The 56,849-nt window shown below is 68.0% G+C and carries 50 protein-coding genes and 2 tRNA genes (1 of these 52 running past the window's edge); 29 read left to right on the forward strand and 23 right to left on the reverse strand.

Translation table 11 applies throughout. The features are described from left to right. Positions 1-80 precede the first annotated feature (80 nt). Together CSC78_RS15160 and CSC78_RS15165 are read right to left on the reverse strand one after the other, a co-directional pair. Entirely contained in the window at positions 81-632 is a 552-nt protein-coding gene (locus tag CSC78_RS15160; protein WP_162338703.1) for a response regulator transcription factor, read from the reverse strand. A 13-nt stretch (positions 633-645) separates the two neighbouring features. Then, complete coding sequence (locus tag CSC78_RS15165) at positions 646-1,881, reverse strand: ATP-binding protein (protein WP_162338704.1); 1,236 nt, start codon at positions 1,879-1,881, stop codon at positions 646-648. 96 nt (positions 1,882-1,977) lie between these two features. Between CSC78_RS15165 and ispG the strand changes: the two genes are divergently transcribed. Both ispG and CSC78_RS15175 read left to right on the forward strand, forming a co-directional pair. Further along, entirely contained in the window at positions 1,978-3,243 is a 1,266-nt protein-coding gene (ispG, locus tag CSC78_RS15170; protein ID WP_162338705.1) for a flavodoxin-dependent (E)-4-hydroxy-3-methylbut-2-enyl-diphosphate synthase, read from the forward strand. After that, on the forward strand, positions 3,230-3,919 hold the full coding sequence (locus tag CSC78_RS15175) for a phosphatase PAP2 family protein (protein ID WP_238391304.1): 690 nt from the start codon (positions 3,230-3,232) through the stop codon (positions 3,917-3,919). Before ispG ends, CSC78_RS15175 begins: the two co-directional genes overlap by 14 nt. Before the next feature lie 177 nt (positions 3,920-4,096). Here the strand turns inward: CSC78_RS15175 and CSC78_RS15180 are convergent, their stop codons facing one another. Continuing rightward, positions 4,097-4,708: a hypothetical protein gene (locus CSC78_RS15180; protein ID WP_162338706.1), complete on the reverse strand. Its 612-nt coding sequence runs from the start codon at positions 4,706-4,708 to the stop codon at positions 4,097-4,099. 54 nt (positions 4,709-4,762) lie between these two features. Beyond that, positions 4,763-6,178, reverse strand: a complete 1,416-nt coding sequence (locus tag CSC78_RS15185) for a pectin acetylesterase-family hydrolase (protein WP_162338707.1) — start codon at positions 6,176-6,178, stop codon at positions 4,763-4,765. A gap of 376 nt (positions 6,179-6,554) precedes the next feature. On the opposite strand from CSC78_RS15185, the gene CSC78_RS15190 reads away from it, so the two are divergent. Further along, on the forward strand, positions 6,555-7,496 hold the full coding sequence (locus CSC78_RS15190; protein WP_162338708.1) for a DedA family protein/thiosulfate sulfurtransferase GlpE: 942 nt from the start codon (positions 6,555-6,557) through the stop codon (positions 7,494-7,496). Between the two features lie 15 nt (positions 7,497-7,511). Here the strand turns inward: CSC78_RS15190 and CSC78_RS15195 are convergent, their stop codons facing one another. Beyond that, a complete protein-coding gene (locus CSC78_RS15195; protein ID WP_162338709.1) occupies positions 7,512-8,408 on the reverse strand; it encodes a GGDEF domain-containing protein in 897 nt (298 codons plus the stop codon). A gap of 95 nt (positions 8,409-8,503) precedes the next feature. Between CSC78_RS15195 and CSC78_RS15200 the strand changes: the two genes are divergently transcribed. Next, complete coding sequence (locus CSC78_RS15200; RefSeq protein WP_162338710.1) at positions 8,504-11,245, forward strand: serine/threonine-protein kinase; 2,742 nt, start codon at positions 8,504-8,506, stop codon at positions 11,243-11,245. Between the two features lie 13 nt (positions 11,246-11,258). Here CSC78_RS15200 and CSC78_RS15205 read toward each other — a convergent pair whose 3' ends face one another. The 6 genes from CSC78_RS15205 to CSC78_RS15230 form a co-directional block, all read right to left on the reverse strand. Continuing rightward, positions 11,259-12,167, reverse strand: coding sequence for a DMT family transporter (locus CSC78_RS15205; RefSeq protein ID WP_162338711.1), 909 nt, complete (start codon positions 12,165-12,167; stop codon positions 11,259-11,261). Between the two features lie 230 nt (positions 12,168-12,397). Further along, positions 12,398-13,438, reverse strand: a complete 1,041-nt coding sequence (murB, locus tag CSC78_RS15210) for a UDP-N-acetylmuramate dehydrogenase (RefSeq protein ID WP_162338712.1) — start codon at positions 13,436-13,438, stop codon at positions 12,398-12,400. Then, entirely contained in the window at positions 13,435-14,490 is a 1,056-nt protein-coding gene (locus tag CSC78_RS15215) for a quinone-dependent dihydroorotate dehydrogenase (RefSeq protein ID WP_162338713.1), read from the reverse strand. Before CSC78_RS15215 ends, murB begins: the two co-directional genes overlap by 4 nt. Before the next feature lie 14 nt (positions 14,491-14,504). Continuing rightward, complete coding sequence (locus tag CSC78_RS15220) at positions 14,505-14,783, reverse strand: DUF4190 domain-containing protein (protein ID WP_162338714.1); 279 nt, start codon at positions 14,781-14,783, stop codon at positions 14,505-14,507. 147 nt (positions 14,784-14,930) lie between these two features. Beyond that, entirely contained in the window at positions 14,931-16,463 is a 1,533-nt protein-coding gene (gene amaB, locus CSC78_RS15225; protein ID WP_162338715.1) for an L-piperidine-6-carboxylate dehydrogenase, read from the reverse strand. 243 nt (positions 16,464-16,706) lie between these two features. Further along, positions 16,707-16,783: transfer RNA gene (locus CSC78_RS15230), tRNA-Arg, on the reverse strand. A gap of 115 nt (positions 16,784-16,898) precedes the next feature. On the opposite strand from CSC78_RS15230, the gene CSC78_RS15235 reads away from it, so the two are divergent. From CSC78_RS15235 to CSC78_RS15260, 6 genes are all read left to right on the forward strand, one after another. After that, the gene (locus CSC78_RS15235) at positions 16,899-17,354 is read left to right on the forward strand and encodes a GNAT family N-acetyltransferase (protein WP_162338716.1); all 456 of its coding nucleotides are present in this window, start codon (positions 16,899-16,901) and stop codon (positions 17,352-17,354) included. Between the two features lie 330 nt (positions 17,355-17,684). After that, positions 17,685-20,177 (forward strand): bifunctional aspartate kinase/homoserine dehydrogenase I, encoded by a 2,493-nt coding sequence (gene thrA / locus CSC78_RS15240; RefSeq protein WP_162338717.1) that lies wholly within the window; start codon positions 17,685-17,687, stop codon positions 20,175-20,177. Positions 20,178-20,208: 31 nt separating this feature from the next. Continuing rightward, on the forward strand, positions 20,209-21,138 hold the full coding sequence (locus CSC78_RS15245; protein WP_162338718.1) for a homoserine kinase: 930 nt from the start codon (positions 20,209-20,211) through the stop codon (positions 21,136-21,138). A 57-nt stretch (positions 21,139-21,195) separates the two neighbouring features. Further along, complete coding sequence (thrC, locus tag CSC78_RS15250; protein WP_162338719.1) at positions 21,196-22,485, forward strand: threonine synthase; 1,290 nt, start codon at positions 21,196-21,198, stop codon at positions 22,483-22,485. Between the two features lie 195 nt (positions 22,486-22,680). Beyond that, positions 22,681-23,721, forward strand: coding sequence for a L,D-transpeptidase (locus CSC78_RS15255; RefSeq protein ID WP_162338720.1), 1,041 nt, complete (start codon positions 22,681-22,683; stop codon positions 23,719-23,721). Positions 23,722-23,777: 56 nt separating this feature from the next. Then, positions 23,778-24,515 carry a murein L,D-transpeptidase catalytic domain family protein gene (locus tag CSC78_RS15260; RefSeq protein WP_162338721.1) on the forward strand — a complete coding sequence of 246 codons (738 nt, stop codon included), beginning with the start codon at positions 23,778-23,780 and terminating at the stop codon, positions 24,513-24,515. On the opposite strand, the gene CSC78_RS15265 is transcribed toward CSC78_RS15260, so the two are convergent. From CSC78_RS15265 to CSC78_RS15285, 5 genes are all read right to left on the reverse strand, one after another. Then, positions 24,516-25,376, reverse strand: a complete 861-nt coding sequence (locus tag CSC78_RS15265; RefSeq protein ID WP_162338722.1) for an MBL fold metallo-hydrolase — start codon at positions 25,374-25,376, stop codon at positions 24,516-24,518. Positions 25,377-25,451: 75 nt separating this feature from the next. Beyond that, complete coding sequence (locus CSC78_RS15270) at positions 25,452-25,808, reverse strand: carboxymuconolactone decarboxylase family protein (protein ID WP_162338723.1); 357 nt, start codon at positions 25,806-25,808, stop codon at positions 25,452-25,454. Between the two features lie 26 nt (positions 25,809-25,834). Next, positions 25,835-26,203: a rhodanese-like domain-containing protein gene (locus tag CSC78_RS15275; RefSeq protein ID WP_162338724.1), complete on the reverse strand. Its 369-nt coding sequence runs from the start codon at positions 26,201-26,203 to the stop codon at positions 25,835-25,837. Then, positions 26,203-26,565, reverse strand: a complete 363-nt coding sequence (locus CSC78_RS15280) for an ArsR/SmtB family transcription factor (protein ID WP_162338725.1) — start codon at positions 26,563-26,565, stop codon at positions 26,203-26,205. The genes CSC78_RS15275 and CSC78_RS15280 overlap by 1 nt, the downstream gene beginning before the upstream one ends. Next, on the reverse strand, positions 26,562-26,951 hold the full coding sequence (locus CSC78_RS15285) for a rhodanese-like domain-containing protein (RefSeq protein ID WP_162338726.1): 390 nt from the start codon (positions 26,949-26,951) through the stop codon (positions 26,562-26,564). Before CSC78_RS15285 ends, CSC78_RS15280 begins: the two co-directional genes overlap by 4 nt. A gap of 108 nt (positions 26,952-27,059) precedes the next feature. Between CSC78_RS15285 and CSC78_RS15290 the strand changes: the two genes are divergently transcribed. The 10 genes from CSC78_RS15290 to CSC78_RS15335 all read left to right on the forward strand — a co-directional run bounded on the left by CSC78_RS15290 (position 27,060) and on the right by CSC78_RS15335 (position 39,175). Beyond that, positions 27,060-28,331 carry an NAD(P)/FAD-dependent oxidoreductase gene (locus tag CSC78_RS15290; protein WP_162338727.1) on the forward strand — a complete coding sequence of 424 codons (1,272 nt, stop codon included), beginning with the start codon at positions 27,060-27,062 and terminating at the stop codon, positions 28,329-28,331. Positions 28,332-28,361: 30 nt separating this feature from the next. After that, positions 28,362-28,565 (forward strand): YgaP family membrane protein, encoded by a 204-nt coding sequence (locus CSC78_RS15295; RefSeq protein WP_162338728.1) that lies wholly within the window; start codon positions 28,362-28,364, stop codon positions 28,563-28,565. 14 nt (positions 28,566-28,579) lie between these two features. Then, entirely contained in the window at positions 28,580-29,653 is a 1,074-nt protein-coding gene (locus tag CSC78_RS15300) for an efflux RND transporter periplasmic adaptor subunit (RefSeq protein WP_238391305.1), read from the forward strand. Position 29,654: 1 nt separating this feature from the next. Then, the gene (locus tag CSC78_RS15305; protein WP_162338729.1) at positions 29,655-32,912 is read left to right on the forward strand and encodes an efflux RND transporter permease subunit; all 3,258 of its coding nucleotides are present in this window, start codon (positions 29,655-29,657) and stop codon (positions 32,910-32,912) included. A gap of 75 nt (positions 32,913-32,987) precedes the next feature. Then, positions 32,988-33,470 carry an OsmC family protein gene (locus tag CSC78_RS15310; protein WP_162338730.1) on the forward strand — a complete coding sequence of 161 codons (483 nt, stop codon included), beginning with the start codon at positions 32,988-32,990 and terminating at the stop codon, positions 33,468-33,470. 201 nt (positions 33,471-33,671) lie between these two features. Next, the gene (locus CSC78_RS15315; protein WP_238391307.1) at positions 33,672-34,706 is read left to right on the forward strand and encodes a LacI family DNA-binding transcriptional regulator; all 1,035 of its coding nucleotides are present in this window, start codon (positions 33,672-33,674) and stop codon (positions 34,704-34,706) included. A 128-nt stretch (positions 34,707-34,834) separates the two neighbouring features. Further along, entirely contained in the window at positions 34,835-36,928 is a 2,094-nt protein-coding gene (locus CSC78_RS15320) for a TonB-dependent siderophore receptor (RefSeq protein WP_162338731.1), read from the forward strand. 108 nt (positions 36,929-37,036) lie between these two features. After that, positions 37,037-37,321, forward strand: coding sequence for a hypothetical protein (locus CSC78_RS15325; RefSeq protein WP_162338732.1), 285 nt, complete (start codon positions 37,037-37,039; stop codon positions 37,319-37,321). Next, positions 37,321-37,584 (forward strand): hypothetical protein, encoded by a 264-nt coding sequence (locus tag CSC78_RS15330; protein WP_162338733.1) that lies wholly within the window; start codon positions 37,321-37,323, stop codon positions 37,582-37,584. Before CSC78_RS15325 ends, CSC78_RS15330 begins: the two co-directional genes overlap by 1 nt. Before the next feature lie 10 nt (positions 37,585-37,594). Beyond that, complete coding sequence (locus CSC78_RS15335) at positions 37,595-39,175, forward strand: PepSY-associated TM helix domain-containing protein (RefSeq protein WP_162338734.1); 1,581 nt, start codon at positions 37,595-37,597, stop codon at positions 39,173-39,175. Positions 39,176-39,178: 3 nt separating this feature from the next. On the opposite strand, the gene CSC78_RS15340 is transcribed toward CSC78_RS15335, so the two are convergent. Together CSC78_RS15340 and CSC78_RS15345 are read right to left on the reverse strand one after the other, a co-directional pair. Then, entirely contained in the window at positions 39,179-40,849 is a 1,671-nt protein-coding gene (locus CSC78_RS15340) for an alpha-amylase family glycosyl hydrolase (RefSeq protein WP_162338735.1), read from the reverse strand. Then, positions 40,849-42,339: an MFS transporter gene (locus CSC78_RS15345; RefSeq protein ID WP_162338736.1), complete on the reverse strand. Its 1,491-nt coding sequence runs from the start codon at positions 42,337-42,339 to the stop codon at positions 40,849-40,851. The genes CSC78_RS15340 and CSC78_RS15345 overlap by 1 nt, the downstream gene beginning before the upstream one ends. A 373-nt stretch (positions 42,340-42,712) precedes the next feature. On the opposite strand from CSC78_RS15345, the gene CSC78_RS15350 reads away from it, so the two are divergent. The 3 genes from CSC78_RS15350 (at position 42,713) to CSC78_RS15360 (ending at position 48,227) form a co-directional block, all read left to right on the forward strand. Then, positions 42,713-44,329, forward strand: a complete 1,617-nt coding sequence (locus CSC78_RS15350) for an alpha-glucosidase family protein (RefSeq protein WP_162338737.1) — start codon at positions 42,713-42,715, stop codon at positions 44,327-44,329. Between the two features lie 322 nt (positions 44,330-44,651). After that, the gene (locus tag CSC78_RS15355; RefSeq protein ID WP_162338738.1) at positions 44,652-47,426 is read left to right on the forward strand and encodes a TonB-dependent receptor; all 2,775 of its coding nucleotides are present in this window, start codon (positions 44,652-44,654) and stop codon (positions 47,424-47,426) included. Positions 47,427-47,726: 300 nt separating this feature from the next. After that, entirely contained in the window at positions 47,727-48,227 is a 501-nt protein-coding gene (locus CSC78_RS15360; RefSeq protein WP_162338739.1) for a hypothetical protein, read from the forward strand. A 107-nt stretch (positions 48,228-48,334) separates the two neighbouring features. On the opposite strand, the gene CSC78_RS15365 is transcribed toward CSC78_RS15360, so the two are convergent. Both CSC78_RS15365 and rnd read right to left on the reverse strand, forming a co-directional pair. Then, positions 48,335-48,410, reverse strand: a tRNA-Ala gene (locus CSC78_RS15365). Between the two features lie 17 nt (positions 48,411-48,427). Further along, the gene (rnd, locus tag CSC78_RS15370) at positions 48,428-49,537 is read right to left on the reverse strand and encodes a ribonuclease D (protein WP_162338740.1); all 1,110 of its coding nucleotides are present in this window, start codon (positions 49,535-49,537) and stop codon (positions 48,428-48,430) included. 143 nt (positions 49,538-49,680) lie between these two features. Here rnd and CSC78_RS15375 point away from each other — a divergent pair, with 143 nt between their 5' ends. The 6 genes from CSC78_RS15375 to CSC78_RS15400 all read left to right on the forward strand — a co-directional run bounded on the left by CSC78_RS15375 (position 49,681) and on the right by CSC78_RS15400 (position 55,647). Then, positions 49,681-51,498 (forward strand): SUMF1/EgtB/PvdO family nonheme iron enzyme, encoded by a 1,818-nt coding sequence (locus CSC78_RS15375; RefSeq protein ID WP_452596429.1) that lies wholly within the window; start codon positions 49,681-49,683, stop codon positions 51,496-51,498. 17 nt (positions 51,499-51,515) lie between these two features. Next, entirely contained in the window at positions 51,516-52,427 is a 912-nt protein-coding gene (locus CSC78_RS15380; protein ID WP_162338741.1) for a M48 family metallopeptidase, read from the forward strand. Next, entirely contained in the window at positions 52,424-52,969 is a 546-nt protein-coding gene (locus CSC78_RS15385; protein ID WP_238391306.1) for an SRPBCC family protein, read from the forward strand. The genes CSC78_RS15380 and CSC78_RS15385 overlap by 4 nt, the downstream gene beginning before the upstream one ends. 58 nt (positions 52,970-53,027) lie before the next feature. Beyond that, positions 53,028-54,218, forward strand: coding sequence for a S8 family serine peptidase (locus CSC78_RS15390; protein ID WP_162338742.1), 1,191 nt, complete (start codon positions 53,028-53,030; stop codon positions 54,216-54,218). A gap of 87 nt (positions 54,219-54,305) precedes the next feature. After that, positions 54,306-54,656, forward strand: coding sequence for a VOC family protein (locus CSC78_RS15395; RefSeq protein ID WP_162338743.1), 351 nt, complete (start codon positions 54,306-54,308; stop codon positions 54,654-54,656). 550 nt (positions 54,657-55,206) lie between these two features. Then, the gene (locus CSC78_RS15400; RefSeq protein ID WP_162338744.1) at positions 55,207-55,647 is read left to right on the forward strand and encodes a phage tail protein; all 441 of its coding nucleotides are present in this window, start codon (positions 55,207-55,209) and stop codon (positions 55,645-55,647) included. A gap of 3 nt (positions 55,648-55,650) precedes the next feature. On the opposite strand, the gene CSC78_RS15405 is transcribed toward CSC78_RS15400, so the two are convergent. From CSC78_RS15405 to phbB, 3 genes are all read right to left on the reverse strand, one after another. Further along, on the reverse strand, positions 55,651-55,866 hold the full coding sequence (locus CSC78_RS15405) for a hypothetical protein (protein ID WP_162338745.1): 216 nt from the start codon (positions 55,864-55,866) through the stop codon (positions 55,651-55,653). 43 nt (positions 55,867-55,909) lie between these two features. After that, the gene (locus tag CSC78_RS15410) at positions 55,910-56,080 is read right to left on the reverse strand and encodes a hypothetical protein (protein ID WP_156383629.1); all 171 of its coding nucleotides are present in this window, start codon (positions 56,078-56,080) and stop codon (positions 55,910-55,912) included. Positions 56,081-56,147: 67 nt separating this feature from the next. Beyond that, positions 56,148-56,849: the 3' portion of an acetoacetyl-CoA reductase gene (gene phbB / locus CSC78_RS15415; RefSeq protein ID WP_162338746.1), read on the reverse strand. The gene runs 39 nt beyond the window's last position; the window shows 702 of its 741 coding nt (coding positions 40-741); its start codon lies beyond the right edge, outside the window; its stop codon occupies positions 56,148-56,150.

A 56,849-nucleotide genomic window follows, 5' to 3' on the forward strand; every position in this document is an offset into this window, starting at 1 on the left:
CCGGCATGGGGGCGGGCGCAGGTCTCGGCATGGGCGCCGGGATGACGATGGATCCCGACCGCGATCCCTCGCGCTGACCGCTATTCGTCGATCCAGCGACGCTCCGGTCCCGGACGCTTCGCCAGCTTGCGTTGCAGCGACCGCCGGTGCATGCCGAGCAGGCGCGCGGCGGCCGAGATGTTGCCTTCGGTCTCGGCCAGTGCCTGCTGGATGTGTTCCCACTCCAGCCGGCTGAGCGGCGTCATGGTGTCGTCGGTGGCGCTGGCGTCGTCCGCTGCGCCCGGCACGTCCAGTCCGAGCGCGCGCAGGATCGTCGGCACCGTCGCCGGCTTGGGCAGGTAGTCGTCGGCGCCGCGCTTGATCGATTCCACCGCGGTGGCCACGCTCGCGTAGCCGGTGACCAGCAGGATCTGCATGTCGGCGCGCAGTGCGCGCAGCGGCTCGATCAGGCTCAGGCCGGAGTCGGCGCCCAGTTTCAGGTCCACCAGCGCGAAGTCGGGCTGGTACTCGCGCGCCCGCGCCAGGGCGCTGGCGGCGTCCAGCGCGATCTCGGTCTCGATGCCCTTGCGCGCCAGGCTGCGCTGCAGCGTGCGCGCGTAGAGTTCGTCGTCGTCGACCAGCAGGCCTTTCATGGGATGCCTCTCATCAGGGGGTTTCGTCGGGGCCTGCCACCGGCAGGCGGAACTGCACCTGCACGCCCTTCGGCGGCACGGCGCGCATGGTCATGCGTCCGCCCAGCCGCTCGATGGTGGCGTGCGACAGGGCCAGGCCCACGCCCATGCCCTCGGGCTTGCTGGTGCGGAAGAGTTGTTCGGACTGGAATGGCAGGGCTTCGTGGAAACCGTTGCCGTAGTCGCGCACGGTGCCGACCAGTTCGTCGCCTTCGCAGCGCAGGTCCAGGTCCACGCGTTGCGAGCCGGCCTGGCGGCTGGCGTCGGCGGCGTTGTTCAGCAGCGCCTGCAGCAGGTGGCCGGTGGAGGCATCGGTCGCCAGCCACGGTGGCAGCGCGCCGGTGCGCTGCAGTTCCACCGTCGGCCGGATCAGCTGCCAGCGCTGCACCACGTCGTCCAGGTCCACGCGCAGGTGCACGCCCATGTCGGCCGAGGCGGCGAGCGCGCGCACGCGGTCGCGGCAGACGTCGATCAGCTGGCGCAGGGTGCCGGCGTCTTCCCGTATCTCGGATTCCGCAGCGTGCTCGCGGATGTCCTCGGTCAGCAGCGTCATGGTCGCCAGCGGGGTGTTCAGTTCGTGCGCCACCGCGGCGGCGTGCGTGGCCAGCGCGACGATGCCCTCGTTGCGCGCGAAGCGCTCGCGCAGGCGGGCCAGTTCCTGTTCGCGCAGGCGCAGGGCGGCGACCAGGCGGGTGGAGAAGTACAGCACCACGGCCGCCGACAGCACGAAGTTCACCGCCATGCCCCAGAGATGGACGTTGAAGCCGCTGCCGTGCAGATGGGGCAGCGGGCGACCGAACACCGCCGTCAGGATGTAGCCGAGCAGGCAGGCCACGCCGGTGGCGATCACCCAGCGCAGCGGCAGTGCCAGTGCCGACACCGCGATCAGCAGCAGGAACATCGAGCTGAACGGATTGGCGATGCCGCCACTCCAGGCGACCAGCCAGGACAACACCGCCACGTCGACCAGCATGTGGGCGAAGGCTTCGGCCGCCGTCTCTTCACCCGGCCGCCGGCTGCGCCACGTCGCATAGAGATTGAACAGCGCCAGCGCGCCGATCCCGCCCCACAGCGGCCAGCGCGGCAGGTCGATGCCAAGGGGCCCCAGCGCCACCAGCACCGTCACCGCCTGGCCCACAATGGCGACCCAGCGCAGGTTGCACAGCGTGCGCAGGAACGACGGCGACAGGGTCAGCAGGGTATTCGGCATGCTCCCATGCTAGTGCAAGCGCGCGCGGCGGGCCTGTGGCATGGCGTCGCAGGGGCGTGGACGAGACCGGCCGGTGGCCCACGCTACAATGCCGGCATGCACGACGCCGTCACCCGCCCCACGCCCCCCACCGACGCCGCGCCCTGGCCGCGCCGCATCACCCAGGCCGTCCAGATCGGCAACGCCGTCGTCGGCGGCGGCCGTCCGGTGGTGGTGCAGTCGATGACCAATACCGACACCGCCGACATCGCCGGCAGCGTGAAGCAGGTCGCCGAACTGTGGCGCGCCGGTTCGGAAATGGTCCGCCTGACCGTCAACAATCCCGAATCCGCCGCCGCCATCCCGCGCATCCGCGAGAAGCTGGAGATGATGGGCATCTCGGTGCCGCTGATCGGCGACTTCCACTACAACGGCCACCAGTTGCTGGCGGGCGAGCCGGCCTGCGCCGAGGCGCTGGCCAAGTACCGCATCAATCCCGGCAATGTCGGCTTCGGCAAGAAGAAGGACACCCAGTTCGCCCAGCTGATCGAGTTCGCGATCCGCTACGGCAAGCCGGTCCGCATCGGCGCCAACTGGGGCTCGCTGGACCAGGCGCTGGCCGCGCAGCTGATGGACGAGAACCATGCCCGCGAGGTGCCGTGGGACGCCGGTCGCGTGCTGCGCGAGGCGCTGATCCGCTCGGCAGTGGATTCCGGCGAGCGCGCCGTCGAACTGGGCCTGCCGCGCGACCGCATCGTGCTGTCGGCCAAGGTCAGCGGTGTGCAGGAGCTGATCGCGGTCTACCGCGACATGGCGTCGCGCACCGATTTCGCATTGCACCTGGGCCTGACCGAGGCCGGCATCGGCAGCAAGGGCATCGTCGCCTCGAGTGCCGCGCTGGCGGTGCTGCTGCAGGAAGGCATCGGCGACACCATCCGCATCTCGCTGACGCCGGAACCCGGCCAGTCGCGCACGCAGGAAGTCATCGTCGCGCAGGAACTGCTGCAGACCACCGGCCTGCGCGCGTTCACGCCGATGGTCACCGCGTGTCCCGGTTGCGGGCGCACCACGTCCGAGTTCTTCCAGGAACTGGCCAAGGTCGTGCAGGAGCACGTGCGCGGCAAGATGCCGGAATGGAAGGTCACCCATCCCGGTGCGGAGACCATGACGCTGGCGGTGATGGGCTGCGTGGTGAACGGGCCGGGCGAGTCGCGCCACGCCAACATCGGCATCTCGCTGCCGGGTACCGGCGAGGCGCCGGCGGCACCGGTGTTCGTTGATGGGGAGAAGAAGATCACGCTGCGCGGCGAGAACATCGCGCATGAGTTCGTCGCGCTGATCGACGACTACGTCGAGAGCAAGTACGCGCGTGTCGAAGGCTGAGAGGCTGGCCCAGGGCCGGCGCTTCATCGCCGGCCTGCTGCGCGAGCACAGCGGGCGCCTGGTCCTGCTGTTCCTCTGCCTGCTGGTGCCCTTGTGGGTCTTCGTCGCGCTGGCCGACGAAGTGCATGAGCTGGAAGATTTCTATTTCGATGATGCGTTGCTGTGGCAGGCGCATGCCATGGCGGGTCCGGCGCTGGACCGCTTCTTCGTCTTTATCTCGGCGATCGGCTACCAGTGGGGTGTGGTGCCGGTCGACATCGCACTGACGGTCGGCCTGCTGATCGCGAAACGCTGGCGGGAAGCGACGTTCGCCGGCGTGTCGTTCGCCGGCTCGGCGCTGCTGAACATGGCGACCAAGCAGTTCTTCCAGCGCGACCGGCCGACGCTGTGGGAATCCATCGCGCCCGAGCACACCTTCAGCTTCCCCAGCGGTCATGCGATGGGATCGGCGACGCTGGCGATGGTGGTCGTGCTGCTGTGCTGGCATACGCGCTGGCGCTGGCTGGCGGTCGCCCTGGCGGGCAGCTTCGCGCTGCTGGTCGGCATCTCGCGCATCTACCTGGGCGTGCATTACCCATCGGACATCCTGGGCGGCTTCGCGGCCGGCATCGCGTGGGTGTCGGGGGTTTATCTGCTGCTGTATCGCGTGCGCGGACGGCCGTGGTTGGCCCGGTGAGAGGCGCTGATCGGCGGTTGTAGGAGCGACGTAAGTCGCGACCGCGAGAACGAACCGGTTTGAAAGCGTGCGCGGCAGCTATCTGTCAGCGCTGGCATGCGGCCAGATCGGCCGGCAGGTATGTCGCCGTCGATGGCGTGCGGTCGCGACTTACGTCGCTCCTACAGAGGAGCCGTTCTACGGTGCATACGCCCGCTCGCGCTCTTCCTGCAACCGCTGGCGCAGGTACTGGTCGCGGGTCAGGCCGGCGGGAATCGAGGTCATCGCCATCACCTCGCTGACGACCTGCGCTTCGCGTGTCTTGTACGACTGGAAGCGGGGATCGTTGGCCTGCTGTGCGGCGAAGGCGGCCATGCGCTGGTCGGCATGCGCGCGGTAGCGGTCGGCCATCTCGGCGACCGCCGCCGCTTGTTCGGCGGGATCGTCCACGGTGGCCTTGATCAGCGCGGTGCGCAGCAGCACGGCTTCGCCGGCGGACAGGCCGCCGGCGGCTTCGTAGCGGTCGATCTGCCGCGTCAACGCATCGGCACGTTCGCTGCGCTCGACGGCGCGCAGCGACGGTGCACGAGCGAAGAAATCCTTCGCGTCGGTCTCGAAACGCTGGCGCTCGCGATGCGCCTGCGCCTGCGGTGTGGTCTGCAGTGACGCCAGCGCAGGGGGGGATGTGTCGACCGTGTCGGACGGCGTACGCATCGCGTCCGCCGGCATGCCCGCATCGTCGCGCTTCCACCACAGCACGGCGGCCACGAAGACCAACAACGGCACCAGCAGCGTCAGCAGTTTCTTCATGCGGAACCCTGTTGCGCCGGGACCGTCGAAGCACGACGGTCCCGGGCGTGGACCTCAACCCATCAGCTGGTCGACCAGCCAATACAGCAGGTTGAACGGCTTGGCCTTGTCGGCCTTGTCGTCCTGCTCGCTGGCATCGAGCACCTTGCCCTGGCCGTCGAGCACGCTGTCGATGAAGTGCTTCAGTTCAAGGTTCTGCGCCTGCACGTCGGCGTTCTTGAAGTCGACGATGGTGGTGCAGTGGCTTTCGTTGAGCGCACGGTACTGCGGGAAATAACCGCCGACGTTGTTCAGACCGTTCAGGCGATCACGCAGCCGTGCGGTGTCGGTGTTCCAGCGGGCGTGGATACGCGCTTCCTTGGTCGCCTGATCCGGCGCGTTGGCGATGTCGGGATAGAAGCGCTCGTACGAATACGAGGAATAGTTGAGGTCCTTCCAGAAGTGCGTGTGGCCGAGGCGGTCGTTCGCGTACTTGCTGGACAGCGCCGGATACAGGGTGCCGAGTTCGTTGAGATCGAACTGCGGCAGCCCGCTGGCGAGGTAGGGCAGCGGCCCGTTCGGCTGGTCCAGGCCCCAGGCGCTGCGGATCAGCGCCATCAGCGGCTGCGAGGGGTAGTCGACCGGATTGCCGTTCTTCGGGGTGGGGAAGATCGGGCCGGAATCATCGATCAGGAAGCTGCGCGTCGGCGCCAGGTCGCGCCGCAGCGGGTGGTAGCTGGTCAGGCTGCCGGCGCCGCCGGCGCTGCAGCCGGTGGACAGCATCTGGGTGGGGCGCGGCAGGTTGTCCTTCAGCCAGCTCACAACGGCGCGCACGTTGCGCGCGCCGTTGTGGTGCCAGACCAGCGGCGCGTTCTGCCCGCTCGGGTCGTTGTACACGGCCACTTTGTCGCCGCTGTAGATGTCGCCGGTGCAGTAGGGCACGTAGACCATGTTCCAGCCCTGCGTCTTCACCGACTCGAACGGGCTGACGCGGGTCACGAACGGACTGACCAGGCTGGCGCCCGGATTCAGCAGGCTCATGTAGTCGTCGGGTATGCCGTTCGGATTGCGGGCACCGCGGATGCCGCCTTGGCCGCTGCAACTGGCGTAATCCCAGCACGCGCCACCGCCTTCCATGTAGATGATGGTGTTGCGGGTGTCGGCCACGCGGTTGACGAAGAACTTGAACGGCGAGCCGTCGCCGCAGACCGCGCCGGTCGACGGCGCCAGCTGGATGGTCTGCCAGGCCTCGTAGCGGCCGGGCTGGAAGCCGTCGTTGAAACCGGACGGGTTGGACAGCAGGGGGTAGTTGCCGGTGCGCTGCGCTGCGGTGACCTTGTTGTCGGCCTTCGGCGGCGAGACCAGGTTCACCAGGGTCTGCCAGAAACTGTAGTCGCCTTCCTCGGCCTTGAGCGGCGCCGCGATGGCGAGGGTCAGCGTGGCCGCGGCGAGGGCGAGGGGCAGGCGGGCGGGTCGTACGGGTGCAACCATGATCGGATCCTCCGGCGAGAGTCAGAGCGGACGTTCAACGGGATGGACTGCCTTGGCGTGCGGCGCCTGTGGGGGCGGCCACCGTACGAAGGCGGATGGTGGTGCGTTGATGCGGCACGGAGATTAAGCGCGCGTGATGGCACCGGCTTTGGCTGCGCATGCCCCCGACATTGGCCGCGATGCCCCCCTTCATCTGCGTCGCGGGCCGCCAAGTAAACACAGCGATCCCGCGTCGCAGCACGCGGCGGCGTCTGGTACCTGCGTGCGTGATCGCGGACGGCAACGGATCGTTGCGGGCCGGCGCCTTGCCGTCGCGGGGACATGGGTCGAACATGCCGGCTCGCCGCGACGCGCGGCAGCAGCGACGGGGATCGCGATGCAGGACGTGGTGGACAAGTACGGCGTGCTGCTGGTCTTCGCCAACGTGCTGGCGCTGTCGCTGGGCCTGCCGGTGCCGGCCATGCCCACGCTGGTGCTGGTCGGTGCGGGGCTGGCGCTGCAGCCGGAGGCGACATGGCTGCCGTTGCTGGGCGTGCTGGCGGTATCGGTGGCGGCCAGCCTGATCGGCGACAGCGTGTGGTTCTACGCCGGACGCCGCTACGGCAACCGCACGCTGCAGTCGCTGTGCCGGCTGTCGCTGTCGCGCGACACCTGCATGAAGCACACCGAGCGCTTCTATGGACGGTTCGGCATCCGCGTGCTGTCGGTGGCGAAGTTCATTCCCGGCCTGTCGATGGTGTCGGTGCCGATGGCCGGCGCCATGCAGGCGCGCCTGCCGTCGTTCCTGCGCTATGACGCGCTGGGTGCGGCGTTGTGGGCCGCGCTGGGGCTGGGGCTGGGCGTGGCGTTCTCGCGCCAGGTCGAAACGGTCATCGACACGCTGTCGCAACTGGGCACCGGTGCCGGTGTGCTGGTCGGCGTCGCGCTGGCGGCCTATGTGGGTTGGCGCTGGTGGCGCCGCCGCACGCTGCTGGCGGCGCTGGAGGCGGCGCGGATCGAGCCGTCGGAGCTGGAAGCGTTGCGTCTGGCCGGACAACCCCCGGTGCTGTTCGACATCCGTGCGCCCGGCTTCCGCGATGTCGACCCGTACGTGATCCCGGGCGCCGTGTTCGCCGACGAACGCGAGCTCGGCGGCATCCTGGCGACGTACCCGCGCGACGGCAAGGTCGTCATCTACTGCGCCTGTCCCGATGAAGTGTCGGCCGCCTGGATGGCGGCGAAGCTGCGCAAGGCGGGCTTCCGCGACGTGTTGCCGCTGCGGGGCGGGATCGATGCCTGGCGCGGCGCCGGCTACGGGGTGGAGCGCATCGGCGGCTGAGGCCGTGCGTGCGGGTCAGTGCTCGATGCAGACCCGGTTGCGGCCTTCGCTCTTGGCGCGGTACAGCGCGGCGTCGGCGGCGGCCATCATGCGGCTCACCGTGTCGCGCTCGGGCGTCAGCGCGGCGATGCCGATGCTGACCGTGATCGTCTGCGCTTCGCCGCCGGGCCTGAACACCACGGCCTCCACCGCTTCGCGCAGGCGCTCGGCGAAGCCGTAGGCCGCCTCCGGTCCGCATTCGGGCAGCAGTACCGCGAATTCCTCGCCGCCGATGCGGGCGGCGGCATCGTCGTTGCGCACGTGCCGGCGCACCAGCGCGGCGATCTGCTTCAGCACGTGGTCGCCGGAGATGTGGCCGTAGCGGTCGTTGATCGGCTTGAACAGGTCCACGTCGATGATGCACATGGTCAGTTCGCGCTGATGCCGCATCGCGCGGGCGATCTCCTTCTCCACCGTCTCGATGAAGTGCCGGCGGTTGTACATCTCCGTCAGCGCATCGTGGGTGGCGAGCTGGTAGATCTCCTCGTGGTAGCGCGCCTCCACGCTGCTGTGGCTGATGAACTTGAGGATGCTCTCGCCCAGCGTGATGTGGTCGCCGTCGGCCAGCACCGTTTCGGACACCGGCGCGTCGTTGACGCGGGTGGTGTTGGTGGCGCCGAGGTCGCGCACGCGGTAGCTGTCGCCCTCGCGCCAGAGCTCGCAGTGCAGGCGCGAGACGCTGTTGTGCGGGATGTGCAGGTCGGCTTCCTGCGAGCGGCCGACGCGCACGCGCGCGGTGTCGATGTCGGCGCGCCGGCCCAATCCCTCGCCGTGGATCACCACCACGCACGCGGACCGGTGCGAGGCCGGCCGCGGGCCGTCGCTCAGGATGGTCCGTTGCGTGGTCGGTGGATTCAGGAAGTCCCGGGACATGCGTGCGCGACAGGCTGGTGCGGGACCGAGTGTAACGGATCGGTCGGTCAACTCACGCTTCCGCTACCATGCCCGGGCGCACCGGGGACAGTGGCATGACATCGCAACCTTACGACGACCTCGCACCGACCGAGAGCCTGGCCACGCGCCTGCAGGACGCGCCGACGGCGGCCGACGGCACGCTCGCGCCCGGCGCGCGGCTGGGCCATTACCGCATCGAAGCCCTGCTGGGCCGCGGCGGCATGGGCGAGGTCTACCGTGCCGCGCAGCTGGAGCCGGTCCGCCGCGAGGTGGCGCTGAAGCTGATGCGCGTGCAGCGGCTGCAGGCACGCCATCTTGCCTGGTTCGAAGTGGAGCGGCAGGTGCTGGCGCAGATGCGCCACCCGGCGATCGCCCAGATCTACGATGCCGGCACCACCGGGGAGGGCTATCCGTTCTTCGCGATGGAGCTGACCGACGGCAGCCCGATCACGCGCTACTGCCGCGACCAGCGCCTGTCGATGGATGCGCGCGTGGCCTTGTTCATCCGCGTGTGCGAAGGCGTGCAGCACGCGCACCACAAGGGCGTCGTGCACCGCGACCTGAAGCCCGGCAACCTGCTGGTGGATACGCTCGACGGTCGTCCGGCGCCGAAGATCATCGATTTCGGCATCGCCATGGCCGCGTCGCTGGCCGGCGACGCCGCACTGGAGCGTGCCGGCACGCCCGAGTACATGAGCCCGGAGCAGGCGCAGGGCGATGCGGGCCAGGTCGACACGCGCAGCGACGTCTATTCGCTGGGCGTGGTGCTGTGCGAACTGGTGACCGGCGTGCGTCCGGACGCGGCGGGTGAAACCTGGGCGGCGGAAACATCGACCGCGGTCGCGCCGTCGTCGCGGCTGGCGGCGCTGCCGCTCGAACAGGCCCGGCAGATGGCGCAGGAGCGCGGCCTGTCACTGGCGCGGATGCGCGGCCGGCTGCGGAAGGATCTCGACTGGATCGTGCTGAAGGCCATGCAGCACGACCGCGACGCGCGCTACGACTCGGTCGCCGCGCTGGCCGACGACCTGCAGCGCTACCTCGATGGCCGTGTGGTGACGGCGGTGCCAACGAGTCGCAGCTACGTGTGGCGCAAGTTCCTGAGTCGCCATCGCACCGCGGCCGTTGCTGGCGGTTTCGCGTTGCTCGCGTTGCTGGGCGGACTGGGCGTATCGCTGTACGGGCTGCAGCAGGCACGCATGCAGCGCAGCGTGGCCGAGGCGCGCAGCGCCGAACTCGAGAAGGTCGCCGACTTCCAGCAGTCGATGCTTGAAGGCATCGACATCGAAACCATGGGCGTGGGCTTGTCCGAGGGCCTGGTGCGCCAGGTCGACAGCCTCGATCCCTCGGCTGCCGACGCCTTCGGCGCCACGCTGGCGAAGACCAGCACGAACGACCTGGCGCGCGATCTGGTCGACCGGCAGCTGCTGGCGAATGCCGAGGAGGCGATCACGCGCGACTTCGCCGACCAGCCGGACGTCGCGGCCAGGCTGCGCGAATCGGTCGGCCACGTGTACGCCGCCATCGGCCTGTACGACAAGGCGGCGGCGCATTTCGCGCAGGTCGCCGACTACCGCAGCCGCGTGCTCGGCGAAGGCGCTCAGGACACCTTGCGCGCGCGCAACGACCAGGTGAAGGCGCTGCTCGAGGGCGCCCACATCGACCAGGCCGAGGCCGCCTTGCAGAAGGCGCTGCCGCGCGCGTTCGCGCTGGCGGACAACGACCGCGTGCGGGTCAAGCTGGAACTGGCGCAGGCGCAGGTGATCTCGGCACGCGGCGACCGCCCGCGGGCGAAAGCCGTGGTCGAAGCGGTGCAGGCACGGCTCCTTGCCACTGCCGGTCAGGACGATCCGGCCACGCTGGAAGCCACCAACGACCTTGCCGCCGTGCAGCGCAACCTCGGCGAGCTGCCCGAGGCACGCGCCAACATGGAAACCGTCGTCGCCCGGCGCACCGCCACGCTCGGCGCCGACCACGAAGACACGCTGTCGGCGATGGGCAACCTGGCGGTGCTGCGCATCATGAATCGCGAGAAGGACGCTGCGATCTCCCTGCAGCGCGACCTGACCGACCGCTACGTGCGCAAGCTGGGCAGCGAGCACCCGGTCACGTTGCAGGCGCGCAGCACGCTGGCCACGATGATGACCGACGGCGGCAGCGTGGCCTCGGTGGAAGCCGCACTACCGCTCTTGCGGGACGTGCTGGCCGCGCGCGAGCGGGTGCTGGGTCGCGATCATCCGCAGACGGTCCGCACCCGTCTCAATCTCGCGACGGCCCATGCAAGGCTCAAGGACTTCGCCGCCGCGTTGCCGCTGGAAGAGCAGGTCATCACCGCGCGCAGCCGCACGCTCGGGCCCGGCCATCCCGATACGCTGTCGATCCTCGTCAACCACGCCGGGACGCTGCTCAACGCGGGCCAGGCGGAAGCGTCGCTGCGCCTGCTGGGCGATGTGCAGCCGCTGGCGTTGAAGACCCTGGGCGAGAAACACCCGCAGGCGCAGGCCACGATGGTCATCCGCGCCGAAGCGCTGCGCGTGCTCGGCCGCGTGCCGGACGCGCTGGCCGAGTTCCAGCGCCTGTTCGAACTGCGCAGGCGCGCGCTGGGCGAAACCCACGTGGAGACGCGCACGGCGGCCTGGAACCTGATCGACACCTACCGCGAGCTCGGTCGCCCGGCGGAGGCGGAGCCGCTGTACCGCCAGTACATCGCGCCGTTGCTGGCGGCAGACCCGGAGACGCTGGCCGACGCCGACGCCGAGTTCGTCGAGCGCTACCGTTCGGGCAAGCGACCGGGCAAGCAGACGATCAAGCGCGGCTGACCAGGCGCGGCGATCATTCGCCGGGTTTGGCGCCCGCGCTCGGCGCCTCGGAGGCGGAGCGCCGCGACAACACGGCCTCGCGGTGCGCGATGTAGGCATTCGCGCCGAAGATGATGCCGGCGCCGAGCAGCGTCCACCGGTCCAGGGTCTCGTCGAACAGCAGCCAGCCGAACAGCGCCACGACCGGCAGCTGCATGAAGCTGATCGGCGTGAGCGCAGAGACTTCGCCCAGCTTCAACGCGCGCGTCCACAGCATGTGGCCACTGGTGCCGAGCACGCCGGCCGCGATCACCCACACCCAGGTGATGCCCTGCGGCCATTCCCACACTGCCAGCGCCGGCAACAGCGACATCGGCACCCACAGCAGCGTGGTGTAGATGACGATGCGGTCCGCGGGCTCGGTGTTCGACAGCTGCTTGATCTGGATTGCCACCAGCGCGCTCATCACCGCGGCCAGCACGGCGATCATCGCGTCCACGGTGAACTGCGACGTGCCGGGCCGCACGATGATCAGCACGCCAACGAAGCCCAGCACGACCGCGGTCCAGCGGCGCGCGCGGACTTGTTCGTTGAGCATCGCCGCGGCGGCCAGGGTCACGAACAGCGGCGTGGAGTACGACAGCGAGACCGCCTGTGCCAGCGGCAGGTGCCCGATGGCCCAGAAGCCGGCCAGCATCGAGCAGATACCGATGACGCAGCGGAACAGGTAGCGCGGGAACTGCGTGGTCTTCAGGAAGCCGGGGCCGTGCCGCAGGATCAGCGGTGCCGCGGCCAGCAGGCCGAAGAAGTTGCGGAAGAACGCGATCTCGAACGTGTGCAGCGTGGCCGACGCCAGCCGGATCGCCACCACCATCAGCGCGAAGAACACCGTGCTGCCGAGCATCAGCGCGGCGGCGCGATAGTGGGTGGGAAGGGCCGGCATCAGTGTTCCGGATCCGCCCCTTCCCCCGCGTGCGGGGGAAGGCTGGGATGGGGGCGAACGGAGCCGCTGCGCATCGGTATGCATTCCATGGCTCGCCGCCTCGGACGTTGCCGCGCTCGCTGACTTCGCGGCTGCCGAGGGGTGTCGGCTTCGGTCTTCCCCCACCCCAGCCCTCCCCCGTAAACGGGGGAGGGAGCGGTTTCAGGGGCGCCGATGCGGATCATCCAGGGCTACCAGCTCGCCCCGATGATTTTCGGTTCCGGTTCGATCGCGACGCCGAAGCGGGCGCGGACCGAATCCGCGATCTTCCGCGCCAGCGCCAGCAACTGCGCGCCGGTCGCTTCGCCGTGGTTGACCAGCACCAGCGCGTGCGCGTCGGATACGCCCGCATCGCCATCGCGATGGCCTTTCCAGCCGCAGGCCTCGATCATCCAGGCCGCCGACAGCTTGCGGTTGTGCGCGGCGTCGCCGCGGAACACGGGCAGGGTGGGGTAGTCGACCAGCAGTGCGTCGGCCTGCGCCTGCGAGACGATTGGATTCTTGAAGAAGCTGCCGGCGTTGCCGACCACGGCGGGATCGGGCAGCTTGCGCTGGCGGATGCGGATGACGGCAGCGCCGACGTCGCGCGCAGTGGGCGTGGCGATGCCCATCGCCGCCAGTTCGTCGCGGATGCCGGCGTAGTCCAGGCGCAGCGCGGGCGTGCGCGGCAGCCGGAACTCGATCGCGGTCACCAGGTAGCGGTCGGGATCGTGCTTGAACACGCTGTCGCGATACGCGAAGGCACAGGCCCCGCGGTCCAGCCGCACGCGCGTGCCGTGCTGGCGGTCCAGCGCTTCGACGACCTGGATGAATTCGCCCACTTCCGTGCCGTAGGCGCCGATGTTCTGGATCGGCGACGCACCCGCGGTGCCCGGGATCAGTGCCAGGTTCTCCAGGCCGCACAGGCCCTGCTCCAGCGTCCACATCACCAGCGGATGCCAGGCGACGCCGGCATCGGCACGCACGAGGGCATGCCCGCCGTCGTCGGACAGGATGCGTAGGTCGTGCGTCGCCATGGCGATGACGGCGCCGGGCGCGTCACCGGCGAACAGCAGGTTGCTGCCGCCGCCGATCACCAGGGTGTCGCCTTCGAGCACCTGCGGCAGCGCAAGGACCTCGTCCAGCGCGGCGGCATCGTCGACCTCGATCAGCCACGGCGCCCGGGCAGGGACGCCGAAGGTCGTGCGTTCGCGCAGCGAGGCGTTCGCAGTGACGCGATAGCCTGGGGTCATTCCGGCGCCACCGGGCCGCCGCTGGGCGCTTCGCGGCGGCGGCGGATGGCTTCCACGCATTCGCGGATCAGTTCGGGGCCGCGGTAGACCAGCCCGGTGTAGCACTGCACCAGCGAGGCGCCGGCGGACATCTTCGCGACCGCGTCGGCGCCGGACAGGATGCCGCCCACGCCGATCAGCGGGATGCTGTGCGGCAGCCGCGTGCGCAGGCGGCGCAGCACCAGCGTGGCCTGGCCCATCAGCGGCGCGCCGGACAGGCCGCCGGTCTCGCGCGCCAGCGCATGGTCCTGCACGCTGATGCGCGAGACCGTGGTGTTGGTGGCGATGACGCCGTCCACCTGCATGTCGCCCAGCACGCGCGCCACCGCGTCGATGTCGCTGTCGGACAGGTCGGGCGCGATCTTCACCAGCATGGGCACGCGCTTGCCGTGCTGCGCAGCGAGGTCTTCCTGCGATTCGCGCAGCGTGCCGATCAGCTGGCGCAGTGCCTGCTCTTCCTGCAGTTCGCGCAGGCCGGCGGTGTTGGGCGAGGAGATGTTGACGGTGATGTAGTCCGCCAGCGGGTAGACGCGCTCCAGGCAGTACAGGTAGTCCGCGGCGGCGCGTTCGTTGGAGGTGTCCTTGTTCTTGCCGATGTTGATGCCGAGCAGGCCGCGGTCGCGGCGCGCAGCACCGACGTTGCGGACCAGTGCATCCACGCCCTCGTTGTTGAAGCCGAGGCGGTTGATGACGGCCTGGTGCTGCGGCAGGCGGAACATGCGCGGCTTCGGATTGCCCGGCTGCGGCTTGGGCGTGACCGTACCGATCTCGACGAAGCCGAACCCCAGCGCGAACAGCGCGTCGATGTGGGCGCCGTTCTTGTCCATGCCGGCGGCCAGGCCGACGGGGTTGGGGAAGGTCAGGCCCATGACCTTGGTGGGCATCGGCGTGATCGGCCGCGCCACCAGCGGCGTGGTGCCGGTGCGGTAGGCCAGGTCGAGCGCCTTCAGGCCCATGCCGTGGGCGGTTTCGGCATCCAGGCCGAACAGGAAGGGGCGTGCGAACGAATACATGGTCGCGCGCGTGCTCAGTTCAACGTCGCCAGCCAGGCCATGCCGCCCAGGAACAGGAAGATCACCGCGATACCGACGACCCACAGCAGCGCCGATACCCAGCCCAGGATCAGCCCGCCGATGGCCATGCCGTCGCCGTCCAGCGTGCCCGCGCTGCGGCGGATCTCGGCGCGCGCCATGTGGCCGGTGATGATGGCCACGATCGTGCCGATGAAGGGCAGCAGGGTCCAGCCGAGGATGCCGGATACGAGGCTCGCGATGGCGAGACTGCTGGTGGTGCGGACTGGGGTCATCTGAGGGCTCCGTGCAGGGGTCAGGGAGGCGGGATGGCGCAGGATCGGACAGGCAAAAAATCGCGTCACCCGTGAAGGTGGCGCGATTATCCCAGATGCGGGCGCCTTCAGGGCGGCCGGCACGCAGGCGTGCCGGCGCCGCCGAGGTCAGAGGTCGAACTTGATGCCCTGGGCCAGCGGCAGCGAGTCGGAATAGTTGATGGTGTTGGTCTGCCGACGCATGTAGACCTTCCACGCGTCGGAGCCAGACTCGCGTCCACCGCCGGTTTCCTTCTCGCCACCGAACGCGCCGCCGATCTCGGCGCCGCTGGTGCCGATGTTGACGTTGGCGATGCCGCAGTCGCTGCCGGCCGCCGACAGGAACTGCTCGGCCGCCTTGAGGTTCTGGGTGAAGATCGACGACGACAGGCCCTGCGGCACGGCGTTCTGCATGTCGATGGCCTCGTCCAGCGTCTTGTACTTCATCACGTACAGGATCGGTGCGAAGGTCTCGTGCTGGACGACCTCATCGGAATTCTTCAGGCCGGTGACGATCGCCGGCAGCACGAAGTTGCCCGGGCGGTCGATCGCGGTGCCGCCGGTTTCGACGGTGCCGCCGCTGGCCTTGGCCTTGGCGATGGAATCCAGGAACTGCTGCACGGCACCCTGGCTGTTGAGCGGGCCCATCAGGTTGGCCGGGTCGGTCGGGTCGCCGATCTTGCCTTCCACCTGCCTGTACGCCTTGATCAGCGTGGCGAGCACGGTGTCGTAGATGGATTCGTGCACGATCAGGCGGCGCGTGGTGGTGCAGCGCTGGCCGGCGGTGCCGACGGCGCCGAACACGATGCCCGGGATCGCCAGCTTCAGGTCGGCGGTCTCGTCCAGGATGATCGCGTTGTTGCCGCCCAGCTCCAGCAGGCTGCGACCCATGCGGCGCGCGACGCGCTCGCCGACGGTGCGGCCGACCTGGGTGGAACCGGTGAAGCTGATCAGCGGGACGCGCTTGTCGTCGACGAACTGCTGCGCCAGTTCGACGCCGGCGTCGTTGATCAGGAAGAAGATGTCCGGGAAGCCGCCGGCCTTCAGCGCGTCGTTGCAGATCTTCATGCTGGCGATGGCGGTGAGCGGGGTCTTGTTGGACGGCTTCCAGATGCAGATGTCGCCGCAGATGCCGGCCAGGAACGAGTTCCACGCCCACACCGCGACCGGGAAGTTGAACGCGCTGATGATGCCGACCAGGCCCAGCGGCTGGTACTGCTCGTACATGCGGTGGCCGGGACGCTCGGAGTGCATGGTGTAGCCGTACAGCATGCGGCTCTGGCCCACGGCGAAGTCGGCGATGTCGATCATCTCCTGCACTTCACCATCACCCTCGGGCTTGCTCTTGCCCATTTCCAGCGCGACCAGCGAGCCCAGCGCGTCCTTGTGCTTGCGCAGCGCTTCGCCGCACAGGCGGATCGCTTCGCCACGGCGCGGCGCCGGGGTGGTGCGCCAGATCTTGAACGCGGCCTGCGCGCGGGCGACGACCTTCTCGTAGTCGGCCTGGCTGCTGGCGTGGACCTCGGCGATCACCTCGTTGGTGGTGGGGTTGATCGACTGCAGCAGGCCGGCGTCGGTGGTCGTGGACCACTCACCGCTGCCGAGGTAGGTACCGGAGTTGGTGGTGGCGAGGCCGAGGGCCTTGAGGAGGTCAGCAGGCATGGAAGCTCCAGGGTCATTGCACGGGATGCCACCGGACGGCGTGGCACCGGAAGAGGTGCGGGATTCTACCAGAACGGGTCGGCCAGGCCGCGCGTAAGTCCGTGTTTTTCCAGCGATTCCGGGCTGTTGCCGGTTGCGCGGAACGACGAGGAATACGTGCCGGGCTTTGTTCGGTTTGCCGATCCGGGAACGGATCGATCGTCGATTCGCCGAGGCGCGCAGCGGCGCGGGCGATGGGAAAGATGGTGACCCCGGCGCGATTCGAACGCACGACCTGTCCCTTAGGAGGGGACCGCTCTATCCAGCTGAGCTACGGGGCCATCGGCGCCGATTCTCGCACGAAGCGCCGCGTTGCACGACGCGTCGACCGGTTGGCCGTATCCCGTCGACCGGTTGGCGTGGCACTGTGGCGTCGGTTCCCCTCTGCCGGCCCGCATGGACATCCTCCTCGACGACCTCCGTCATCCCGCGGTCATCGCGCTGTTGCAGGAGCACCTGGACTGGATGCATCGCACCTCGCCTCCTGAAAGCGTGCATGCGCTGGATCTCGATGCGCTCCGTGGCAACGACATCACCTTCTGGGCGGCATGGGATGGCGAGGCGCTGGCCGGTTGCGGTGCATTGCGCCAGTTGGATGCGGCTCATGGCGAAGTGAAGTCGATGCGCACCGCGCAGACCCATCTGCGCCGCGGCGTCGCACAGCGCATGCTCGACCATGTCGTCGACGAAGCCCGTCGACGCGGATACCAGCGCCTGAGCCTGGAGACAGGATCGATGGCCTACTTCGCGCCCGCCCGTGCCCTCTATGCGCGGGCCGGCTTCGTTCCTTGCGCTCCGTTCGGTGATTACATCGAAGACCCGAACAGCGTCTTCATGACGCGCACGCTGTAGCGCAGATCATTGGTTTCAGTTGCATCCATCTGAAATCATTGGCTTTGTTGCGACGCAACGCTTGACAGCCCCCCGGGGTGGCGTGCTTTTCTTCCGCCATGCACTTCCATCCCTCGCACGCAACGCTTCCCGCACCGGCCCCGTCGCCGGCGATGGCGCGTGCGGAGATCGGGCGCACGCTCATTACCACCACCATTACCACCCTGACTCGTCGGGTGCGGTTGGTTGTGTTCGCGTAATCCGCAGACCACGGCCCCGCACCCGGATCAGGATGCAGGGCCACCCGACTTCCTGATGCGTGCCGGGCCTCCTTACCGAGGTTCCTGACCCATGTCGTCCCGCAACGCCGAAGTCGAACAATCCAAACCCCGCACCGTCGTCCACAAGTTCGGCGGCACCTCCGTCGCCGATGCCGACCGCTACCGCCATGTCGCGCAGCTGCTGCTCGCGCGCGACGAGGACGTGCAGGTCACGGTGGTATCCGCGATGAAGGGCGTCACCGATGCCCTGATCGAGCTGTGCGAACTCGCGGCAGCCAACCGTCCCGAATGGCAGGACAGCTGGCATGCGCTGCGCGCCCGGCACCGCGGCGCGGCGGTGGCGCTGCTGGGCGAGGCGGCGGGGCCGGTGATCGAATGGGTGGACGAACGCTTCCAGCGACTGCACGAGATCCTCAATGCGCTGATCGTCATCGGCGGCCTGCCGGAGCTGGTGCTGCAGCGCGTGCAGGGCCTGGGCGAGGTGTGTTCGGCGCGCCTGCTGGGCGAGTACCTGACGCTGCAGGGCGAGGACTGCGCCGTGCTGGATGCGCGTGAGGTGCTGCGCGTCGACCACGGCGAGCTCGGCGTGGTGGTCGACTGGGAAACCAGCGCGCAGCGACTGGCCGCATGGCAGGCCACGCATCCGCAACGCCGGGTGGTGGCAACGGGCTTCGTGGCGCGCGACCGCGAGGGCCGCTTCACGACGCTGGGGCGCAACGGCAGCGATTACTCCGGGGCCATCTTCGCGGCCCTGTACGACGCCGCCGAACTGCACATCTGGACGGATGTCGACGGCGTGCTGTCGGCGGATCCCCGGGTGGTGCCCGAGGCGGTGCAACTGGAGGCGTTGAGCTACGACGAGGCCTGCGAGCTGGCGTACTTCGGCGCCAAGGTCGTGCACCCGCAGACCATGTCGCCGGCGATGGAGCGCGGCCTGCCCATCATCATCCGCAACACCTTCCATCCCGAGCATCCGGGAACGCGCATCACCGCCGAGCGCGATGCGGTGGGTCCGGTGAAAGGACTGACACTGAGTCCGGACCTGTCCGTGCTGAACCTGGAGGGCACCGGCCTGATCGGCGTGCCCGGCACGGCGGAGCGCGTGTTCGCCGCCCTGCGCAATGCGCACGTGTCGGTGGTGATGATTTCGCAGGGTTCCTCCGAGCACTCGATCTGCTGCGTGGTGAGGGCCAGCGAGGCGGGCAAGGGCCAGACCGCGCTGCTCGATGCGTTCGCACACGAGCTGGGCACCGGGCAGATCCAGCGCGTGCAGCGTCGCGACGGCGTCAGCGTGCTGGCCGCGGTCGGCGACGGCATGGCCGGCACGCCCGGCGTGTCCGCGCGCCTGTTCGGTGCGCTGGCGCGCGCGCAGGTCAACATCCTGGCGATCGCGCAGGGCTCGTCCGAACGCAACATCTCCGTCGCCATCGACAGTGCCGACGCCACCAAGGCGTTGCGTGCGGCGCATGCCGGTTTCTGGTTGTCGCCGCAGACCTTCGCCGTCGGCGTGATCGGGCCGGGCAATGTCGGCGCCACGCTGATCGAACAGTTGCGCGCCGCGCAGCCGCAGCTGCTGGGCAAGGCCAACCTGGACCTGCGCCTGCGTGCGATCGCCTCCAGCAAGCGCATGCTGCTGGACGAACGCAGCATCGGTGCCGACTGGCGCGCACGCTTCGATGGCAGTCCGCAGGCGGCCGACCTGGACCGCTTCACCCAGCACCTGCTGTCGGCGCACATGCCGCATGCGGTGATCGTGGACTGCAGCGCCAGTCCGGAGGTCGCGGACCGCTACGCCGAGTGGCTGGCGGCCGGCATCCACGTGATCACGCCGAACAAGCAGGCTGGCGCCGGCCCGCTGCCGCGCTACCAGGCGATCCGCGAGGCGGCGGCCGTCAGCGGCGCCCGCTTCCGCTACGAAGCGACGGTCGGCGCGGGCCTGCCGGTCATCTCCACGCTGCGCGACCTGCTGGATACCGGCGATACGGTCGTGTCCGTGGAAGGCATCTTCTCCGGCACGCTGGCCTGGCTGTTCAACAAGTTCGACGGCAGCGTGCCGTTCTCGCAGCTGGTCACCGAGGCGCGCGGGCTGGGCTATACCGAACCGGATCCGCGCGACGACCTGTCGGGCACCGACGTGGCGCGCAAGCTGGTGATCCTGGCGCGCGAGGCCGGCCGTGAGCTGGCGCTGGAGGATGTGCGGGTCGAGAGCCTGGTGCCGGAGGCGCTGCGGCAGGCGAGCGTCGAGGACTTCATGGCGCGACTGGGTGAGGTGGATGCCACGTTCGGTGAGCGGCTCGCGAAGGCGCGTGCCGCCGGCAACGTGCTCCGTTACGTGGCCAGGCTGGATGCCGACGGCCGCGCGAGCGTCGGCTTGGTCGAACTGCCGGCGACGCACGCATTCGGCAATCTGCGCCTGACCGACAACATCGTGCAGTTCACCACCCGCCGTTACTGCGACAATCCGCTGATCGTGCAGGGCCCCGGCGCAGGTCCGGACGTCACCGCGGCGGGCGTGTTCGCCGACGTGCTGCGGGTGGCGGCCGGGCAGGGCGCGAAGCTGTGAGGCATCCGATGACGAAGGATCTGGAGTGGGCATGAGGCAGCAGGCAAGTGCGTTTTCGCCGGCATCGGTGGGCAACGTGGGCGTGGGGTTCGACATCCTGGGCCATGTGATCGAAGGCGTCGGCGACACCGTCACCGTGCGTCGCATCGAGGCGGACGAGGTGCGCATCGCCGCGATCCGTGGGGCCACCGTCGACCTGCCGCTGGATGCGCCCGGCAATACCGCCGGCGCGGCGCTGATTTCCCTGCGCGAAGCGCTGGCACTGCCGTTCGGATTCGAGGTGGAGATCGAGAAGGGCATTCCGCTCGGCTCCGGCATGGGCGGTTCCGCCGCCTCGTGCGTGGCCGCACTGGTCGCGGCCAATGCGCTGCTCGACGCGCCGCTGTCGCATGAGGCGCTCTATCCACATGCGCTGGTCGGCGAGGCGGTCGCCAGTGGCGGCAAGCACGGCGACAACCTCGGGCCGATGCTGCTGGGTGGCCTGGTGCTGTCCACGGCGGACCGGTTGGTGCGCGTGCCGGTGCCAGAGCACTGGCACAGTGTGCTGGTGCACCCGGAGGCGATCCTGGAGACGCGCCGTGCACGTGCTGCGCTTCAGGGCACGTACGAGCTGAAGGAATTCGTCGCGCAGAGCGCCAACCTGGCGCTGGTGCTCGCCGGCTGCCATGCAGGCGACGCCTCGCTGGTGCGCGATGGCCTGCGCGACGTGCTGGTAGAACCGCGCCGTGCACCGTTGATCGTCGGCTTCGATGCGGCCAAGCAGGCGGCGCTCGACGCCGGTGCGATGGGCGCCAGCATCTCGGGTGCCGGTCCCAGCGTGTTCGCGTGGTTCGAATCGCGCAGCGAGGCCGAGCGTGCGGCGCCCGCCGTGCAGGCCGCGTTCGCCGCGGCCGGCTTCGACAGCCAGGCCTGGGTGTCGCCGATTAACGCGGTCGGCGCCGAACTGCTGTCCGCCAACTGATCCTTTCCTTACTTCGATCGCCATGCTCCGCGCGTGGCGCTATTCCTACGGCAGACCATGAATTTCATCTCGACCCGCAACGCCGCCCCCGCCGCCTCGCTCAGCCAGGCCATCGCGGCCGGACTCGCGCCCGACGGCGGGCTGTACGTTCCCGAAGCCCTGCCGGTGTCACGCGAGCTGGCTCCCGGGCCTGATATCGCCGAGACCGCGACGACGCTGCTGGCGCCATTCTTCGCCGGTGACGGGTTGGAGGGCGAACTCGCGTCGATCTGTCGCGAAGCGTTCGATTTCCCCGCACCGCTCGAGACGCTCGGTACGCCGGGCGATCATGTGCTGGAACTCTTCCACGGTCCGACCGCCGCGTTCAAGGATTTCGGCGCGCGGTTCCTGGCGGCCTGCATGGCGCGCCTGCGTCGCGACGAAGCGAAGCCGCTGACGATCCTGGTCGCCACCTCGGGCGACACGGGCGCCGCGGTGGCCGCGGCATTCCATCGCCAGCCGGGCCTGCGCGTGGTGGTGCTGTATCCGGACGGGCGCGTCTCGCCGCGGCAGGCGCATCAGCTGGGCTGCTTCGGCGACAACATCGCCGCGCTGCGCGTGGATGGTTCGTTCGACGACTGCCAGGCGCTGGTGAAGCGCGCGCTCAACGACGCGGACCTGCAGGTGCGGGCGCCGCTCAGTTCCGCGAACAGCATCAGCCTGGGACGGCTGCTGCCGCAGATGAGCTACTACGCGCATGCCGCGTTGACGCATCGCGCGGCGACAGGACAGGTGCTGAACTTCGTCATTCCCACCGGCAACCTGGGCAATGCGATGGCGGCGATCCTGGCGCGCGCGCTGGGCGTGCCGCTGGGCAGGATCGTGCTGGCGACCAATGCCAACCGCGTGTTGCCGGATTTCTTCGCGGGCAACGCGTACGCGCCGACCGCCAGCGTCGCAACGCTGGCCAACGCGATGGACGTGGGCGCGCCCAGCAACTTCGAACGCCTGCGTTGGCTCTACGCGAACGACGATGCCGGCTTGCGCGCGGCGTTCCGCGCGTCCAGTGTCGATGACGCCACCATCCGCGAGGTGATCGCGCGACGCTACCGTGACCACGGCGAAGTCCATTGCCCGCACACCGCCACGGCGGTGAAGGTGCTGGAGGAGCTTCGCGCACAGGGCGAGGGCGGGGGCTGGGCAGTGGCCGCCACCGCGCATCCGGCCAAGTTCGAGAGCGTGGTGGAGCCGCTGGTCGGTCGCGCCGTCGACGTGCCGCCGGCATTGGCCGGCCTGCTGGCGCGTCCCGCGCACGCCGATCCGGTTCCCGCCGACTACGACGCCTTGCGCGAGCGGCTGCTGGCGTAGTCGGGCGCGGATACGCCTGTAGGAGCGACGTCAGTCGCGACCGCCCGGCCTGATGGAGAGATTTTTCGTGCGGGACGGGAACATGGTGGACAGGATTTCCGAGCGGTCACGAGTCTGCGGTCGCGACTGACGTCGCTCCTACAAAGGGGCGTCGCCATATTCGATGCATGAGCGACCTACGATAAGCTCGCGCCCATGAAACGCATCCTACTGTCCGCCTTCCTGCTGGCCGCGCTGCTCGCCGCTGCCGCCCCGTCCGTCACGCACGCGCAGTCGGCCGTGCCGCAGGCCGATGTGCGCGCGCTGAAGCCGGGCGAGTTCCTGTGGTATCCGCAGATCGCCCCCGAGGGTCCGGTGGTGCTGGTGGTCAGCCTCGACGAGCAGCGCGCCTACGTGTACCGCAACGGCATCGCCATCGGGGTGTCGACGATCAGTTCGGGCAAGGCCGGCAAGGACACGCCGACGGGCGTGTTCACCATCCTGCAGAAGAACAAGGACCACCGTTCCAACCTCTACAACAATGCGCCGATGCCTTACATGCAGCGGCTGACCTGGGACGGCATCGCACTGCACGGTGGCCACCTGCCGGGCTATCCGGCCTCGCATGGCTGCGTCCGGCTGCCGCAGGCCTTCGCCGAGAAGCTGTTCGGCATCACCCGCTTCGGCGATTCGGTGGTGGTCGCGAACGCGAAGGCCTCGCCGGCCAGCCTGGTGCATCCCGCCGTGCTGGCGCCGGTCACCGCGGGCGGGCAGGCGGCCCATCCGGACCTGTCGTCCTACGAGGTGTACTGGAACGAGGCCGCGTCGCCCGAAGGCCCGGTCAGCATCCTGGTCAGCCTGTACGACCAGCGCGTGTCGGTGCTGCGCAACGGCGTGCTGATCGGTGCGGCACCCTTGCAGATGGTCCGCGACTTCGCGCTCAACGGTACCGTGCTGCTGGTGATGACCACCGAGATGGAGGACATCCCGAGCCTGCTCGATCCGCAGCAGAAGGAACACCGGTGGGTCGCACACCGCGTGCTGGGCGAGGCCGGCGCGCCGATGCCGCCGCTGCGTGCGCTGGGGGATTCGTTCTGGATTCCGCAGGATTTCGCGCGTCGCCTGTACGGTGTGCTGAAACCCGGCACCACGGTGCTGCTGTCCGACCTGCCGGGCGTGCGCGCAACGCCGGGTGAGCAGCCGTCCGTGCCGGTCTTGGAATCGGACGAGGCCGGCCCCACACCCTCCTTGCGCTGAGCCTTGCGGACGGAATCGGGATGCCGGCGCGTCTGGACCGATACCCGAGCGTTGTGATGAACAAGCCCTCCCGTCCGCTGCTGCTGTGCCTCACCCTCGCGGCCATTCCGTGGGCGGACGCCGCCCTGGCAGGGCCTGCCGAGTCGCTTCCTGCCGACCGCCTGGTCGAGCGCCTGCATCGCGCCGCGCCATCGCTCGATCGCAATGTGCTGTCCCTGGCGACGCATGCCATGACCTGTTCGATCCGGCGCGGCGAGTCGGTGCCGATGCAGCGACTCAGCGTGATCGACTACTCGCGGCCTTCCACGCAGCCGCGGCTCTGGGTGTTCGATCTGGAGGGCGCGCGCCTGCTGTTCGAGGAGCGGGTCGCGCATGGGCGCAATACCGGCGAGAACCTGGCGACGCGCTTCTCCAATGCCACCGGCAGCTACATGTCCAGCCTTGGCGCGTTCGTCACCCAGGAGTCCTATCGCGGCGCGAACGGCTACTCGCTGCGCCTGCAAGGGCTGGAACCCGGCTTCAACGACAAGGCGCGGGAACGCGCCATCGTCATCCATGGCGCGCCGTATGTCAGTGATGCGCTGGTGCGCGCGCAGGGGCGCCTCGGCCGTAGCCTGGGCTGTCCGGCGGTGCGCACGACCGTGGCGCAGCCGTTGATCGACAGCATCCGGGGCGGGTCATTCCTGTTCGCGTACTACCCGGACCCCGCCTGGCTGAAGCAGTCGCGCCTGCTCGGCGCGGAGTGCGGCGCAGGCGTGGCGGCCCATCCCGCCGCGGCCAGCACAGGCGGTTGATCAGAGTTTGACCGGGATCTTCAGGTAGCGCCGCCCATCGGCGTCCGGCGCCGGCAGGCGGCCGGCGCGGATGTTGACCTGCAGCGACGGCAGCAGCAGCGCCGGTGCCGACAGCGTCGCATCGCGCGCTTCGCGCATCGCGACGAAGCTGTCTTCGTCCACGCCGCCTCCGATGTGCACGTTGCGGGCCCGCTCGTCGGCGACCGTGGTTTCCCACGCGTAGTGATCGCGTCCCGGCGCCTTGTAGTCGTGGCACAGGTACAGCGTGGTCTGCGGGGGCAGGGCCAGCAGCTTCTGGATCGAGCGGTACAGCGTGCGCGCGTCGCCGCCGGGGAAATCCGCGCGCGCGGTGCCGTAGTCGGGCATGAACAGCGTGTCCCCGACGAACACCGCGTCCCCGATGCGGTAGGACACGCACGCGGGCGTGTGGCCGGGCGTATGCAGCACTTCCACCTGCAATGCACCCAGCGGGAACAGGTCGCCTTCGCGGAACAGGCGGTCGAATTCGCGGCCATCGCCGCTCACGTCCTCCAGCCCGAACACCGGTGCGAACGTGCGCTGCACCTCGGTGATGCGCTCGCCGATGCCGATCGGCGCGCCGGTCTTTTCCTTCAGGTACGGAGCGGCGCTGAGGTGGTCGGCATGCGCATGGGTTTCGAGGATCCAGTCCACGGTCAGGCCGTGGTCGTCGACGACGCCCAGCAGCGTGTCGGCGCCGCGGTGCGAGGCACGGCCGGAACGGTGGTCGTAGTCCAGCACCGGGTCGATGATGGCTGCGCGGCACGTGGAAGGGTCCCAGACGACATAGCTGACCGTGTTGGTCGCATCGTCGAACTGCGCATGCACACGGGGTGTCGTCATCGCATCGCTCCTGGATATGCGTCGCCGGTCGGCAGCACGCATGATCGCAGCCGCAGGGTATGCGGCCAAGCGCGATCAGGCGGTCCTTGCGGAAAACTCCTCGAAAGCCTCAAGCGCGTGCGCGGCGTACATCAGCGAAGGACCGCCGCCCATGTAGACGGCGACACCCAGCATGTCGTGGAACTCCTCCGGCGTCGCGCCCAGCCTGACAAGCGCCTTGGCATGGAAGCCGAGGCAACCATCGCAGCGCGAGGCGACGCCGATCGCCATGGCGATCAGTTCCTTGGTCTTCTCGTCCAGCGCACCGGCGGCCATCGCTCCACGTGCCATGGCGCCGAATCCCTGCATCACCTCGGGCGCTGCCGTGCGGAAGGGAGCGAGGTGCCGGTTGATGCGGGTGGTCAGTTCCTGATAGCGGTCTGCGCTGGACATGGGAATACCTTGTGGGGTGGACGGGATCAGTCGTGTCGCGCGATGGGGAGGCCGTGGCCGCGCCAGGCTCCCATTCCACCGGCCAGATCGAGATAGGTGCGCGCGTCCTGTCCGGAGAGGATCGACTGCGCCACGCGCGAGCGCATGCCGCTCTGGCATACCAGCACGACCTCCCGCGTACCGGCCGGAAGGCGGGCGTCGAGCAAGGCAGTTCCGCCGGCGCGCAGTTCGCGCAGCGGGATGTTGTAGGCGCCGTGCGCATGACCGCGCGCGAACTCGTCCTTCTCCCGCACGTCGACCAGCACGGCTCCCCCGTTGACGTACCCGACCGCTTCCTGCGGGGAAACCCGTGCGCCTCGGACGCCGGACAGAATCTTCTTCAGCACGCCGAGCATCACGATCTTCCTGCGCGTTTGCGGGGCGCTGGCGCCGCTGCGGGTGCGCAATAGATGCCGTGAAGCGTGTGCATCACCTGCGCCGCCGGTCCCGGCATCAGCGCATAGAACACGTTCTGGGCCTCGCGGCGCGTCTGCACGAGGCCCTCCTCGCGCAGCACGGCCAGATGTTGCGACAGTGCGGACTGGCTGAGGTCGAGCAAGGCATTGAGGTCGCCGACCGAGCGCTCGCCCGACGTCAGCAGGCACAGGATCTGAAGACGCTTTTCGTTGGCCAGGGCCTTCAGCAGTTGCGCCGCGTCGCCGGCATGCGCCTGCATGGCGGCGATGTCGAAGCCGGGCGTGGAGGAGTTGCGGGTCATGCGGGTTCCGTGGTCAGGGGATGGCCGGCATTGCGCCATGCGGTGAGCCCGCCCGCAAGCGAGCGCACGCGGGTGAAGCCGAGCGACTGCAGGCTCTCGGCCGCCAGCGCCGAGCGTCCGCCGGTCAGGCAGTACAGCACCACATCGCGGTCGGGGGCGGCCAGCGCCTCGCTGGTGGTGCAGGCCATCGCCGGGTGCGCATGGATCTGGAACTCCAGCACCCCGCGCGGCAGGTTGATGGCGCCGGGCAGGTGGCCCTGCGCGTACTCGGCCGGTTCGCGCACGTCGATCACGATGCCGCTCCGCTGCGCGACGAGTCGGTCGGGCGCGATTTCCTCGATGCGGCCCCGAGCCTCGGCCACCAGTTCCTGGACGGTGCGTGCCATGGATGACTCCAAAACATTAGTTGACGCTAATATTAGTAGATGCTAATTTTAATTGCAAGCCGACCGGCACTCCTGCCGGTGGCAGCCATCGAACCTGGAGGGGAAGACATGGCGCGTATCGTCGTACTGGGAGCAGGCATCGGTGGCATGAGCGCGGCGTACGAATTGCGCGGCACGCTCGGCCAAGGGGTGGACATCACCGTGGTCGGGGAGGGCGACCGCTTCTCGTTCACGCCCTCCAATCCCTGGGTCGCCGTGGGCTGGCGCAAGCCTTCCGATGTCGAAATGCCGGTCGCCCGCTATCTGGCGAAGAAGAGGATCGCCTTCGAGGGTGCCGGCGCCGAGCGCATCGAGCCCGACCACCACCGCGTGCGGCTGCGCGACGGACGCACCCTCGACTACGACTACCTGGTAATCGCGACGGGGCCGCGACTGGCCTTCGACGAAGTGCCGGGCCTGGGGCCAGAAGGCGGATTCACCCAGTCCGTCTGCACCACGTCGCATGCGGCCACGGCGTGGCAGGCGTACCAGGCGTTTCTCGAGAATCCGGGGCCGGTCGTCGTGGGTGCCGCGCCGATGGCCAGTTGCTTCGGCCCGGCGTACGAATTCGCGATGATCCTGGACAGCGACCTGCGCAAGCGAAAGCTGCGCGACAAGGTGCCGATCACCTACGTCAGTCCGGAGCCTTACATTGGCCACATGGGCCTGGGCGGCGTGGGCGACTCCAGAGGGATGATGGAGTCGGAGTTCCGTCAGCGCCATATCCAGTGGATCACCAACGCGAAGATCACCGCGGTGCGCGACGGCGAGATGGACGTGTCCGAAATGGACGACGCCGGCCAGCCCAGGAAGGCGCACGTGCTGCCGTTCAAGTACTCGATGGTGCTGCCGGCCTTCACCGGCGTGCCGGCCGTACGCCAGGGAGAAGGGCTGTGCAATCCGCGCGGCTTCATCCTGATCGACAGGCACCAGCGCAACCCGGCCTATCCCGCCATCTTCTCGCTCGGCGTGTGCGTGGCCATCCCGCCGGTGGAGGCCACGCCGGTGCCGACCGGCGCGCCGAAGACCGGTTTCATGATCGAGTCGATGGTGACCGCCGTGGCGCACAACATCCAGGCCGATCTGGCCGGCAGACCGGTCACCGCCGAAGCGACGTGGAACGCGATCTGCCTGGCGGACATGGGCGACACCGGCGCGGCCTTCGTGGCGCTGCCGCAGATCCCGCCGCGCAACGTCACCTGGGCCAAGGTCGGCAAATGGGTGCACGTGGCCAAGATCGCATTCGAAAAGTACTTCCTGATGAAGATGAAGTCCGGCAACACCGAGCCGGTCTACGAGAAATACGTGCTCAAGCTGCTCGGCATCATGCGCACCCGCTGATGTCGCCATCCACTATCCGGAGAACACCTCATGAACCTCGATCGTGCCGTCCTCGCCTTCGCCGGCGTGATGATCCTCGCCAGCGTGGCGCTGGCCCACTTCGTTTCGCCGCTGTGGCTGTGGTTCACGGTCTTCATCGGCGTGAATCTGCTGCAGGCCAGCGTGACCGGCTTCTGTCCCGCCGCCATCGTTTTCCGCAGGCTGGGCGTGCGCGCCGGCTGCGCGTTCAAGTGAGCAAGGGGTTTGCCATGAGTTGCACCGCGATGTCGTCGCGCCTGCTGTTGCCGCTGTTGCTGGTGGCCGGCCTGGCCGCATGCGGGCGCGAAGCGCCCGTTGCGCCGGCCGCGCGCGTCGAAGGGCTGCAGACCTTCCAGGTGCCGGCCGCCGAAGCGGCGGGCGGCCGTGCCTGGGAGGGCGTGGTGGAAGCGGTGCAACAGGCCACGCTGTCGGCGCAGACGAACGGACGCGTGGCCGCGGTGGAGCGCGATGTCAACGACCGCGTGGCGGCAGGCGATGTGCTGGTGCGGCTCAGTGCGGTGGAACAGCAAGCCGGTATGGACGCCGCGCGCGCCCAGCTGCGCGCGGCCGAAGCCTCCGCGACCGAAGCGGACGCCAACTACCGGCGCTTCGCCAACCTGGCGAAGGACCAGTTCGTGTCCAAGGCCCAGCTCGACCAGGCCCGGATGGCGCGCGATTCGGCAACCGCCGCGCGCGACGCCGCCCGCGCCCAACTGGCGAATGCCGGCCAGCAGACCGGCTACACCACGGTGCGCGCGCCGTACGCGGGCATCGTCGCCACCCGTGATGTCGAGCCGGGGGAGAGTGTCGGCCTCGGGCAGACGCTGATGACCGTGTTCGCACCGGGCGCCCTGCGCATCGACGTGGCGGTGCCGCAATCGGAAGCGGAGGCGATCCGGGCCCACCCCGTGGCCGTGGTCGTCCTCGACGACGGGCGCCGGATCGACGCCGCCGCCGTCACCGTCTTTCCAGCCGCCGATGCGTCCACGCACGCCATGCGCATCCGCCTGCAGTTGCCGGCACTCGATGCGCCGCCGCAACCGGGTCTGACCGCGAAAGTGGCGTTCCCGGCCGTGAAGGGCGCGGCGTTTCCGCGCGTTCCCGTCAGCGCGCTGGTGCGCCGTGGCGAAGTGACGGCGGTGTACGTGCTCGGCGACGGGCGGCTGTCGTTGCGCCAGGTCAGGCTGGGAGATGCAGCGGGCGACCAGGTGGATGTGATCTCGGGGCTGAAGCCCGGCGACCGGGTCGCCGCCGATCCGGTCGCCGCGCAGCAGGCGCTCGTGGCGGCGCGCAAGGACGACTGACATGGCATTGCTCCCGACCCCTCCGCGGCTGGGCCTGTCCGGTCGCCTTGCGCGCATCTTCCAGGCCAATCCGCTGACGCCGATCCTCGCGCTGCTCGGCCTGCTGCTGGGACTGGTGGCGGTGATGATCACGCCACGCGAGGAAGAGCCGCAGATCGACGTGACGATGGCCAACGTCATCGTGCCGTTCCCCGGCGCGGATGCGCGCCAGGTCGAACAGATGGTGACGTATCCGCTCGAGCAGAAGCTGTCCGAGATCGAGGAGATCAAGCACACCTATTCGATCAGCCGGCCCGGCATGGCGGTGCTGACGGTGGAGTTCGACGTGGGCGTGAAGCGCCAGCCTGCGCTGGTGCGCCTGTACGACAAGGTGTTCTCGAACCGGGACTGGATGCCGGCGAACCTCGGCGTGGGCCAGCCGATCGTCAAGCCCAAGGGCATCAATGACGTGCCGGTGATGGCGCTGACCCTGTGGACGGACGATCCGCAGCGCGGCGCACGCGACCTGGCCGAGGTGGCCCATACGCTGGAAACCGAACTCAAGCGCATTCCCGGTACGCGCGACGTCTTCACCATCGGCGCGCCGCAGCGTGCGGTGATGGTGCAGCTCGATGCGGCCCGACTGGCCAGCCATGGCCTGGCGGTGAACGATCTGTCCTCGGCGTTGCAGTCCGCCAACCTGGCGCGGCAGGCGGGTGAGCGCGTCGGCATGGACGGGGTGGTGCAGGTGACGTCGGGACAGTTCCTGGCCGACCGCGCGGACGTGGCCGGCCTGGTGCTGGGCGTGGCCGGTGGCCAACCGGTGCGCCTGGAGGACGTGGCGACGGTCAGCGACGCGGCCGATACGCCGTCGAGTTATGTATGGCACGGTGCGCCCGCCACGCGTGCGGGACCCGCCAGTGGCGTCGCACCGGCGGTGACGCTGGCCATCGCCAAGAAGCCGGGCAGCAATGCCGCCGACATCACGTCCGCCGTGCTGGCGCGGGTGAAGGCGTTGCGCGGCACCGTGATTCCCGACGGCATCCAGGCGGAGACCACGCGCGACTACGGCCTGACCGCCAGCGACAAGGCGCAGACGCTGATCAAGAAGCTGGTCTTCGCCACGGGCTCGGTGGTGCTGCTGGTGCTGTTCGCGCTGGGCCGTCGCGAGGCCGTCGTCATCGGCAGCGCGGTGGTGCTGACGCTGGCCGTCACGCTGTTCGCCTCGTCGGCCATGGGATTCACCCTCAACCGCGTCTCGTTGTTCGCGCTGATCTTCTCCATCGGCATCCTGGTGGACGATGCCATCGTGGTGGTCGAGAACATCCACCGGCACATGGCGCAGGGCGGGAAGTCCCTGGCCGAGGCCATCCCGCCGGCGGTGGACGAAGTGGGCGGTCCCACCATCCTGGCCACCTTTACGGTGATCGCGGCGCTGATGCCCATGGCCTTCGTCACCGGCCTGATGGGGCCGTACATGCGCCCCATCCCGATCAATGCCTCGGTCGGCATGCTGTTGTCGCTGATGATCGCGCTGGTGGTGACGCCGTGGCTGTCGCTGAAGCTGCTCGGGCGCCATGCGATCGCGCATGCGGGCGAGGGCGCCGCCCACGGACATGCGGAAGGCACCATGGCCGCGCGCCTGCATCGCCTGTTCGAACGCGTGATGTCGCCGTTCCTGGACGCCGGCAAGGGAGCGCGGCGGCGGCGCCTGTTGTTTGTCGCCATGGCGGCACTGGTAGCGCTGGCGGCCAGCCTGGCGATGTTCAAGCTGGTGGTGCTGAAGATGCTGCCGTTCGACAACAAGTCCGAACTGCAGATCGTGGTCGACCTGCCCGAAGGCCGCACGCTGGAGGACACCAGCGCGCTGCTGGTGGAGCTGGCCGGCGTGCTGGACCGTACACCGGAGGTCCTGCATTACCAGGGCTATGCGGGAACGGCGGCGCCGATCAACTTCAACGGCCTGGTGCGGCAGTACTACCTGCGCGAAGGGGCAAACGTCGGCGACCTGCAGGTGAACCTGGTGGATCGCCATGACCGCAGGCGCAAGAGCCACGAGATCGCCGTCGCCCTGCGCCCGCAGGTGGATGCGATCGGTCGTCGCCATGGCGCGTCGGTGAAAGTGGTCGAAGTGCCGCCCGGGCCGCCCGTGCTGTCGCCGATCGTGGCCGAAGTGTACGGCCCGGACTACGCCCGCCAGCGCGAGGTCGCGCGGGCGCTCGAGCAACGCTTCCTGGCCACCGGCGGTATCGTCGATGTGGATACGAGCGTGGAAGCCGATGCGCGGCGCGACCTCCTGGTGATCGACCGCGTGCGCGCGGCGCGCCTGGGCGTGCCGCAGTCTGCGATCACCGACACGATCGCCGCGGGCCTGTCGGGGCTGGACGCCACCCACGTGATCGATGGCGGCTCGAAGTATCCACGCCCGATCCGCCTGCGCCTGCCGGTGGCCGACCAGGCCTCGCTCGACGGCCTGCTCTCGCTGCGCGTGCGCGGCGGCGATGACCAGTTGGTGCCGTTGTCCGAACTGGTGCAGGTGCGCTCCACCTGGTGGGATGGCGCCATCCACCACAAGGACCTGCTGCCGGTGGTGTACGTGATGGGCGACGAGAGCGGCGCGGTCGACAGCCCGCTGTACGGCATGTTCGACCTGGTCGGGCAGGTGTCGGACAACGCCATCGACGGGCAGCAGGTGGGGCAGTCCTACATCCGCCAGCCGCCCGATACCAGCAGCTTCGGCATCAAGTGGGATGGCGAGTGGCAGATCACCTACGAGACGTTCCGCGACATGGGCATCGCCTATGCGGCCGGCATGGTGCTGATCTACCTGCTGGTGGTGGCCTATTTCCGCAATTACGTGGTGCCGCTGGTGATCATGGCACCCATTCCGTTGACGGTGATCGGCGTGATGCCGGGCCACGCGCTGCTGGGGGCGCAGTTCACCGCCACCAGCATGATCGGCATGATCGCGCTGGCCGGCATCATCGTGCGCAACTCGATCCTGCTGGTGGACTTCATCAACCACCTGGTCGAGCGCGGACAGACGCTGGCGTCGGCGGTCGTCGATGCCTGCGCGGTGCGCGCGCAGCCGATCGCGCTGACCGCGCTGGCGGCGATGGCGGGTGCGTTCTTCATCCTCGACGATCCCATCTTCAATGGCCTGGCGATCTCGCTGATCTTCGGGATCCTGGTCTCCACGGTGCTGACGCTGGTGGTGATCCCCCTGCTGTACTACGGGCTGATGCATGGCAAGCAGGCGCCCGTGGGGAAGGGCCGGTGAGTGCGTCGCCGACCGGGGGCAGGCGTCGCGTGACGTATGCTGTTCCGACCCGCCAGCCCCCTGCGTGAGCCGACCATGAGTGATCCCCAGCGCATCCGCCTCACCCTGGAACAGGAGGACGACTATGCGTTCCGCATCCGCTTCGACGAGACCACCATCGCCGACCTGATGACCGACGAGCCGGCGCCGCTGGGCAAGGGCGAGGGGCCCAATCCGACGCGGTTGCTGGCGGCCGCCGTCGCCAACTGCCTGTCGGCCAGCCTGCTGTTCGCATTGCGCAAGTTCAAGAACACGCCCGGCAAGCTGGTGACGCATGCCACCGCGGAACTGGCCCGCAACGAGCAGGGCCGGCTGCGGGTGGAGCACATCCATGCCGACATCCGGCTCGCCGAGGCGGGCACGGCGCATGCGTCGCTGGAGCGGATCCTGGCCCAGTTCGAGAACTTCTGCGTGGTGACCGAGAGTGTGCGCCACGGCGTCGACGTGTCCGTCAGCATCACCGACGCCGACGGCGTGCAGTTGCATGGCACCGCGCGGGCGGAGCAGGGCGATTCCTGATCGGCGGTTGGAGGCTGGCTGGGGCTGCTCTTGTGGGAGCGACGCAAGTCGCGATGAAGCTTTACCGGTGGCCTTTCGCGACTTGCGTCGCTCCCACAAGGGCGAGGAATGGCTGGTCAAGCCCGCGCCCCCCGGATCGCCGCTGGCAGTCGGCCGTGGCATGATCCCTCCCTCCGCAGTCCGTAGCCGACGCCGTCCGTGATCGCGCCCATCAAGGGAAAGGCCACTTCGCTGGACATCGCCCACCTGGCGGGCGTGTCGCAGCCCACCGTGTCGCGTGCGCTGCGCGGCAGCCCGATGGTCAACGAGGAAACGCGCAAGCGCATCCTCGCCATCGCCGAGCAGCTCAACTACAAGGTCGACAAGAACGCCTCCAACCTGCGCCGCCAGCATTCCGGCACGCTGGCACTGCTGTTCTTCGAAGACCCGACGCCGGACGAGTCGGCGATCAATCCGTTCTTCCTGTCGATGCTGGGCAGCATCACCCGGGCCTGTGCGCTGCGCGGCTACGACCTGCTGATTTCGTTCCAGCAGTTGTCCAACGACTGGCAGGCCGACTACGAAGACAGCAAGAAGGCCGACGGCATCATCCTGCTGGGCTACGGCGACTATCTGGAATCGCGCAGCCGGCTGGAGCGGCTGGTCGAGCAGGGCACGCACTTCGTCCGCTGGGGTGCCGTGCAGCCGGATACGCCGGGCGTGTCGATCGGCTGCGACAACACCCAGGGCGGCCATGACATCACCGCTCACCTGCTGGCGCAGGGGCGACGCCGCATCGCGTTTCTGGGGCATGCGTCGAACCATTACCCCGAGTTCTTCGAGCGGTACCTGGGCCACCGGCAGGCGCTCGAAGCGGCAGGGATTGCCACCGACGATGCGCTCCAGATCGACGCCATCACCACAGAACAGTCGGGTTACGAGGCCGCCAGTGCATTGCTGGAACACGGCGCGGCGTTCGATGCGGTATTCGCCGCCAGCGACCTGATCGCCGTCGGGGCGATGAAGGCGTTGCGGGAACACGGCCGGCACGTGCCCGAGGATGTGGCGGTCGCCGGCTTCGACGACATCCCGCTGGCGAGTTCCATGAATCCGGGCCTGTCCACCGTGCAGCAGGACACCAAGCTCGCCGGCACCTTGCTGGTGGAAACGCTGCTGGCGCTCGTCAACGGGGAGCCCGTCGAGAGCCAGACCATTCCGGTCAGGCTGGCCTTGCGGGGATCGACGGGCTCAAAGTGATTGCCTGAACAGGGCGGCCGGCCATAAAATAAGAATCATTCTTATTTTGGCTGATGGCGGGCATTGCCCGTGGCCCGAGGCGACCGGTAGGCGGTGGCACGGGTACCGGCCGCGTCCGAGCCCCCACGATGACCTGCACCGCGCTCCGTTCCCTCAGCCTCGCCATCGCGGCCGTGCTGGCGACACCCGGCCTTGCCCTGGCCCAGTCCACCGCCGATGACGCTACCACGCTGGACGCCGTCCAGGTGCAGGCGCCGATTCCGAAAGACACCGGCACGGCGACCAAGACCGCCACATCGCTGAAGGAGATCCCGCAGTCCATCTCCGTGGTGACGTCCCGCGACCTGCAGGACCGCGGTCTCCACGCCGTCGACGAGGCCATGTGGTACGTCGCGGGTGCGTCGGGTGGCGTGTACGGGTTGGACACGAGGAGCGAGTGGTTGCTGGTCCGTGGTTTCCAGCCCGCGCGCTATCTCGATGGCCTGGCGCTGCCGACCGGTACCTGGAGCGGCCAGACGCGCATCGAACCGTACGGCATGGAGCGCATCGAAGTGTTGAAGGGGCCGTCATCGGTCAATTACGGCGCGATGCCGCCGGGTGGCCTGGTCAACTACGTCACCAAGCGCCCGGATGCCGACATGGCGAAGGAAGTGGAAGTTCAGGTCGGCAGCGACGACATGAAGCAGGTCGCATTCGACATCGGCGGGGCGCTCAACGACAGCGGCACGCTGCTGTATCGCCTGACCGGCCTGGCGCGCAACAGCGACAACGTCGTCGACTACATCCACGATGACCGTTACTACTTCGCGCCGGCGCTGACCTGGAAGCCGGACGAAGCCAACGAGCTGACCGTGCTGGCGCGCTGGCAGAAGGCCGATACCAAGAACGGCGCCGGCTTCCTGCCGGCGGTCGGCACGTTGCTGCCCAATCCGAACGGCCAGATCAAGCCCAGCTTGTACACCGGCGAGCCGGACAGCAACGATTACGTCAAGACGATCGCCGCGATCGGTTACGACTTCCGCCATGATTTCGGTGGCGACACGGTGTTCAAGCAGAACGTGCGCTTCGAGGACTCGAAGGTCGACCCGACCGTGATGGTGCTGCCGTTCGGCTACCTGGGCGACAACCGAACGCTGTACCGCTACACGTGGTCGATCAAGGAAGACGCCAAGACCTTCGGCATCGACAACAACATGCAGTGGCGTTTCAAGACCGGCGCAGCCGAGCACACGGTGCTGGCGGGCGTGGACTACCGCCGTCTCGAGACCGACTACCACTACGGCTTCGGTTTCAATGCGACCGGTCTGGACGCATTCAACCCGGTCTACGGCACCATGCCGGGTCTGGTGCCGACCTTCACCGGCAGCACGGCGCAAACCACGGGACAGCTTGGCGTATACCTGCAGGACCAGATCAAGATCGATAACTGGCTGCTGACCATCGGCGGTCGCCAGGACTGGGTCGGCACCGATACCAACGGGTCGCACCAGAGCGACGACAAGTTCTCGGGTCGCGTGGGCGTCACTTATCTGTTCGATAACGGCATCGCTCCCTATGCCAGCTGGGGCCAGTCGTTCGAAGTGGTCGGTGGCACCGAGGCCCCGCAGCGCGGCGGCAAGGCCTTCGACCCCACCACCGGCGAGCAGGTCGAAGTCGGCGTGAAATACCAGCCGGCCAGCGGCAACGTGCTGTTCACGGCGGCCGCGTACGAGATCAGGCAGAACAACGTGGCGGTGATCGACCCGGACTATCTGTCGTACACCATCCAGCAGGGGCAATACCGGTCGCGTGGCGTCGAGCTGGAAGGGCGCTGGAATATCGCCCGCAACCTCAGCCTGTACGGCGCCTATGCCTACATCGATTCGGAAGTGACCAGGACGACCGATCCAACGATGCTGGGCAAGCAGATCCCGCTGCAGCCGGAACATTCGGCATCGCTGGGCGGCGACTTCACCCTCACCACCGGTGCACTGTCGGGGCTGGGCTTCGGCGCCGGCGTACGCTATGTCGGCGATCACTACGGCGATGCCGCCAATGCCTGGCAGGCGCCTTCGCACACGCTGTTTGATGCTTCGGTCCACTACGACATCAGCGACTGGCGCTTCCAGGTGAACGTGCAGAACCTGTCCGACAAGGAATACATCAGCACCTGCAACTCCGCCGACTGGTGCTACTACGGCTATCCGCGCACGGTGACGGCCACGGTTCGCTATGCGTGGTAAGCGTGATGCGTCGCCCGGCTAATCGCCACCTGGCGGACGTTGTAGCCTTTTCCGAGTGCTCTGCTGGATGCAGCGGTCGATGAAGACAATCGTGTCCCGGATAACGCCATGACCGAAGGGTGGACAAGCTTGCTGGCCACGGTCGCGGCGTTCCTGTCGGCGGCGGCGCTGTACGCGGGTTCCCGGCACTGTCGCTGGCCCAGCTGGCGTCGCCTCGGACGTGCGGGCACCTTGATCGGTGCGCTGCTCGCCATCGCGTCGCTGGTACTCTGGATACGCGCGCTGGGCGCCGGTGCCGGTGCCTGCGCGATGCTCGGCACCTGGATGTTCGCGATGATGGCGCTGCCCTACGTCGCCGGCATGCGCGCCGCCGACGCGCGGAGTGACGGCTGATGTGGGGGCGTGCAACCGCCGGTATCGTGCCGGGCTTCTTTCTCTCCGCCGCCATCGTCGGTCTGGTCAGCTGGCTGTTGCCGGGGCCGTGGCAGTCGACGCTGGTGGCTGGCGGGCTGGTGTTCTTCCCGGTCTGGGTGGGCGTGTTCTGCGCCGGCTTCCAGTTCCGCAGCGGCGCACGGGCATGGGCTTTCTACAGCCTGGCCGCTGCGGCCGGGCTGGTGGGACTGGCGCTGCTGCGTCACCTGCAGTGGGTGCAGTAGGAGCCGTCCGTTGAAACTGAAGTCTTCCACGTTGCGCACGTTCACCACGCTGCATACCTGGGTCGGCCTGGTCGCCGGCTTCGCGCTGTTCGTCGCGTTCTACGCTGGCGCGATCACGGTGTTCCACCACGACCTGATGGTCTGGCAATCGCCGCATGGCGCCCAACAGCCCGTCGGCACGCTGGACGATGCCCAGCACCTGCTCGATGAAACGCTCAAGCGTCATCCGGATGCCCGCACGTGGGTCGGCATGATGTTTCCGGGCGAAGAATCGGCGCAGCCGCTGGTCTACTGGCCGGATGCCAAAGGCACCTGGTACTACGCCACGCCCGATGATCTGGCCGGCAGTACCGAACCGCCTGCCGCGGCACTCGCCGAACTCGTCAACGCCTTGCACTACTCGCTGGGCATCCCCGTCGCCGGCATCTACCTGATGGGCATCGTCAGCCTGCTGTACGGCGTGGCGCTGGTGTCCGGCATCGTGATCCACCTGCCCAGACTGGTGGAAGACCTGTTCGCGCTGCGACCCGGTCGCAACCTCAAGCGGTTCTGGCAGGACGCCCACAACATCATCGGCGTGCTTGGCCTGCCGATGCACGTGATGTTCGCTGTCACCGGCGCGCTGCTGTGCCTGTCCATGGTGGTGGCCGCGGCGCTCAATCCACTGATCTACGGCGGCAAGCTGATGGAGGCGATGCCGGCCGCGCTGGACACCGCGCCGCAGGTCGCCGCAGCCGGCACGCCGCAGGCAACGGGACGCCTGGCGATGTGGCATGCGCGTGCGCAGGAAGAAGCCCGCAGGCAGGGACTCGACGCCTTCGAACCGGTCTATCTGAAGCTCACGCATGCCGGCGATGCGAACGCGCTGGTCGAGATCACCGGCGAAGCGCCACGCACCCTGGGTGCGTTGGGTGCTGTCGCGCTGAATGCCAACACGGGTGAACTGGTGGCCAGCCAGTTGCCAGGCAACCGCGATGCCAATCATGCCACCCTGTCGATCGCCTACCTGCTGCATTTCGGCGAGTACGGCAACGCGTGGGTGCAGTGGCTCTACTTCCTGCTCGGTATCGGCGGTGCGTTTCTCTTCTATTCCGGCAACCTGCTGTGGATCGAATCGCGCCGCAAGCGCCGGCAGGCGGAGCAGGGCGCCGCGCAGGTATGGATGGCGAAGGCGACCGTGGGGTTCTGCCTCGGCGTCTGCGTCGCGATCTCGGCGGCATTCGTTGCGTCGCAGGTTTTCGAGGCGAAGGCCGCGGCATGGGGCATCGGCGTGTCGACCGGCATCAACGTCGCGTGCTTCGCGGTCTGGGCGGCGTGCCTGGCCTGGGCGGCCCTGCGACCGCCGGTCCGCGCCGCCATCGAGTTGCTGAGCGCAGCGGCCGTCGTCACCGCGCTGGTGCCGGTCGCGCATGGCGCGCTGACCGGGGCTTGGCTGTGGCAGAGCGCCGCGGCCGGGCATACCGCGTTGTTCGCCATCGATGCCGGCGCGCTGGCGATGGCGGCCGGGTTCGCCTGGCTGGCACGCGTGACGCGCCTGCGTGCCCGCATCGGTGAACCGAACAGCGTGTGGGCGCTGCCCGCCCGCGCTTGAGTCTTACTGCGGATCGGTGCGTTTGCGGGCCATCAGATCCGCCAGGCGCGTGCGGGTGTCGGCACGCGTGAGCGGCTTGTCGAGCAGGAACACACGCACGCCGTGGGCCGGCACCTCCACCTGCAGGCGATTGCGCACGCGCTCGGTCTTGCCGTTGAACGCGTCGCGCCAGGTGCCGGCTTCCAGATACTCGGAAACCGACAGCTTCGCCGGGACATCGGCCTTGTTCAGCAGCACCAGCGCGGTCTGGGTGACGCCCTCGTGCTGCAGTACGCGATAGAAGATCGCCTGGTCGCCCTTCAAACGGACGTTGAGTTGCAGGCCACGCTGCAGGGCCGGCGTCTCGCGGCGCAGGGTGGCGATGCGCTTCAGCGGTCCGAAGATCGGGCTCTGCGGCGCGGCGTCGATGCGCGCCTGGCCGAAGTAGTTGCGGTTGCCCGCATGCTCGGCATGGCCACGTTCGAAGCCCGTCTCCGACCCGTAATAGATCACCGGGATGCCGCGCGCGGTGAACAGCCAGTGGTGCGCATCGATGAAGCCGGTGTCGGGCGCGTTCATGCGCGCCATGTCGTGGTTGTCGTAGAACGTCATCAGGTCGTACGGGTTGGCGTAGGGGCCATCCTCCAGGTACAGCGCCTTGCCGAGTTCCTCGTAGCTGATTCCGGGCTTCTCGAACACCTCCGTCAGCTTCGCCTTCAGCGGAAAGTCCAGCACGCTGTAGCTGCCGTTGCGCGTCCAGGTGTGGCCGGCGATGCTGGCCGCGTCGTAGTTGAAGTTCTCGCCGAACATGAAGAAGCCCGGCTTCTTCGCGCGGATGCGGTCGGCGAATTCCTTCCAGAACGCATGCGGCATCCAGGCGATGGTATCCACGCGGAACGCGGCGGCACCCTGGTCGATCCACTGTTCGTAGGCACCGACCAGGTACTCCATCACCGCCGGATTGTTCTCGTTGAAGTCGGACAGTTGCGCCAGCCCGCCGCCGGTGTTGTAGAACGCATGCATCGGCTTGCGGCGCGGGTCGAGCTTGTCGGGGTCGAGGTTCTGGTGATCGGCGATCAGCTTGCCGTCCTTGTCCCAGACCTTGCCGTACTGCGGCTGCATCGTCTGCATCGAGTAGGCGGGCGAGCCATGGTTGCCGACGATGTCGAGCACCACGTCGAGCTGCTGCTCCTTCATGCCGCGGGTGAAGCCGGCGAAATCCAGGCCTTCGCTGGGCAGGTGCTCGTCCAGTTTGTAGAAGTTGATGCCCCAGTAGCCGTGGTAGCCGGTCTTGCCGCGGTCGGTGAACATGCCTTCCCATTTCACCTCTTCGCCGCCGGTGAAGGCTTCGTCGGGGTTGTCGACGATCGGCGTGACCCACACCGAGGTGAAGCCCAGGTCGCGGATGTAGCCGGCGTTGTCCAGCACGCCCTTGAAGTCGCCGCCGAGGTAACCGATGTTGTCCGTCCGGCCTGCCGGCGCACCCGGCGTCGGACGGTCGAAGGTCGGGTGCTTGCCGCCCTGGTCGCGATGGTCGTTCGACGAATCGCCGTTGACGAACCGGTCGGTCAGCACGAAGTAGACCGCTTCCTTCGCGAAGGGCTCGGTGGTGCCGTAGAAATCTTCCGCTGCGACTGCACTGGCCGGCAGGAAGAGCAGGGCCGCGACGGCGGTGGCGAGGGGGAGCTTTCGCATCAGACGGCCTCCGGGCCAGATCGTGATTCTTTCACGCGCAGGACCAATACACCGGCCAGCAGCAGGCTGGCGCCACCGATGGCAAGTGCATAGATCGGTTGACCACCAGCGAACGTCTTCAGCAGGAAGCCGAGAACGCTGGCCGCCACCAGCTGCGGAATGACGATGAAGAAGTTGAAGATGCCCATGTAGACGCCCATCTTGTGCGCCGGCAGGCTGTCGGAGAGCAGGGCGTAAGGGAGCGAGAGAATGGAGGCCCAGGCGAAGCCAACGCCGACCATAGACAGCAGCAGCCACTGGGGGTCGCGGATCAGAATGAGCGAAAGCAGGCCGAGTCCACCCAGCGAGACATTGATGAGATGGCTCATGCGCAGGCCGACTGCGCGCACCATCCACGGAATAAGGATCGCGGCGAGCGCGGCGAAGCCGTTATAGGCCGCGAAAAGCACACCGACCCAGTTGGCACCCTCGTTGTAGGCGGCCGACGAGGTGTCGGTGGTGCCGTAGTGCACGCCGGTCACCGCTGCGGTGGTGTAGATCCACATGGCAAACAGCGCGAACCAGGAGAAGAACTGGACCACCGCGAGCTGTCGCATGGTGTCGGGCATGGTCTGAAGGTCGGTCATGATCGAGGTGAACATGTTGCGCGCACGCCACATGCTTGCCAGAAGTAACGCCAGCCCATAGGCCGCCATGCCGCCCGCCAGTACATAGAGCAGACGATCCAGTTGCCACCACGTCACGGCCGCGATCGCGGCCACGCCGGTGATCAACCAGCCCACGGATGCTTTGCGGGAACGATCGCGGTCGAACTCGGTTTCGATCGCCGCACCGGAAGGCGAGGCATCGTCGAACGACGCCAACTGCTCCGGCGGGTATTCCCGTGTCCTGACAACGGTCCAAAGGACCGCAAGCAGGAGCACGGCGCCGCCGAAATAGAATGCGTAGGTCACCGTATCGGGGACGTGTCCGGGCGCGGCCGTGTTGGAGACGCCCGCTTTCGCCAACAGCCATGGCAGCATGCTGGCCACCACCGAGCCCACGCCGATGAAGAAGCTTTGCATGGCGTAGCCGGTGGGCCGTTGCTTGGGCGGCAACTGATCTCCGACGAACGCCCGGAAAGGCTCCATCGATACATTCAGCGAAGCATCGAGAATCCAGAGCGTGCCTGCCGCGATCCACAACTGGGGCGAGTTGGGCATGACGAACAGCGCCAACGTCGAGAAGATCGCTCCCCAGAGAAAGTAGGGGCGACGCCTGCCCATCCTGGTCCAGGTGCTGTCGGACAGGTGCCCGATGATCGGTTGCACGATCAGGCCCGTCAGCGGCGCGGCGATCCACAAGCCGGGCACATCGTCCATGTCCGCACCCAGCGTCTGGAAGATGCGGCTGACGTTTGCGTTCTGCAGCGCGAAGCCGAACTGGATGCCCAGGAAGCCGAAGCACATGTTCCATATCTGCCAGAAGGACAGGCGGGGCTTGGCGGTCATTCGGATTCCCTGGTCGTGCGGTGCGGACGAAGTGCGCGCATGCGGTGGCGAGCGTCGCGGCATCTTGCCGGCACGCGCGGCCGATTCCATGCTGCAGCGCAAACAACGACGGCGAGCGCGCCCGACGCCGTCCGCTTGCGCCCACGGCGTGTCGGATCGCCGCAAAGCATTGGCGTGTCTGCGTTTCAGGCGGACGAGCGCGTCGTCGGTGCGTCGTGTGGCGACCGGCGCGCGATCTCCGCATGCCGTCATCTGCATACGTATTCATGCCCAACGACGACGGCCTGCCTGCACGCATGTCCGTGCCGCGTGGAATAGTGGCGCCCGCCGAGCGCACCGGAGGGGTGCGTTACGCATTGCGACGGGTGCATCGATGACGAAGAACAACTGGTGGCGTGGCGCGGTGATCTACCAGATCTACCCCCGCAGCTTCCTGGACACCAACGGGGACGGGGTAGGGGACCTGCCGGGCATCGTCGAGAAGCTCGACTACATCGCCGGCCTGGGCGTGGACGCCATCTGGATCTCGCCGTTCTTCAAGTCGCCGATGGCGGACTTCGGCTACGACATCGCCGACTACCGCGATGTCGACCCGTTGTTCGGCACGCTGGCCGACTTCGATCGCCTGCTCGCCAAGGCGCACACGCTGGGCGTCAAGGTGATGATCGACCAGGTGCTCAGCCACTGCTCGGTCGAGCACGCCTGGTTCAAGGAAAGCCGCGAGAGCCGCGAAAATCCCAAGGCCGACTGGTACGTGTGGGCCGATCCGAAGGAAGACGGCACGCCGCCCAACAACTGGATGTCGCTGTTCGGCGGCGTCGCGTGGCGCTGGGAGCCGCGCCGCGAGCAGTACTACCTGCACAACTTCCTCGCCAGTCAGCCCGACCTGAATTTTCATAACCCGGCGGTGCAGCAGGCCACGCTGGACAATGTGCAGTTCTGGCTGGACCGCGGCGTCGACGGCCTGCGCCTGGACGCGATCAACTTCTGCTTCCACGATGCGCAGCTGCGCGACAACCCGCCGAAGCCGAAGGAACAGCGCGTGGGCCGCGGCTTCAGTCCCGATAATCCCTACGCGTACCAGTACCACTACTACAACAACACGCAGCCGGAGAACGTTGCCTTCCTCGAGCGCCTTCGCGGACTGCTGGACCGTTATCCGGATGCCGCCGCGCTCGGCGAGATCTCGTCGGAGGATTCGCTGGCGACCACCGCCGAGTACGTCACCGACCAGCGCCTGCACATGGGCTACAGCTTCGAGCTGCTGACCGAAGACGGCAGCGCGGCGTACATCCGCGGCACGGTCGAGCGGCTGGAAGCGGCGATGGCCGGAGGCTGGCCCTGCTGGGCGGTGTCCAACCACGACGTGCAGCGCGCGGTGACGCGCTGGGGCAACGGCGACCCGTCGCCTGCGCTTGCGGCGCAGCTGGTCGCGCTGGTGTGTTCGCTGCGCGGTTCGGTCTGCCTGTACCAGGGCGAGGAACTGGGCCTGCCCGAGGCCGACGTGCCGTACGAAGCGTTGCAGGACCCCTACGGCAAGACGTTCTGGCCGAACTTCAAGGGTCGCGATGGCTGCCGCACGCCGATGCCATGGAACGACGAAGGCCAGGCGGGCTTCAGCGACGGACAGCCCTGGCTGCCGATTCCTGCCGAGCATCGCACCATCAACGTGGCCAGGCAGGAGGCCGATCCTGCGTCCGTCCTCAATCGCGTGCGCGGCTTCCTTGCGTGGCGGCGCACGCAACCGGCGTTGCGCAGCGGCAGCATCCGCTTCCTCGATGCGCCGGAGCCGGTGCTCGCCTTCGTACGTGAAGCCGACGGGCAACGCCTCCTGGTGGTGTTCAACCTGTCCGCCAGCGCGGTGCAGTGGCCGCTGCCGGGCGGCATCGTCGCCGAGACGCTGGAAGGACACGGCCTGCAGCAGGCGACGTGCGATGGCGGGACGCTGTCGATGCCGGCGCGCGGCGTGTATTTCGCCAGCATCGCCTGACACGTTGCACCTCCGACCGCGTGTCGGAGGCACTGCGTCCCGTTCGAGGGCGCCATATTCCGCCGCCACGATGCGGCGTTCATGAGCTGTGCGCGAACACGCGGAGCACACCGTTCCCGTGCGTGTTTTTCCGTACGGAATGCGTGTTACGGCGGTTCGCGGAAATATGCATGAATACGTATGCAGGCCGATTTGTGCGACTGCGCGCGCCACTACCATGGCCGCACATTCCGGGGGCACCTTGCCCGGCATGGAAGACCCGGGCGATCGCGTCGTGCGACGCACCCGGTTCATCGCATACAACGTCCTTGGAGAGGGGAACATGCATTTCAAGCGCAACCTGCTGAGCGCGGCGTTGGCGTCTGCCATCGCGCTGACCGCAACCGGCGTACAGGCCCAGACCGCTACTACCGCCACCGACACGGCGCCCGCGAACGACGCGACCGAACTCGACACGGTCGTCGTCACCGGCATCCGTCGCGGTATCGAGAGCGCGATCTCGGTCAAGCGCGAATCGACCTCCATCGTCGAGGCGGTGTCCGCCGAAGACATCGGCAAACTGCCCGACGTCAGCATCGGTGAATCCATCGGCCGTCTGCCCGGCCTCGCTGCGCAGCGCGTGGCCGGTCGTGCGCAGGTGATCAGCGTGCGCGGCCTGTCGCCGGACTTCTCCACCACGACGCTCAATGGTCGCGAGATGGTCAGTACCGGCGACAACCGCAGCGTCGAGTTCGACCAGTATCCGTCCGAGCTGGTCGCGGGCGTCACCGTCTACAAGACGCCCGACGCCGGCCTCATCGGCCAGGGCCTGTCGGGCACGATCGACATGCAGACCGTGCGTCCGCTGAGCTTCGATGCGCCGGTCGGTACCGTCGGCGTGCGCGGACAGCGCAACTCGCTGGGTGCGGCGGCCGATTCGTCCGCCTACGGCGAGCGCATCAATGCCAGCTACATCACCCAGAACGCGGCGCGCACGTTCGGCTTCTCGATCGGCTATTCGCACACCACTACCCCCATCCAGGAAAACCAGGTCGGTCTGTACGAGCCGTGGCAGGCGATCGGCGACAACTGGCGTCCGGGCGTGCCGTCGGGCACGTTCTACTCCGACGGCATCAAGGCGCTGCGCCGCACCGGTGAGACCAAACGCGATGGCGTGATGGCCACCCTGCAGTTCCGTCCGTCGAATGCCTGGACCAGCACGCTGGACCTGTTCCACTCGGAAGCCGAACAGGTCGACACGGCCAACCAGTTCGAAGTGCACATCGGCGACTACAACGGAACGAACGATCCGGACAAGATCCGCTTGACCGTCACCAATCCGAGCATCAACGGCAACAACACCTTCACTGGTGGCACGGTCGGCAACGTGTATCCGCTGGTCCGCGGCATGTACAACAAGCGCGAGGATGAGATCAACGCGTTCGGCTGGAACAACGAATTCACCGCTGGCCAGGCGCGCATCATCGCCGACATCGGCTGGTCGCGTGCCAAGCGTGACGAGCTCAACCTCGAGAACAATACGCAGCTGCTGCCGTCGCCGCAGCAGTTCGATACGCTGCAGCTGCAGCTCCGCAACAGCGGCTTCTCGCAGATCAATCCCGGCCGCGACTACTCGGATCCGAGTTCGCTGTACCTGTCTAACACGATCTATGGCTCGGGTTACGGCAAGGTGCCGAACGTCGTCGATGAACTCCGCACCGGCAAGCTGGCGGCCTCGTTCCCGGCACCGGCGTTCCTGTCCTGGATGTCGGATATCGATGTTGGCCTGAACTACGCCGATCGCGAGAAGAACAAGCGCCAGCCCGAGGGCAACATCAATCTCGGTGCGCAGGGCGTCACCGCGATCGCGTCGGACCTGCAGTACCGCCCGGTCGACCTGAGCTTTGCCGGCGTCGGCTACATCCCGTCCTGGAACGTTCCGGCCGCTGTCGCGCGATACATGATCTTCCAGCCGAACGCCGACGCGGACTATCTGGTCGCCAAGTCGTGGGATGTCAGGGAAAAGACCACAACCGCTTACCTGCGCGGCAATATCAATACCGATTGGGGCAATGTCAGCGTGCGTGGTAACGCCGGCGTGCAGGTCCAGCGCGTCGACCAGTCCTCCGATGCGATCCGGCTCAGCGGCGGTGGCGATCCGCAGCCCATCCACATGGGCAAGACCTTCACCGACGTGCTGCCGAGCATGAACCTGGCGTTCGGCTTCGATAACGACCAGACCCTGCGCGTCGCGCTGGCCAAGCAGGTGGCGCGTCCCCGCGTCGACCAGCTGCGCGCGTCGCTGGAAGTGTCGGCGTCCGACGGTCCCGACCAGGACAACGGCTTACGCAACAGCTTCGCCAGCGGCGGCAACCCGCTGCTGGATCCGTGGCGTGCCTACGCGTTCGACGTGTCCTACGAGAAGTACTTCGGCACCAAGGCCTATGTCGCCGCGGCCTACTTCTACAAGGACCTGCGCAACTACATCTACACCCAGACCGATCCGTTCTACGATCTCTCCGCCTACACGCCGGACATCCCGCCCAGCACGAACAACCCGGGCATCGGCGTTGATCCGATCGGCAGCTACACGCGGCCGGTGAACGGCGAGGGCGGCACGCTGCAGGGCCTGGAGTTGACCGCTTCGCTGCCGTTCGACATGTTCAGCGAAGCCCTGCAGGGCTTCGGTGTGATCGCCAGCGCCACCTTCAACGACAGCAACATCCAGATCCGCGATCCGGAAAGCGCATCCAGCGTCGGCGCCGGCGACATCGACCTGCCGGGCCTGTCCAAGCGCGTCTACAACCTGACGGTGTACTTCGAGAAGAACGGCTTCGAGGCGCGCGTCAACCAGCGTCGCCGCTCGGACTTCATCGGCGAGATCGGCAACTTCAACGGCAACCGCACCTTGCGCTACGTGGTGGGCGAGAACATCACCGACGCGCAGGTCAGCTACTCGTTCCCGGAAGGACACGCGCTCAGCGGCTTGAGCGTGCTGCTCCAGGCCAGCAATCTGACCGACGAGGCCTACCAGACCTACGCCGGCACGAAGGATCGCCCGCTGGAGTACGTCGAATGGGGTCGCAGCTACCTGCTGGGCGTCAGCTACAAGTTCTGATCATGTAAACCGTGCTCTCCCGGCCCGTCGGCGTCATGCCGGCGGGCTTTTTCTTTGTGGGGACGAGGGATGGGAGAGGGCGCTGGTACCGGGATGTCGGGCGGCCAGTCCCATTGCATGCGGCGCTCGCGTGAGGGCGGCCAAGGTGCCATCATCCCGCCGTCGATACCGACCAGAGGATGCGGACATGGCCAAGGGCCTGGACAAGAAGAAAGAGCAGAAGAAGAAACCTGCCAAGACGCTGAAGGAAAAGCGGGCGGACAAGCAGGAAAAGAAGAGCACGCGCTGAGGTGTTCGATCATGGCACCGGGTCACCTCGCGCACGCCGCCGTCGTTTCGCATAGCCGACCGACCCGGGCGCCCGGTGCCTTGGTGCTTGTTCCACCGCTCCTGGCACTTGCAGCGTCGTTGTTCGGCGGTAATGCCCTGGCGTGTTCGATGTGGATCCCGCCGCCCGGGCAAAGGCTGGAACAAAGCCAAGCCGTCGTGCTGGCTGTCCCGAAGACCATTTCGTTTCACCCCGAGGAAGCGTCAGAGCGAAATTACTCTGGCCCATTCAGGCAAACCATTCTTTGGGAAGTCCTGATCAGCTGGAAGGGAGCCTACAAGCGGGGAGGAACGTTCACGACGAATCGATCGTTCGGTGGCGACTACCGGTGCGGATCAGCTTCCCCCATCCGCTTCCGCGAGGTACGGATTCTCTATCTGCAAGGCCGCGAGCCCTACAGCACGTTCAGTTCGACAATCGCGTCCGACGCGGAGTATGACTTCAGATACCTCGAATCCCGAGGACGTCAGTGAGAACGGCACGAGCGGGTGGGACCTCGCAGGGCGACCATTCGCCTCCACCATCGGATCGACCAGATCCCTAAAACAAAAAGCCCCGCGCGAGCGGGGCTTCGTGTAAGTGGTGGAGCCAGGGAGGATCGAACTCCCGACCTCGTCATTGCGAACGACGCGCTCTCCCAGCTGAGCTATGGCCCCACAAGAGCGGCGCCATTCTAGCCCGCGGCAGGCGCTGGTGCCAAGCCTGAACCGGTGAGGATGGGGTCAAGCGCCGGGGCCAGTTGCTGCCGTCGCCAGCCGGACAGTGCGGCGGGCCATTGGCCGGATTCCTGCAGGGCTTCCAGGTAGCGGCGCGATGCGAGCACGCCATCAGGCAGGCCGAGTTCCGTGCTGCGTGCGGAGACGGCGTCCTGCAGTCGCTTGAGCTGGGCCTTGTCGCCGTCGCTGGCATTGCGAGCGACCGGCATCGACGCCTCGTCGTCCAGCGGCGTGGTGAGCGCCTGCCAGACCGCGTCGGCCAGCTTGCGCGGGGCCTTGGGCTGGGTGTCGAACAGGCGCAGCAACGCGGCCTTGTCGCTGGGCGGGGTGCGCGCAAGGGCGACCGACAGTTCATTGTCCAGGATCCAGCTGCGTGGCTTGTCGCTGGCGCGGGCCTGCACCTCGCGCCAGCGCAGCAGGCGGACCAGCCGACGCTGCGCGTCCACGTCGAGGAACTGCGCGCTGCGCATCGACAGGTGCGGCCAGCGCTCGCCTTCATCGTGCGCCGCGTTCTCGACGAAGCGCGCGCAGTCCTCTTCCACCCAGCCCTGGCGGCCCGTCGCGGCCAGTTCGGCCTGCAGCATGTCGTGCACGGCGAACAGGTAGCGCACGTCGTCGGCCGCATAGTGCAGCTGCGACTCGCTCAACGGGCGGCGCAACCAGTCCGAACGCGTCTCTCCCTTGGGCAGTACGATGCCGGTGACGCGCTCCACCAGCTTCTGGTAGCCGATGCCGGCGGCGACGCCCGCGATGGCGGCGGCGATCTGCGTATCGAACAGCGGCGAAGGCAGCGCGTCGCAGGCCACCTTGAACGCCACCAGGTCCTCGCTCGCGCTGTGCATCACCTTGGTGATCGAGGTGTCGAGCAGCCACGGCCGCAGCGCGTCGGTCATGCCCGGCGCCAGCGGATCGACCAGCAGCACATCGTCCTCCAGTGCGATCTGCACCAGCGCGAGCTGCGGCCAGAAGGTGCGTTCGCGGACGAACTCGGTGTCCAGGCCGATCCGCGTCGGTCGGCGCTGTAGCTGCGCATCCAGCGCGGCGGGGGTGTTGATCCAGTGGGGCACGTCGTCTCCGCGGTAATGCGTCGTTTGCTCAGTCGGGCGACAATAACCTAAGGTCCGGGCTCGGCCGGTATCGTCGTCCGGCATTGTCTCACGGGGCCGTCGGCTCCCATCACGGAGGGTGTTTGCGCACGATCCTCGCCGCCTTGTTGCTGTCGCTGCCGTGGCTCGCGGGCTGTTCGCGCGATGCAGCGGATCCCGGCGGTGCCGACGCCGGCGCCGATGCGATCCGCATGCCCAGCGTCACCGTCACCGGCGACGACAGCGGCGTGGAAGAACTGAACTGGCGTCCGCCGCAGGTGGCGCTGGCAGCGGACGATGTCGCCGATGCGCACCGGCGCGCCGCGGACGCCTTGTCCGGCGGGCGCCTGTTCGATGGCCCCGACGATGCGATTCCGCTGTACCTGGCGCTGCTGCGGCTCGATGCCGACGACACGCGCGCGAAGACGGGCCTGGACCGCAGTCTCGACCGCCTGCTGGAGCAGGGCGCGCAGGCACTCCGGCATGCCGAGGACCGGACCGAGTCGTTGCGCCGCGCGCGCCAGATCGCCGCGGTGGCGCGGACGGTGGCGCCGGGCGATGCCGCGGTCAGTGCCTATCTGGCGAAGGTGGACGAGGCCGACCAGCTCACGCGGCTGAACCTGGCCAGCGAACGCGCCCTGCGCGAAGGGCGGCTGGGCGAGGCGGGTGGCGGCGCCTTGGCCGGCTTCCGCGCAGTCCTCAAGTGGAAGCCCGGCCAACCGCGCGCCCTGCAGGGCATCGCGGCGGTGGAGAGCGCGATGATCCGGCGTGCGGAAGAGGCCGCACTCGCCAGCGATTTCGGGACGGCGCGCATCTGGCTGGCGCATGCGGCCAAGGTCCGCGAGGACGCGCAGACCGTCGCCGATGCGCGGGTGCGCGTGGAAGCCATCCGTCTGGCGCGGATCGTCGAACTGCGCGACGCCGGCGTGCGCGACATGGCCACGCCGTTGGGCCTGAAGGATGCCCGCATCAAGCTGGCCGAGGTGCTGCGCATCGCCGAGCCCGGCAATCGCGTGGCGGCCGATTTCCGCCAGCGCATCGACCTGGCCACGCACTACGGCCAGTTCCGCCCGGGCCAGGCCTTCACCGATGGCCTGCATCATGGCGGTCGCGGCCCGGAGATGGTCGTGGTGCCGCATGGCGGTTTCCTGATGGGCGCCGCGGATGACGAGACTGGCGCGGCCGATGCCGAGAAGCCCGCGCACTACGTACGCTTCGACCGAGGCTTCGCCATGGCGCGGCATCCGGTGACGGTGGGCGAGTTCCGCCGCTTCGTCGATGCCACGCAGTACCGCCCGCGCGCGACGCGCCGCGGTCATTCGGTGGTTTACGACGAGCGAAGCGGCAACTTCGTGCGCCGCAGCGGCGTGGACTGGCAGTCGGATTACGCAGGCCAGCCGGCCAGCGACGACATGCCGGTGCTGCACGTCAGCGTGTACGACGCCGAAGCCTACGCCGAGTGGCTGGCCGGGCAGACCGGTCACGGCTACCGCCTGCCCAGCGAGGCCGAGTACGAATACGCCCTGCGCGCGGGCCAGCAGGGACGCTATCCCTGGGGCAACGGGCAACCCCCGCGCGGCGTGGCCAACCTGACCGGCGGCAACGACCGCTCGCCCAGCGGGCGCACCTGGAACAACGCCTTCGTCGGCTACGGCGACGGCTACTGGGGGCCGGCACCGGTGGGCAAGTTCCGCGCCAACGCCTTCGGCCTGAAGGACCTGGACGGCAACACCAGCGAATGGGTCGGCGACTGCTGGCACGCCAGCTACCGGCGCGCGCCCGCCGACGGGGCGACGTGGTTCAATCCCGGCTGCCGCTCGCGGGTGGTGCGCGGCGGCTCCTGGGCCAGCTCGCCGGCACAGGCACGGTCCGCATGGCGTTCGTCCTCGGATTCGGATATGACTAATGCGCGGGTGGGCTTCCGCGTCGTTCGCGGCATCTAGCCGCCAGGGAGAGGGTGATGAGGCAAGATCCTTACGGTCGCCAGCAATACGGGCAGGGCGGCGGGCGCCGCGGTGGCGGGCTGGGCAACCTGCGCTGGCTGATCCTGCTGGGCTTCCTGGTCTACGGCGGCTGCTACTACTTCAGTAACCGCGTGGTCGATCCCTACACCGGCGAGAAGGTGCTGATCGACAACTCCATCGGCGTGGAAGAAGAGAAAGCCCTTGGCCTTCAGGCCTACGAGGAGATCCTGCAGCAGGAGCGCCCGGTCGATCCGAATTCGCAGATCGCCCAGCAGGTGCGCACCATCGCGCAGCACCTGATCGCCAAGGTGCCCGAGGTCGAGGCGGCCATCGCGGCCGAAAAGGGCACCCAGCCCAGCGGCAACTGGAAGTCCTTCGACTGGGACGTCAATGTCATCCAGTCCGACCAGGCCAACGCGTTCTGCCTGCCCGGCGGCAAGATGGCGGTGTACACGGGCCTGATCCCGGTCGCGCAGAACGCCGACGCGGTGGCGGTGGTGATGGGCCACGAGATCGCCCACGCACTCCTGCGCCACGGCGCGCAGCGCATGTCGCAGCAGAAGCTGACGCAGATCGGCCAGATGGCCGGCGCGATGAGCGGCATGGACCCGCAACAGCAGCAGATGGTGATGGCCGCGATGGGCTACGGCTACCTGCTGCCGTACGCGCGCGAGCACGAGACGCAGGCCGACGAGGTCGGCCTGATGTTGGCCGCCGCGGCCTGCTTCAATCCGGAAGAAGCCGTGCCGCTGTGGCAGCGCATGAGCGAAGCCAGCGGCGGCCAGGCACCGCCGGAGTTCTCCTCCACCCATCCCAATCCCGGCACGCGCATCCAGAACCTCACCGCGCTGATGCCGAAGGCGAAGGAGTACCGCGCCAAGTTCTGCCCGCAGGGCGCGGTGCAGTGAAGCGCCTGCTCGGCATCGTGCTGCTTGCGGTGACGGCGCTTGCGGCGCCGGCCCATGCCGAGGTCAGGGATGCGAAGCCGGACGGCTTCACGGTCGAGAATTCGGTCTGGGTCCCGGCCACGCCACAGGTCGCCTACGCCGCACTGGTGAACGACGTCGGCCGCTGGTGGCCGGCCGACCATACGTGGTGGGGCGATGCCTCGAAGCTGTCGATCAGCGACAAGGCCGGTGGCTGCTTCTGCGAGCTCAACGGTGCGCAGCAGGCCTGGCACATGACGGTGACCTTCACCGACCCCGGCAAGCTGCTGCGCATGACCGGCGGCCTCGGCCCCCTGCAGGGCATGGGGCTGCACGGCGCGCTGGAATGGCGCTTCGTCGACGAGAAGGGTGGCACCCGCATCACGCTGTGGTACCGCGTCGGCGGCTATACGCCCGACGACCTGGGCAAGTTCGCGCCGGTCGTGGACAAGGTGCAGGGCGTGCAGCTGGGTGGGCTGGCCGCCTTCCTGCGCAATGGCGCCGACGGTGCGCCTGCCGGTTGATCGACCTTACTGCGTTGGAGCTTGGACAGGTACTCCGCCTGCATCGCCGCGAGAGCGCATGAACGCGACAAGCCTTTGCCTTGCACGGACCCTCGTCATCGCCACGGCGACGGTGTCAGGAGGGGTGGCAGCTCAACCTGCGGCCGTGGGCTTCTGGGAAGCTCGCGAAGCATCCGTGGCATCGGCGCCGGACAGTCCGAAGGTTCGCATCGCGATCTGGGACAGCGGCGTGGATACGACCCTGTTCCCCGGGCAAGTCGCGCGAGATGAGGACGGCGCGCTGTTGCTGCGTGGTTATGACGCCTTCAAGCAACGCCAGGACACCGCGATGGCGGTGCTGCCGGAAGGTCTTCTTGCTCGAGCGGACGAGTTGAACGCGATGCTGCGGGCGCTGGATGATCGCGACAGCGGGGAGGATACCGCCGAGGCCCGGGCGATTTCCGTGCGCATGAAGGCGCAGTCGCCCGCCGAGGCTGCGGCCTTCGATGATGACATCGGACGGTGGGGTGGATTCGTGCATGGCACCGCGCTTGCCGACATCGCGCTGCGAGGGCTGCCCGACGCAGAGATCGTCATCGCGCGCATGGAATGGTGGCATGGCGATCCTCCGGTTCCCTGCTGGACGCGTGAACTTGCGGATCGTGAGGCCGCGTCCATCGGCGATTTGCTTGCCTTCGTCGTGGCCAGCGGCGCGCGCGTGGTCAACATGTCGTGGGGCCGTGCCGAGCGGGCCTATGTGCGCAACCTGGAAAAATGCGCGCCGGCCATGGCGCCCTCCGAGCGGCAGGCTTTGGCCCGCTATACGGTGGAGGCGATTCGCGAGGTGTTGCGCACGGGCATGCAGGCAGCGCCGGACGTGTTGTTTGTCGGTGCAGCGGGCAATGCGTCGAGCAGCATGGAAGCGGCCAATCCGGCGACACGATTCACGCTGCCCAACTTCATCCTGGTCGGGGCCGTTGACCGTCATGGGGTGACGACGGAGTGGACCAACACCGGCCCGGAAATCACTCTGTTCGCGAACGGCGACCGGGTGGAGGCGCGTCTGCCGGGCGGCATGACCTCCTATCCCTCAGGCACCTCCATGGCAGCTCCACTGGTTGCGAATGCGGCGGCCAAGATATGGACCGTGCGACCGGGGATGAGCGGAGCGCAGGTGAGGCAGCTGTTGGAGCGCACCGCGACACCCAATGTCTCCGGTCAACCCCTGCTGCATCCGAAACGCGCCGTGGATGCGGCACTGGAACGCTGACTCCGGCAACCGAGCAGGATGGTTTGACGCGCTGCGTACTGCATGGCAAGAAAACCACCCTTTGAGGCGCCATCAGAACGGAAACCCATGTCCCGCATCATCCCCATGCAACCCGTCCGCCATCTGCCGCGGGCGATCCTGTTCTACGAGAAACTCGGCTTCACCGTCGAGGACCGGCGTGACGACTGGGTCTGGGCGAAGCTGCGCTGGGGCGAGTGCCGGGTGATGCTGGACCAGTCGATCAACGTGAATCCGGACGCGCCGCGCGGTGCGGTGCTGTACCTGTATCCGGACGATCTGGTCGCTTTCCACCGCCAGGCGCGCGACAACGGCCTCGACGTGCCCGACCTGGAAGACACCTTCTACGGCATGCGCGAATTCCGCATCGACGACCCGGATGGCAACCGCCTGTGGATCGGGCAGCAGGCGACAGGCTAGGGCGGCGCGTCGCGCGGATTTGTCGACGGTCGCTTCGCTCTCACACCCGTCGGCGTGGATGGCATTCCGGGCGCCATCGATGGCCCTCGGAGCGCCATCGATGGGGCTCCGAGCGGCTCTCGTCTCACACGGAATGCCAGCGATCGGGCCCGGAAAGCCAGGGGGTGGCACTCGGAGATCCATCGATGGCTTTACGAGTCCCATGCGTCTCACACTGAAAGCCATCGATGGTATTCCGGAAGCGATCGATGGCTCTCAACGTGCCATCGATGGCCCCCGGAAAGCCATCCGTCTCACAGTAAGTCCCATCGATCGCTTTCCGAATGCCAGAGTGTGGCTCCCGGAATGCCATCGATGGCTTTCCGAGCCCGAGCTGCGGCACGCCGAGCTCCGCGTGAGGGATTCCGGGCCCCATCGATGGGGCTCGACAGCCCATCCCGTGCGGGTATGGAAGAGACGCCGCTGACCGCCGGTGTGATGTGACTGCGTTGGAGAGAACGACCGGTCGCCTCCAAGCGGCCCCTCTCCCTCCCTCACATGGAACCTGCCCATGCCTGTCACGCGCGACCGCCCGTATACCGGAATGAACTTCCACGTCGATCTCGGCCTGGGGGACGGACCCGACGCCGGCGTGTCGGAGGTGCTGTTTCCCGCGGCCCGCCTGCAGCTCAACGAGTACCGCAACGGCAACGACAGGACGCCGGAAACGAGGAAACTGTCGACGCTGACGCACTACGACAATCTGGTGCTGCGGCGGGGCGTGATCGGGTCGCTGGCGTGGTACCGATGGTGGGACGAGGCGCGCAATGGCGGCGATGCCCGGCGCACCGTCACGGTCACGCTGCTGGACGAGCAGGGCAATCCCGCGATGAGCTGGCGCTTCCTGCGCGCGCGACCGGCGGGCTACCTGACCTCGCCGCTGGACGCGGTGGAGGCGAACACGCTGTTCGAAACGCTGGAGATCGCGTTCGACCGCTTCGAACTGGAATAAGGCTCAGTCCCGCGGATCGCGCGGCGTATCGCGGACGTAGTGCAGCACGAAGCCGATCGCCAGGCCAAGCAGGACACAACCGACGGCCATCGCCGCCGAGGCTGGCTCCTTGCCGGTCAGGAAGAACAGGCCCGTGCCAGCGCCGATGCCCAGCAGCAATGGGATGGCGAAACGGGGCTGCGACCACAGGCCGTACAGCAAGGATCCGATCAGGTCCATGAGGTGCTCCCGGCGACGGATACCGGGAGCATGGCACCGTCGCTCAGAGCTTGCTGAAGAGCGTCGCGGCCACGAGCAGGCCGAAGCCGGCGACCACCAGCCAGAACGCATGCGGGGCCAGTACCGGCACGTAGCCGAACTTCGCGGCGATTCCGCCGCCGCCGAGCAGCAGCGCGATCAGCCAGACGCCGAAGGTGGGAGGAGTGAGTTTCATCGAGGGTCCTTGTCGAAGGTGCGTGTTGATTCGCAGGGAGCGGAAAGACGGGGACGCGGCGTGCCGGTCAGAAGCTCATGAACAGACCGCCGTTGACCGGCAGGTTGGCGCCGGTGATGTAGCCGGCGTCGTCGGCGGTGAGGAACGCCACCGCGCGCGCGATGTCGTCCGGCTGGCCGATGCGGCCGACCGGTACCGACGCGACGGTGCGGTCGCGCACGTCGTCGGGCATCGCGCGCGTCATCGGCGTTTCCACGTAGCCGGGCGAGACGCTGTTGACGGTGACGCCCTTGCGCGCGACTTCCCGTGCCAGCGACATCGTGAAGCCATGCAGGCCGGCCTTCGCCGCGGCGTAGTTCACCTGGCCGAAGTTGCCGGTCTGCCCGCTGACCGAGCTGATGTTGACGATGCGGCCGAAGCCGCGCGCCTGCATGCCGTCGATGGCGTGGCGGCAGAGGTTGAACGCGCTGTCCAGGTTCACGCCGATCACCGCGTCCCACTGCGCCTTGTCCATCTTGCGCAGGGTCGCGTCGCGGGTGATGCCGGCATTGTTGACCAGGATGTCGAGCGCGCCGTGGCGGGCTTCGACGTCGCGCACGAACGCAGCGCACGCGTCGAAGTCGGCCACGTCGACGGTGGCGGTCCCGATGTCGAGCGATGCGGTCTGTGCGCGGAAGTGGTCCAGACGTTCTGGTGAAGCGGGCAGGTCGGCGGCGATCACCTTGCGGCCGGCGCGAGCCAGTGCCTGGCAGATAGCCAGTCCCAGCCC

Origin of the sequence: Pseudoxanthomonas japonensis, from assembly GCF_010093445.1 — a bacterium.
Classification (GTDB): Bacteria; Pseudomonadota; Gammaproteobacteria; order Xanthomonadales; family Xanthomonadaceae; genus Pseudoxanthomonas_A; species Pseudoxanthomonas_A japonensis.

Coding starts and splice junctions, on each gene's coding strand:
- CSC78_RS15390 (WP_162338742.1), top strand. CDS start 53,028: ATGAACGCGACAAGCCTTTGCCTTGCACGGACCCTCGTCATCGCCACG.
- CSC78_RS15285 (WP_162338726.1), bottom strand. CDS start 26,951: ATGGCACGCACCGTCCAGGAACTGGTGGCCGAGGCTCGGGGCCGCATC.
- amaB (WP_162338715.1), bottom strand. CDS start 16,463: ATGCCTGCTGACCTCCTCAAGGCCCTCGGCCTCGCCACCACCAACTCC.
- CSC78_RS15165 (WP_162338704.1), bottom strand. CDS start 1,881: ATGCCGAATACCCTGCTGACCCTGTCGCCGTCGTTCCTGCGCACGCTG.
- CSC78_RS15215 (WP_162338713.1), bottom strand. CDS start 14,490: ATGTATTCGTTCGCACGCCCCTTCCTGTTCGGCCTGGATGCCGAAACC.
- CSC78_RS15235 (WP_162338716.1), top strand. CDS start 16,899: ATGGACATCCTCCTCGACGACCTCCGTCATCCCGCGGTCATCGCGCTG.
- CSC78_RS15290 (WP_162338727.1), top strand. CDS start 27,060: ATGGCGCGTATCGTCGTACTGGGAGCAGGCATCGGTGGCATGAGCGCG.
- CSC78_RS15395 (WP_162338743.1), top strand. CDS start 54,306: ATGTCCCGCATCATCCCCATGCAACCCGTCCGCCATCTGCCGCGGGCG.
- CSC78_RS15160 (WP_162338703.1), bottom strand. CDS start 632: ATGAAAGGCCTGCTGGTCGACGACGACGAACTCTACGCGCGCACGCTG.
- CSC78_RS15200 (WP_162338710.1), top strand. CDS start 8,504: ATGACATCGCAACCTTACGACGACCTCGCACCGACCGAGAGCCTGGCC.
- CSC78_RS15180 (WP_162338706.1), bottom strand. CDS start 4,708: ATGAAGAAACTGCTGACGCTGCTGGTGCCGTTGTTGGTCTTCGTGGCC.
- CSC78_RS15295 (WP_162338728.1), top strand. CDS start 28,362: ATGAACCTCGATCGTGCCGTCCTCGCCTTCGCCGGCGTGATGATCCTC.
- CSC78_RS15270 (WP_162338723.1), bottom strand. CDS start 25,808: ATGTCCAGCGCAGACCGCTATCAGGAACTGACCACCCGCATCAACCGG.
- ispG (WP_162338705.1), top strand. CDS start 1,978: ATGCACGACGCCGTCACCCGCCCCACGCCCCCCACCGACGCCGCGCCC.
- CSC78_RS15355 (WP_162338738.1), top strand. CDS start 44,652: ATGCATTTCAAGCGCAACCTGCTGAGCGCGGCGTTGGCGTCTGCCATC.
- CSC78_RS15275 (WP_162338724.1), bottom strand. CDS start 26,203: ATGCTCGGCGTGCTGAAGAAGATTCTGTCCGGCGTCCGAGGCGCACGG.
- thrA (WP_162338717.1), top strand. CDS start 17,685: ATGTCGTCCCGCAACGCCGAAGTCGAACAATCCAAACCCCGCACCGTC.
- CSC78_RS15320 (WP_162338731.1), top strand. CDS start 34,835: ATGACCTGCACCGCGCTCCGTTCCCTCAGCCTCGCCATCGCGGCCGTG.
- CSC78_RS15205 (WP_162338711.1), bottom strand. CDS start 12,167: ATGCCGGCCCTTCCCACCCACTATCGCGCCGCCGCGCTGATGCTCGGC.
- CSC78_RS15400 (WP_162338744.1), top strand. CDS start 55,207: ATGCCTGTCACGCGCGACCGCCCGTATACCGGAATGAACTTCCACGTC.
- CSC78_RS15360 (WP_162338739.1), top strand. CDS start 47,727: ATGGCACCGGGTCACCTCGCGCACGCCGCCGTCGTTTCGCATAGCCGA.
- CSC78_RS15345 (WP_162338736.1), bottom strand. CDS start 42,339: ATGACCGCCAAGCCCCGCCTGTCCTTCTGGCAGATATGGAACATGTGC.
- CSC78_RS15265 (WP_162338722.1), bottom strand. CDS start 25,376: ATGACGACACCCCGTGTGCATGCGCAGTTCGACGATGCGACCAACACG.
- CSC78_RS15305 (WP_162338729.1), top strand. CDS start 29,655: ATGGCATTGCTCCCGACCCCTCCGCGGCTGGGCCTGTCCGGTCGCCTT.
- thrC (WP_162338719.1), top strand. CDS start 21,196: ATGAATTTCATCTCGACCCGCAACGCCGCCCCCGCCGCCTCGCTCAGC.
- CSC78_RS15220 (WP_162338714.1), bottom strand. CDS start 14,783: ATGACCCCAGTCCGCACCACCAGCAGTCTCGCCATCGCGAGCCTCGTA.
- CSC78_RS15310 (WP_162338730.1), top strand. CDS start 32,988: ATGAGTGATCCCCAGCGCATCCGCCTCACCCTGGAACAGGAGGACGAC.
- CSC78_RS15255 (WP_162338720.1), top strand. CDS start 22,681: ATGAAACGCATCCTACTGTCCGCCTTCCTGCTGGCCGCGCTGCTCGCC.
- CSC78_RS15340 (WP_162338735.1), bottom strand. CDS start 40,849: ATGCGAAAGCTCCCCCTCGCCACCGCCGTCGCGGCCCTGCTCTTCCTG.
- CSC78_RS15325 (WP_162338732.1), top strand. CDS start 37,037: ATGACCGAAGGGTGGACAAGCTTGCTGGCCACGGTCGCGGCGTTCCTG.
- CSC78_RS15260 (WP_162338721.1), top strand. CDS start 23,778: ATGAACAAGCCCTCCCGTCCGCTGCTGCTGTGCCTCACCCTCGCGGCC.
- CSC78_RS15410 (WP_156383629.1), bottom strand. CDS start 56,080: ATGAAACTCACTCCTCCCACCTTCGGCGTCTGGCTGATCGCGCTGCTG.
- CSC78_RS15405 (WP_162338745.1), bottom strand. CDS start 55,866: ATGGACCTGATCGGATCCTTGCTGTACGGCCTGTGGTCGCAGCCCCGT.
- CSC78_RS15190 (WP_162338708.1), top strand. CDS start 6,555: ATGCAGGACGTGGTGGACAAGTACGGCGTGCTGCTGGTCTTCGCCAAC.
- CSC78_RS15380 (WP_162338741.1), top strand. CDS start 51,516: ATGAGGCAAGATCCTTACGGTCGCCAGCAATACGGGCAGGGCGGCGGG.
- CSC78_RS15245 (WP_162338718.1), top strand. CDS start 20,209: ATGAGGCAGCAGGCAAGTGCGTTTTCGCCGGCATCGGTGGGCAACGTG.
- CSC78_RS15185 (WP_162338707.1), bottom strand. CDS start 6,178: ATGGTTGCACCCGTACGACCCGCCCGCCTGCCCCTCGCCCTCGCCGCG.
- CSC78_RS15350 (WP_162338737.1), top strand. CDS start 42,713: ATGACGAAGAACAACTGGTGGCGTGGCGCGGTGATCTACCAGATCTAC.
- CSC78_RS15280 (WP_162338725.1), bottom strand. CDS start 26,565: ATGACCCGCAACTCCTCCACGCCCGGCTTCGACATCGCCGCCATGCAG.
- CSC78_RS15195 (WP_162338709.1), bottom strand. CDS start 8,408: ATGTCCCGGGACTTCCTGAATCCACCGACCACGCAACGGACCATCCTG.
- murB (WP_162338712.1), bottom strand. CDS start 13,438: ATGACCCCAGGCTATCGCGTCACTGCGAACGCCTCGCTGCGCGAACGC.
- CSC78_RS15330 (WP_162338733.1), top strand. CDS start 37,321: ATGTGGGGGCGTGCAACCGCCGGTATCGTGCCGGGCTTCTTTCTCTCC.
- CSC78_RS15300 (WP_238391305.1), top strand. CDS start 28,580: ATGAGTTGCACCGCGATGTCGTCGCGCCTGCTGTTGCCGCTGTTGCTG.